The organism is Kosakonia sp. Marseille-Q7440 (assembly GCF_965119485.1).
Map to the genome: position 1 here is coordinate 1,316,032 of NZ_CBCPLT010000002.1, position 57,671 is coordinate 1,373,702.

The following is a 57,671-nucleotide window of genomic DNA, read 5'->3' on the forward strand; positions in this document are numbered from 1 at the left end:
TCTCTCGCCGAAGCTTGCCACCCGTAGCGAATGGCAGCCAATAATCCTTAGCGTCGGCCTGCCGCCGAACCTTATTCGCGTCGATGACGCATCCGCCGAAAGCCGTCCCTGATCCTGCCTGTTACCGCTTACAAAGTGTGGGCGGTTTGAGCATTTCCCCGCGTTGTGGTTGTAGTGTAGAATGCGGCGTTTCAGTACATTGACGTCAGGCGCGAACAGGCCTCTTAGTTACTCGTAAGGCATAAAATCTCACTCTATGAAGAATATTCGTAACTTTTCGATCATCGCTCACATCGACCACGGTAAATCGACGCTGTCTGACCGTATTATTCAGATTTGCGGTGGTCTCTCCGATCGCGAAATGGCAGCCCAGGTGCTGGACTCCATGGATCTCGAGCGCGAACGCGGCATTACTATCAAAGCCCAGAGCGTGACGCTGGATTACAAAGCCACCGATGGCGAAACCTATCAGCTGAACTTTATCGACACCCCGGGCCACGTTGACTTCTCCTACGAAGTTTCCCGCTCGCTGGCCGCCTGTGAAGGTGCGCTGCTGGTGGTTGATGCAGGCCAGGGCGTGGAAGCACAGACGCTGGCGAACTGCTACACCGCGATGGAGATGGATCTGGAAGTGGTGCCGGTCTTGAACAAAATCGACCTGCCGGCGGCCGATCCTGAGCGCGTAGCGGAAGAGATTGAAGATATCGTCGGCATCGACGCTACCGATGCGGTGCGCTGCTCGGCGAAAACCGGCGTTGGCGTACCGGATGTTCTTGAGCGCCTGGTGCGCGACATTCCGCCGCCGGAAGGCGATCCTGATGCCCCGCTGCAGGCGCTGATCATCGACTCCTGGTTCGATAACTACCTCGGCGTTGTCTCGCTGGTGCGTATCAAAAACGGCACCATGCGCAAAGGCGACAAAATCAAAGTGATGAGCACTGGCCAGGTTTATAACGCTGACCGTCTCGGGATCTTCACGCCGAAGCAGATCGACCGCACCGAACTGAAGTGCGGCGAAGTGGGCTGGTTAGTCTGCGCCATCAAAGACATTCTCGGCGCACCGGTAGGGGATACCCTGACCGCTGCCCGTAACCCGGCAGACAAAGCGCTGCCCGGCTTCAAAAAGGTGAAACCGCAGGTTTATGCCGGTCTCTTCCCGGTCAGCTCCGACGATTACGAGAACTTCCGTGACGCCCTCGGCAAGCTGAGCCTTAACGATGCCTCCCTGTTCTACGAACCGGAAAGCTCCACCGCGCTCGGCTTCGGTTTCCGCTGCGGCTTCCTCGGCCTGCTGCATATGGAGATCATCCAGGAGCGTCTGGAGCGTGAATACGATCTCGACCTCATCACCACGGCACCAACCGTAGTGTATGAAGTGCAGACCACCAACAAAGAGGTGATCTACGTCGACAGCCCTTCCAAGCTGCCGCCGCTGAATAACATCGAAGAGCTGCGCGAGCCGATCGCCGAGTGTCATATGCTGCTGCCGCAGGAGTTCCTCGGTAACGTCATCACCCTCTGCATCGAAAAACGTGGCGTGCAGACCAACATGGTTTACCACGGTAAACAGGTGGCGCTGACCTACGAAATCCCGATGGCAGAAGTGGTGCTCGACTTCTTCGACCGCCTGAAGTCCACCTCGCGCGGCTACGCCTCGCTGGATTACAACTTCAAACGCTTCCAGGCCTCCAACATGGTGCGCGTTGACGTGCTGATCAACGGCGATCGCGTCGATGCGCTGGCGCTGATCACCCACAACGATAACGCGCCGTATCGCGGTCGTGAGCTGGTTGAGAAGATGAAAGAGCTGATTCCGCGCCAGCAGTTTGATATCGCGATTCAGGCGGCGATTGGCAACCACATCATTGCCCGCTCAACCGTGAAACAGCTGCGTAAAAACGTTCTGGCGAAGTGCTACGGCGGTGACGTCAGCCGTAAGAAGAAGCTGTTGCAGAAACAGAAAGACGGTAAGAAACGCATGAAGCAGGTTGGTAACGTTGAGCTGCCGCAGGAAGCGTTCCTCGCCATTCTCCATGTTGGCAAAGAGAGCAAATAACCTAAAGGAGTTGGCATGGCGAATATGTTTGCCCTGATCCTCGTGATCGCGACGCTGGTGACGGGTTTTTTATGGTGCCTGGATAAATTTATTTTTGCACCGAAACGCCGGGAGCGTCAGGCCGCTGCGCAGGCAGCGACGGGCGATGCGCTTGATGCGAAGACGCTGAAAAAAGTTGGCCCGAAACCGGGCTGGCTGGAGACGGGCGCCTCGGTTTTCCCGGTGCTGGCGATCGTGCTGGTGGTGCGTTCATTTATCTATGAACCCTTCCAGATCCCGTCAGGCTCGATGATGCCAACGCTTCTGATCGGCGATTTTATTCTGGTGGAGAAGTTTGCCTACGGCATTAAAGATCCTATCTACCAGAAAACGCTGATCGAAACCGGTCATCCGAAACGTGGCGACATCGCGGTGTTTAAGTATCCGGACGATCCGCGCCTCGATTACATCAAGCGCGTAGTCGGCCTGCCGGGCGATAAAGTGAGCTACGATCCGGTGACGAAACAGGTTACCGTGCAGCCAAATTGCAGTTCCGGCCAGGCGTGCGGTAACGCGCTGCCTGTCACCTACAGCAATGTGGAAGAGAGCGATTTTGTGCAGACCTTTGGCCGTCGTAACGGCGGCGAAGCGAGCAGCGGCTTCTTCCAGATGGCGAAAGGGCAGAGCATGGCAGACGGCGTGCGTCTCACCGAGCGTAAAGAGACGCTGGGCGACGTCACGCACCGTATTCTCAACGTGCCTATCGCGCAGGATCAGCTCGGTATTTACTACCGTCAGCAGAACCAGCCGCTGGCCACCTGGATTGTGCCGCCGGGTCACTACTTCATGATGGGTGACAACCGCGATAACAGCGCAGACAGCCGCTACTGGGGCTTTGTGCCGGAAGCGAATCTGGTTGGACGTGCGACGGCAATCTGGATGAGTTTCGAAAAACAGGAAGGTGAATGGCCGACAGGCGTGCGCCTGAATCGTATCGGCGGAATTCATTGATTCAGCGGGGCGTAATTATTCTTGTTGCGCCCCGAATTATTTCCAGGATTATTCCCTTCTTACTAACGACATCCCTCCTCGTTGCGTATAGAATATTCCCCCGAAGTTTAAGGCTGGCCCTTCGGGTGCCACAGCACACGAAACCGCGTTGGTTCTTCAGGTCGGTTTCGTGTGCTGCATTGTTGACGCATTTATTTATTGGTAACGCATGAACCCCATCGTAATTAATCGGCTTCAGCGGAAGCTGGGCTACACTTTTCAACATCACGATCTGTTGCAGCAGGCTTTAACTCACCGCAGCGCCAGTAGCAAACATAACGAGCGTCTCGAATTTCTCGGCGACTCGATTTTAAGTTTTGTGATCGCCAATGCCCTCTATCACCGTTTTCCACGCGTGGATGAAGGGGATATGAGCCGCATGCGCGCCACGCTGGTACGCGGCAATACGCTGGCAGAAATCGCCCGCGAATTTGAGTTGGGCGAGTGCCTGCGCCTTGGGCCGGGTGAGTTGAAAAGCGGCGGCTTTCGCCGTGAATCGATTTTAGCGGATACCGTTGAGGCATTGATCGGCGGGGTATTCCTGGATAGCGACATCCAGACCGTTGAGCGATTGATCCTCAGCTGGTATCAGACGCGCCTCGACGAAATCAGTCCTGGCGATAAACAAAAAGATCCGAAAACGCGCCTGCAGGAGTTCTTGCAGGGTCGCCATCTGCCGCTGCCCTCCTATCTGGTGGTGCAGGTGCGGGGCGAAGCGCACGATCAGGAATTTACTATCCACTGCCAGGTCAGCGGCCTGAGCGAACCGGTGGTCGGCACGGGTTCCAGCCGTCGTAAGGCGGAGCAGGCTGCCGCCGAACAGGCGCTGAAAAAACTGGAGTTGGAATGAGCACTGAAACTGAAAACACCTATTGCGGATTTATCGCCATCGTTGGGCGTCCCAACGTCGGCAAATCCACACTGCTGAACAAGCTGCTCGGGCAGAAGATCTCGATCACCTCCCGTAAAGCGCAAACCACGCGCCACCGTATCGTCGGCATCCATACCGAAGGGGCTTATCAGGCGGTCTACGTCGATACCCCGGGTCTGCATATGGAAGAGAAGCGCGCGATCAACCGCCTGATGAACAAAGCGGCCAGTAGCTCTATCGGCGACGTTGAGCTGGTGATCTTCGTGGTTGAAGGCACTCGCTGGACGGCGGATGACGAAATGGTGCTGAACAAGCTGCGTGACGCCCGTGCACCGGTGATCCTTGCGGTGAACAAAGTGGACAACGTGCAGGAGAAAGCCGATCTGCTGCCGCACCTGCAATTCCTCGCAAGCCAGATGAACTTCCTCGACATCGTGCCGCTCTCTGCAGAAACCGGCATGAACGTTGATACCATCGCCAGCGTCGTGCGCAAACATCTGCCGGAAGCGATTCACCACTTCCCGGAAGATTACGTCACCGACCGCTCACAGCGTTTTATGGCTTCTGAAATCATCCGTGAAAAGCTGATGCGTTTCCTTGGCGCAGAGCTGCCGTACTCCGTCACCGTGGAAATCGAGCGCTTTGTTACCAACGAGCGCGGCGGGTATGACATCAACGGCCTGATCCTCGTTGAGCGCGAAGGGCAGAAGAAGATGGTGATTGGCAACAAAGGCGCCAAAATCAAAACCATCGGCATCGAAGCCCGTAAAGATATGGAAGAGATGTTCGAAGCCAAAGTTCACCTTGAACTGTGGGTCAAAGTGAAATCAGGCTGGGCCGATGACGAGCGCGCGCTGCGCAGTCTCGGTTATGTCGACGATCTCTGAGTAACACCGGATGGAGGGATGGCAGCGTGCCTTCGTTCTTCATAGCCGTCCCTGGAGCGAAACCAGCTTAATGCTGGACGTCTTCACGGAAGAGTCCGGTCGTGTGCGCCTGGTTGCCAAAGGCGCACGCTCCAAACGTTCCAACCTTAAAGGCGCTTTGCAGCCCTTTACCCCTCTGCTGGTGCGCTTTGGCGGGCGCGGTGAAGTCAAAACCCTGCGCAGTGCTGAAGCGGTCTCGCTGGCGCTGCCCTTAAGCGGCATTACCCTCTACAGCGGTCTCTACGTCAACGAACTCATCTCCCGCGTGCTGGAGCATGAGACGCGCTTCTCCGAACTCTTTTTTGATTATCTGCACTGTATTCAGGCGCTGGCTGGCGTCAGTGGCTCGCCGGAGCCGGTGCTGCGCCGTTTTGAACTGGCGCTGCTCGGCCATCTCGGTTACGGCGTCGATTTTCTGCACTGTGCAGGGAGCGGCGAGGCGGTGGAAGATGGCATGACCTATCGCTACCGCGAAGAGAAGGGCTTTATCGCCAGCGTCGTGGTCGACAACACCACCTTCACCGGGCGACACTTACGCGCGCTCTCCGAGCGGGAGTTTCCGGACAGCGACACGCTGCGCGCCGCAAAGCGCTTTACCCGCATCGCCCTGAAGCCGTATCTTGGAGGCAAGCCGCTCAAAAGCCGGGAGTTATTCCGGCAGTTTGTGCCTAAGCGCTAGCGGCAGGATCACAGACCAGGCGGGGCGAAGACCGCGCCGGAAATTTTGCGAAACTGAGGATTGTCATGGCTGAATTACTGTTGGGCGTAAACATCGATCACATTGCCACTCTGCGCAACGCGCGCGGCACCGCTTACCCGGATCCGGTGCAGGCGGCGTTTATCGCCGAGCAGGCGGGTGCCGATGGGATTACCGTCCATCTGCGTGAAGATCGTCGCCATATTACCGACAGAGATGTGCGTATCCTGCGCCAGACGCTGCACACGCGCATGAACCTTGAAATGGCTGTTACCGACGAGATGCTGGCGATTGCCTGCGAAACGAAGCCGCACTTCTGCTGCCTGGTGCCGGAAAAGCGCCAGGAAGTGACTACCGAAGGCGGGCTGGACGTGGCCGGTCAGCGCGACAAAATGCGCGATGCCTGCCAGCGCCTGGCACAAGCGGGTATTCTGGTGTCGCTGTTTATTGATGCCGATAACGCGCAGATCAAAGCCGCGGCGGAAGTGGGCGCGCCCTATATCGAAATCCACACCGGCTGTTACGCCGATGCTGAAAACGAGGCCGCGCAGGCGAAAGAGCTGGAGCGCATCGCCAACGCCGCGACCTATGCCGCCAGCCTGGGGCTGAAAGTGAATGCCGGTCACGGTCTGACTTACCACAACGTTAAAGCGATCGCCGCGCTGCCAGAGATGCATGAGCTGAATATTGGACACGCAATTATTGGCCGTGCGGTAATGAGTGGCCTGAAAGAGGCGGTGGCAGAGATGAAACGTTTGATGCTGGAAGCGCGCGCATAATGGCTATCTTAGGACTGGGCACCGATATCGTTGAGATCGCACGCATTGAAGCGGTGGTCGCCCGCAGCGGCGATCGGCTGGCGAAGCGCGTACTCAGCCCTAAGGAATGGGCGCTCTACGAGGCGCACCAGCAGCCGGTGCGCTTTCTCGCCAAACGCTTTGCAGTGAAAGAGGCGGCGGCAAAAGCGCTCGGCACCGGCATTCGCAACGGGCTGGCGTTCAATCAGTTCGAAGTGTTTAACGATGAGCTTGGGAAACCGAGCCTGCGCCTGTGGGGCGAAGCCGAAAGGCTGGCTGAGCGGATGGGCGTGCGGTCAATGCACGTCACGCTGGCAGATGAGCGCCACTACGCTTGTGCAACGGTGATTATCGAGAGTTAGATTTTGTCCGAGTGGTGCAGCAGCACAAATTTATCCCACAGCTGCTCTTCACTCTCTTGATGTGCCGGATCTTTCAGGATGGTATTGGGGATCGGGCACACTTTCTGGCAGGTTGGCGTTTCGTAATGACCCACGCACTCGGTGCAGCGGTCGCTGTTAATCTCATAAATGCTCTCGCCGAGCGAAATCGCCTCATTCGGGCACTCCGGCTCGCACATATCGCAGTTGATGCATTTTTTGGTAATTAACAGCGCCATCAGGAAAATCTCAGAAACAACACAAACAGGGCGGGCATTATACGATGATTGCCTGCTCAAACCAGTTTTTTTACCAGCTCCTCGCTGTGGCGAATACGCTCCGGCGCATGCTCCAGATCCTGCTGAACCAGCGCCATAAAGAGCAGATCCGTCAGCATCATCTGGGCGCTGGTGGAGGAGATGGCCGCGCTGCGCGTCGCCTGCTCTTCCGCAATGGTATAGAGCGAGTGGGTAGCGCGCTGCTGCAACGCATTGGGGGTAAAACCGGTGATCGCGAGGATCTTTGCGCCGACACGTAACGCTTCGTCAGCCGCCAGATTGATCTCACGCCGTTCGCCAGAGTAGGAGACCGGCAGCAGCAGATCGCCCGGCTCCAGCGCCTGCACCGCCGCCAGCAGCGCGTGCATATCCTGTTCGACAATGGCGTTCAGGCCAATCTTCATCAGCTTCCAGCCAAAATTGCGCGCCACCAGGCCTGATGCGCCAATACCGGTCAGCACGATGCGCCGCGATTCACGCAGCAGGCGCACGCTCTCCAGCAGCTTCTCTTCGCTGTTCACATCCAGCGAGGCGTGCATCGCGCTCTGATACTCTTTAATCAGCTTCTCGCCGACCACGCGCAGGGCGTCATCGCCGCGAATTTTATTATGCACCGGTACGGAGTAGGGGTTGGGGTTGCTGGCCAGCGCTTCGCTGATCGCCAGCTTCATTGCCGGGAAGCCTTTGAACTCCATCTTCTGCGCGAATTTCACGACGCTCGACTGGCTGACACCCGCTTCCGCCGCCAGCTGTTGCGAGCTTAAATGGCGGGCGCGGTCAGGGTTTTCGAGCAGAAATTCCGCCAGCTTTTTATCACTCTGCGCAAGGCCGGGATAGCGCTGGCGAATGCGGATCAAACAGTTCATACGATCTCCGGGGTGTTCACGTAATTCACTGCCTGGTGCATTACGCGGATGAATTAACTATTCCATCCATGGGCGGTGATTATGAATTAAAAATTCTGGCAGCACAAAGTTTCTCCGCGTGGCGTTTGATAGCGATCAACTGGAGAGGCCAGAGCCACTCGCTTTCACCTGTGGCGCGCTCTCGAGACAGCGGATTGCGGGTACCAGACCCGCGCCGATACAGGCGAGGATCACCACCAGCGCTGAGGTGGTTAACACCGTTTCGCTGCCAAAACGCATCGCCAGCGGCCCGGCCGCCAGTTCGCCCACCGGAATAGCGATAAACGATCCCATCGCGTCCCAGGCGTAGACCCGCGCCAGCTTCTCCGCCGGAATGTGCGTTTGCAGCGACTGCGCCCACGCCACGCCGAAAAGGCCGAAGACAATGCCGGCGCAAAAGAATGCCGCCATCAGCCAGTGTGCCGGAGCCGCCTGGCCGAGCAGCCAGGTAGGTACGGCGCAGAACGCCATCAGCACCACGCCAATAAAGAGATCGCGCTTAGGCCGCCAGCGCAGCGCAAGGAACGAGCCGACAATCAGGCCCACGCTCTGTGCGGCGATAATCAGCCCCCACTGGGTTCGGCCGAAAGCGCTGTCGGCAATCACCGGGCCGAGCACCATCACGATCCCACTGAAGGCGGCGTTAATCAGGGTGAACTGCACCACCACCGACCAGACCCAGGGACGGCTGGCGAACTCTTTCCAGCCGTCGCGCAGATCCTGCAGGATATTGCTGGTCGCCTCTGCGGCTTTGATAGTACCGACACGAATGGCGTAATAGAGCGGTGCCGAGGCGGCAAAGCCGAGCGCATCAATGGCCAGCCCCCAGCCGGGGCCGACCGCGCTGGTCAGGATACCGCCGAGCGAGGCGCCGATGACCGTCCCGCTGTAAATCCCGAGTTGTAGCAGCGCGTTCGCTTCGCGGCGCAGGTGAACAGGCACGGTTTGCGGCACCAGCGCCGAGGAGGCGGGAAGGGCAATGCCCGCCGCCGCGCCATTAAGCGTGCCAAGCAGGGCAAGCAACATGACGCTGGCCGAGCCATCAAGCACCAGCCAGGCGACCGCACCCTGCGAAAGAGCAGCGACAAGAGAAGAGAGCACCATCACGCGGCTACGGGAGTAGCGATCCGCCAGCACGCCGCCAATCAATAAAAACGCGACGTTAAACAGCGAGCGTGCCGCCACCACCAGGCCAAGATCGGCCGCCGAACCACCAATATCGAGCACTGCGAAAGCCAGCGCGATCGGCGCGATGCCGTTGCCCAGCACGGTAAGAAGTCGGGCAGAAAAGAGGTAGCGAAAGGCAGAGATCTGCAAGGCGCGTCGCGGCGTTGTGCGGGGGGCTGGAGTCATTGTCACCTGTATTAAGTAGGGGAGAAAACGCGTGGCACGTATTATTGCAGGTATTGATAACAGGCTGTTACCGGAAAAGTGAGGATCTATCTGTTAGGCTAGTTGTAGTGTAATCGCCAAACGGAGCTTCCCGGCGATGGAGCGTTAACCCACAGAGGAATATCTTTTGGCTACCAGTGAACGCCGCGTTGTATTTTTTGACCTTGATGGAACATTACATCAGCAGGATATGTTCGGCACCTTTTTGCGTTATTTGCTGCGACATCATCCACTCAATGCGCTGCTTGTGCTGCCGCTGTTACCGGTGATTGGTGCCGGGCTGCTGATAAAGGGCCGCGCCGCGCGCTGGCCGATGAGCCTGCTGTTATGGGGCTGCACCTTTGGTCACAGCGAGCGCCATCTCAACGCCCTGCAGCAGAAATTCGCCGACTGGTTCCGCGGGCACGTCACGGCCTTCCCGATGGTGCAGACGCGCTTAACCAACTATCTGGCCGCCTCGGATGCGGATATCTGGCTGATCACCGGCTCGCCGCAGTCACTGGTGGAGCAGGTCTATTTCGACACGCCCTGGCTGCCGCGCGTCAATGTTATCGCCAGCCAGATGACCCGCGGCTACGGCGGTTGGGTGCTGACCCTGCGCTGCCTCGGGCATGAGAAAGTCGCGCAATTAGAGCGCAAAATCGGTACGCCGCTGCGTCTCTACAGCGGCTACAGCGACAGTAAACAGGACAACCCGTTGCTCTACTTCTGCCAGCACCGCTGGCGCGTTACGCGTCGTGGCGAACTGCAACAGCTTGAGTAGTGTCGAACGTATTAGGGGTGTGTATAATGCGCCCCGCCTGAATTACTGGAGTTTATACCTTTGTCCAATCCCGAACTGACTCACGAACACTGGATGCGTTATGCGCTGACGCTGGCGAAGCGCGCCTGGGAAGAGGGCGAAGTGCCGGTGGGCGCGGTGCTGGTGCATAACAACCAGGTGATTGGCGAAGGGTGGAATCGCCCGATTGGCCGTCACGATCCCACCGCACACGCGGAGATTATGGCGCTGCGCCAGGGCGGGCTGGTGCTGCAAAACTACCGGCTGATCGACACCACGCTTTACGTGACGCTGGAGCCCTGCGTGATGTGCGCGGGTGCCATGGTGCACAGCCGCATCGGGCAACTGGTGTTTGGCGCGCGGGATGCGAAAACCGGCGCGGCAGGGTCGTTGATGGATGTGCTTCATCACCCGGGGATGAATCACCGGGTCGAGTTTACCGAAGGCGTGCTGCGCGATGAGTGCGCCGCGATGTTAAGTGATTTCTTCCGCCAGCGTCGGCTGGAGAAAAAAGCGCTGAAAACCGGCAACGCCTGATGGCGGCTTCGCCTTATCAGGCCTACGGGAGCGGTTACAGTTGGTCGGGGTTTTGTAGGCCGGATAAGCGCAGCGCCATCCGGCGGGCAATGCCTGATGGCGGCTTCGCCTTATCAGGCCTACGGGAGCGGTTACAGTTGGTCGGGATTTTGTAGGCCGGATAAGCGCAGCGCCATCCGGCGGGCAACGCCTGATGGCGGCTACGCCTTATCAGGCCTACGGGAGCGGTTACAGTTGGTTGGGGTTTTGTAGGCCGGATAAGCGTAGCGCCATCCGGCGGGCAATGCCTGATGGCGGCTTTGCCTTATCAGGCCTACGGGAGCGGTTACAGTTGGTCGGGGTTTTGTAGGCCGGATAAGCGTAGCGCCATCCGGCAAACAATGCCTGATGGCGGCTCCGCCTTATCAGGCCTACGGGAGCGGTTACAGTTGGTCGGGATTTTGTAGGCCGGATAAGCGTAGCGCCATCCGGCAAACAATGCCTGATGGCGGCTCCGCCTTATCAGGCCTACGGGAGCGGTTACAGTTGGTCGGGATTTTGTAGGCCGGATAAGCGCAGCGCCATCCGGCGGGCAATGCCTGATGGCGGCTCCGCCTTATCAGGCCTACAGGAGCGGTTACAGTGGGTCGGGGTTTTGTAGGCCGGATAAGCGCAGCGCCATCCGGCGGGCAATGCCTGATGGCGGCTCCGCCTTATCAGGCCTACAGGAGCGGTTACAGTGGGTCGGGATTTTGTAGGCCGGATAAGCGCAGCGCCATCCGGCAACTTAATCAGCGGTTAACCTTCAGTTGCAGCGTATCCTGCGGTAAAACCGAATGGTGACCAAACGCCTCGTCGACGGTCAGCGCGCTGAAGGGCAACACGCCATAGGTCGGCTGATCAAGCTCGGCGCTCGACACCGCCGGGTAGCTCTGCGCCAGCTTGAGCGTTGTGGCGAGCGCCTTCTCTTTCTCCAGCAGATAACCCACCAGGCTAATCTCATATTTGCGGATATTCTCGACGTAGGCATACGCCTGATATCCGCGGGCATAGCCGTAGCGTAATTTGCTGTAGTAGGCCTTCTGGCTTAACAGCGGCAGGCGCTGTTTCACATCGGCCCAGCTATCCGGATTACCTTTGGTCTTCACCGTCAGCGCACGGGCATCAAGCATATGCGCATAACCCATGTTGTAGGCCGCCAGCGCATACCAGATCTTCTCATCCTGCGGCACGCTATCCGGCACTTTGCTCATCATATCCTGCAAGTAGCGCGCGCCGCCGCTGATGCTCTGCTCGGCATCGGTTCTGTCGCTCAGCCCGAGGCTCTGCGCCGTATTGCGGGTCAACATCATTAGCCCGCGTACGCCCGTCGGGGAGGTGGCCTGCGTGTCCCAGTGGGACTCCTGATAGGAAATTGCCGCTAACAGCTTCCAGTCGATCTGCTGCGCATACTTCTCAAACAGCGGCTGCAACTCTGGCAGCACGCTATCAACGGCGCGTAAAAAGGCGCGGGTATCAACATAATCAAAGCCATCGCCATGCCCGAGATACTTCTCTTCGAGCCTCGCGAGGATCCCCTCGCCATTAATGGTGTTGAAGAAATCGAGCATCGCCGCCGAGAGCGTATTGTCGTCGTCGCGCTTGCTAAACCAGGTGACGGGCTGTTCATCAGAGATATCGAGCGCCACCGCCAGCTCCGGGTGAACGCGCTGGAAGAGGCTGATCGCCACCGAATCGGCGACGGTATAACTCAGTTTGCCGTCGACCACTTGCTGAAGCAGGGAGGTAGTGCCGAGTTTTTCATCCACCTTCCAGCTGAGATTAGGGTACTTCTTCTCTTTTATCTCGCGCAGATCGTCCAGCGCGACATGCCCGGGGGCAATGGTCAACTGGCTCTCATTCACTTCCGCCAGCGTGCGCGGGCGATAGCTGCCGACGCGATAGACCAGCTGTTGAGAAACGGAGTAGTAGACCGGCCCGGTCTGGTAGCTTTTGACGCGCTCATTGTTATAGACCAGCCCGGCGGCGAGCATATCGGCGTTGTCGTGATCGAGGTCGTCAAAAAGCTGGCTGATGTTCTGGCGCACGGTGATTTTGAGTTTCACGCCGAGGTAGTCGGCAAACTGTTGCGCCAGCTCGTAATCGAGGCCGTAATTTTTGCCGTTAATAGAGGTGTAAGTAAGCGGCGTCGAAATGGTACTGACGCGCAGCTCCCCGCGCGCCTGGATAGCCGCGATGCGGTTATCGGCTTTGCCAAACCAGGGGACTGATGGCCACAGCGCCGCTGCCAGCAGCAGGGTGACAATGCCGATGAGCAGATAATTAATCTGAAATCTTTTCAAGGAGTTAATTCTCTGCGCCGTACTTTGCCTCAAAAGGTTTTCGCAATCACAGCAAGGGGGTTGCTGCTGATTAAGCGGCATTCTGCGTAACAAAACGGCAGTTGGCAACAAATTACAGCATTCGGCCACAGCTATTGCTAAAAATCGCCAGCGCTTTTTATTTCCACGCAAACGGTTTCGTCGGACGTCAGGATTCTCTATAATGACGCCCGTTTTCCCCTGGTGCACACTTTAAGCGTCCCCGACGCTTCGTAATCGAAGACGAGAGACTTATGATGGAAATTCTGCGTGGTTCGCCTGCCCTGTCCGCATTCCGTATTAACAAACTGCTGGCGCGGTTTCAGGCCACCAACCTGCCGGTGAGCAATATTTATGCCGAATATACTCACTTCGCCGACCTCAACGCGGCGCTCAGCGAAGAAGAGTACGCCCGGCTCCAGCGCCTGCTGAAATATGGTCCCAGCCTCAGCAGCCACACCCCAACCGGAAAATTACTGCTCGTCACTCCTCGTCCCGGCACCATCTCTCCCTGGTCATCCAAAGCTACCGACATCGCCCACAACTGCGGTCTGGAAAAGATCAACCGCCTTGAGCGCGGCGTGGCGTACTACGTTGAAGCCGCCAGCCTGACCGACGCCCAGTGGCAAGAGGTGGCGGCTCAGCTGCATGACCGCATGATGGAGAGCGTATTTAACGCTGAAGCGGACGCCGCGCGTCTGTTTGAGCACCACCAGCCCGCGCCGGTACAGAGCGTGGATCTGCTGGGCGAAGGCCGCCAGGCACTGATCGACGCCAACCTGCGTCTCGGCCTCGCGCTGGCGGAAGATGAGATCGATTACCTGCACGACGCCTTTACGCGCCTGGGGCGCAACCCGAACGATATCGAACTCTATATGTTTGCCCAGGCTAACTCGGAGCACTGCCGTCACAAGATCTTTAACGCCGACTGGGTGATTGACGGGCAGCCGCAGCCGAAGTCGCTGTTCAAAATGATTAAAAACACCTTCGAGAAGACGCCGGACTTTGTGCTCTCTGCCTACAAAGATAACGCGGCGGTGATGGAAGGTTCCGCGGTTGGTCGTTTCTACGCCGATCGCGCTGAAGGTCGCTACGATTTCCACCAGGAGCCGACCCATATTTTGATGAAGGTGGAGACGCACAACCACCCGACCGCCATTTCACCATGGCCGGGCGCAGCAACCGGCTCCGGCGGCGAGATCCGCGATGAAGGCGCGACCGGGCGCGGCGCGAAGCCGAAAGCGGGTCTGGTCGGCTTCTCCGTCTCTAACCTGCGTATTCCCGGCTTCGAGCAGCCGTGGGAAGAGGATTTCGGCAAGCCGGAGCGCATCGTTACCGCGCTCGATATCATGACCGACGGCCCGCTGGGCGGCGCAGCATTCAACAACGAATTTGGCCGTCCGGCGCTGAATGGCTACTTCCGTACCTATGAAGAGAAGGTCAACAGCCACAACGGCGAAGAGCTGCGCGGTTACCACAAGCCGATCATGCTGGCAGGCGGGATCGGCAACATCCGTGAAGATCATGTGCAGAAGGGCGAGATCGTGGTTGGCGCCAAGCTGATCGTGCTTGGCGGCCCGGCGATGAATATCGGTCTTGGCGGCGGTGCAGCCTCGTCAATGGCGTCTGGTCAGTCCGATGCCGATCTCGACTTCGCTTCGGTGCAGCGCGATAACCCGGAGATGGAGCGTCGTTGCCAGGAGGTGATTGACCGCTGCTGGCAGCTGGGCGAAGCCAACCCGATCCTCTTTATTCACGATGTCGGCGCGGGCGGTCTCTCTAACGCCATGCCGGAGCTGGTGAGCGACGGCGGTCGCGGCGGTCGTTTCGAGCTGCGCGATATTCTCAGCGACGAACCGGGCATGAGCCCGCTGGAGATCTGGTGTAACGAATCCCAGGAGCGTTACGTGCTGGCGGTGGCGGCGGATCAACTGCCGCTGTTCGACGAACTCTGCCGCCGCGAGCGCGCGCCTTATGCGGTGATTGGCGACGCGACCGAAGAGCAGCACTTAACGCTGAACGACAGCCACTTCGACAACCAGCCAATCGATATGCCGCTGGATGTGCTGCTCGGTAAAACGCCGAAGATGACGCGCGATGTGGCGACTCGCCAGGCGACCGGCGACAGCTTCAATACTCACGGTATTACCGTGGCTGACGCGGTAAACCGCGTGCTGCACCTGCCGACCGTGGCGGAGAAAACCTTCCTTGTCACCATCGGCGACCGTACGGTTACCGGTATGGTGGCGCGCGATCAGATGGTCGGCCCGTGGCAGATCCCGGTTGCCAACTGCGCGGTAACCACCGCCAGCCTGGACAGCTACTACGGTGAAGCGATGGCGCTCGGCGAACGCGCTCCGGTGGCGCTGCTAGACTTTGCCGCCTCGGCGCGGCTGGCAGTCGGCGAAGCGTTGACCAACATCGCGGCGACGCACATCGGCGATATCAAACGCATCAAACTCTCCGCCAACTGGATGGCCGCGGCTGGTCACCCGGGTGAAGACGCCGGTCTCTATGCGGCGGTGAAAGCGGTGGGCGAAGAGCTGTGTCCGGCGCTCGGCCTGACCATTCCGGTGGGTAAAGACTCGATGTCGATGAAGACCCGCTGGCAGGAGGGGAGCGAGCAGTGCGAAATGACGTCGCCGCTGTCGCTGGTGATCACCGCCTTTGCCCGCGTTGAAGATGTGCGCCATACCGTGACGCCGCAGCTCTCAACCGACGACAACGCCCTGCTGTTAATCGACCTCGGCAAGGGCAGCAACGCGCTCGGCGCAACGGCGCTGGCGCAGGTTTACCGCCAACTGGGCGACAAACCGGCGGATGTGCGTAACGTCGAACAGCTGAAAGGCTTCTATGACGCGATTCAGGCGCTGGTGGCAGAGAGAAAACTGCTGGCCTACCACGACCGCTCCGACGGCGGCCTGCTGGTGACGCTGGCAGAGATGGCCTTTACCGGCCACTGCGGCGTGAATGTCGATATCGCCGCGCTGGGCAACGATCGTCTGGCGGCGCTGTTTAATGAAGAGCTGGGCGCGGTGATTCAGGTGCGCGCAGCCGACCGCGAGGCGGTTGAGAGCGTGCTGGCGGCCTACGGTTTAAGCGATGTTGTGCACTATCTTGGCCGTGCGGTCGAAGGCGATCGCTTTGTGATTGAAGCGGACGGGCAGCCGGTGTTCAGCGAAAGCCGCACCACGCTGCGTATGTGGTGGGCGGAAACCACCTGGCAGATGCAGCGCCTGCGCGATAACCCGGAGTGCGCGGATCAGGAGCACGAGGCGAAAGCCAACGACAGCGATCCGGGCCTCAACGTCAAACTGACGTTTGATATCAATGAGGATATCGCGGCACCGTTTATTGCCACCGGCGCGCGGCCGAAAGTCGCTGTGCTGCGTGAGCAGGGCGTCAACTCCCACGTTGAGATGGCAGCGGCGTTCCACCGCGCCGGGTTTGACGCAGTTGATGTACATATGAGCGATCTGCTGGCCGGACGCAGCGGGCTGGAGAACTTCCATGCGCTGGTCGCCTGCGGCGGCTTCTCTTATGGCGACGTGCTGGGCGCGGGCGAAGGCTGGGCAAAATCAATTCTCTTTAATGAGCGTGTGCGCGACGAGTTCGAAACCTTCTTCCACCGTCCGCAAACTCTGGCGCTGGGTGTCTGTAACGGCTGCCAGATGATGTCGAACCTGCGTGAGTTGATTCCGGGCAGCGAACTGTGGCCGCGCTTTGTGCGTAACCACTCCGATCGCTTCGAGGCGCGTTTCAGCCTGGTGGAAGTAACGCAAAGCCCGTCACTGCTGCTCAATGGCATGGTCGGGTCGCATATGCCTATCGCCGTCTCGCACGGTGAAGGGCGTGTCGAAGTGCGTGATGCCGCCCATCTGGCACAGCTCGAAAGCAAAGGGCTGGTGGCGCTGCGCTATGTCGATAACAGCGGCAGCGTGACCGAGCGCTACCCGGCGAACCCGAACGGCTCACCGAACGGTATCACCTCGGTGACCAGCGAAAGCGGGCGCGTGACCATTATGATGCCGCACCCGGAGCGTGTTTTCCGCACCGTTGCCAACTCCTGGCACCCGGAAAACTGGGGCGAAGATAGCCCGTGGATGCGTATCTTCCGCAACGCGCGTAAGCAGCTCGGCTAATCCAGTACGGCAGTAAAACAGGCCCTCTTCCTTAACCGGGAAGAGGGCTTTTTTGATCAGGCGTTAAAAGTGTCGGCTTTTCCCGACATCAGAGGATTATTACTGTCTCTAAAAGGAGACATTTATCTGTTTGATTTTAATAGTGATAATTTATGAGCCGAGGGAGTGTTGCTAAATAGCGACAGGGTGATGAAATGTTGCACACTTCACAAAAGCCGAAAATAATAATAAATATGATGATAATCAACATTTTAAAATATTTCGTGGCAACCTGGCATAATACGTGCATAATTATAGCCAGTGGCTCATTCACCCTCTTATGTCAGCCCCTTCGGGACGCGCTACATAAACTTTCGAATGACGCACTTAAAGGTGCCTGCCGTCCACCTGCTGATCATTGCGTAGCTTTATCAGACATCGGGCGAAACGTCGAGTTAGGCACCGCCTAATTACATAACAAAGCCGGGCTTTTGCCCGGCTTTGTTGTTCTTTACCCCGTCACTCAGCTAGCATCTCTGTACCTTATCCTGCGAGAGTACCGCCTTGAAACGCTGGCCCGCTTTTCCCCGCTCCTTACGTCAACTGGTTATGATGGCGTTCCTGCTTATTTTACTGCCGCTGCTGGTGTTAGCCTGGCAAGCCTGGCAGAGCCTCAATGCGCTCAGCGCCCAGGCCCTGTTAACTAACCGCACGACGCTGATTGACGCCCGCCGCAGTGAAGCGATGACCAACGCCGCGCTGGAGATGGAGCGCAGCTACCGCCAGTACTGCGTGCTGGATGACGCCACCCTTGAGCGGGTCTATCAGAATCAGCGCAAGCGCTACAGCGAGATGCTGGAGGCCCATGCCGGTGTTTTACCCGATGACAGACTCTACCAAGCGCTGCGCCAGGATCTGAACGATCTCGCTCAGTTGCAGTGCGCCAACAGCGGCCCATCACCTGCCGCCTCTGCGCAGCTGGAGGCGTTTGCGGCGGCGAATACGGAGATGGTGCAGTCGACCCGCGCCGTGGTCTTCTCCCGCGGTCAGCAGCTCCAGCTGGAGATCGCCGAGCGCGGCCAGTTCTTCGGCTGGCAGGCGCTGGTGCTCTTTTTAGTCAGCCTGGCGCTGATGCTGCTCTTTACCCGCATGATTATCGGCCCGGTGAAGGGCATCGAGCGGATGATTAACCGGCTGGGGGAGGGGCGGCCACTGGCGCAAAGCGTGGTGTTTAGCGGCCCACGCGAGCTGCGCTACGTCGGCGAGCGTATTATCTGGCTGAGCGAACGGCTGGCGTGGCTTGAGTCGCAGCGCCACCAGTTTTTACGCCATATCTCCCATGAGCTGAAAACGCCGCTTGCCAGCATGCGTGAAGGCACCGAACTGCTTGCTGACCAGGTGGTCGGGCCGCTTTCGCCGGAGCAGAAAGAGGTGGTTGAGATCCTCGATGCCAGCAGCCGTAACCTGCAAAAATTGATTGAACAGCTGCTGGATTACAACCGCAAACTGGCCGGTGGATCGGTCGAGCTAGAGGTGGTGGAGCTGGCACCGCTGGTGGAGATGGTGCTCTCCGCGCACAGCCTGCCAGCGCGAGCTAAAATGATGCATACCGAAATCGCGCTCGATGCGACAACCTGCCAGGCCGAGCCGATGCTGCTGATGAGCGTGCTGGATAATCTTTACTCCAACGCGGTGCACTATGGGGCTGAATCCGGTACCATTCGTCTCCACAGTTATAGTACCGGCGCACGGTTGCGCATTGACGTAGCGAATACCGGCACCCCGATCCCCGAGGCGGAGCGCGAGATGATTTTTGAGCCCTTCTTTCAGGGAAGCCACCAACGCAAAGGCGCCGTTAAAGGCAGCGGGCTGGGGTTGAGCATCGCCAGAGACTGTATCCGCAGAATGCAGGGTGAACTGCATCTGGTAACGGACAGCAAGGACGATGTCTGTTTCCGTATTGAGCTACCGCTTGTCGCGCCGGAAAAATCAACGCAATGAATATAAATCTGGTGAGTATGTCGCATCTCTTTTCCCGCGTGGTCAACGCGATGACACAGCAATCGGGCTGGCTGCGCGCGCTTCCTTGCTTGCTACTGGCAGGCTGCGTGACGCAAACGCCGCAAAGCGCTATTCATGACAATAAAAAACCGCAGCTTCCCGATCGCCAACTGGCCGACTTTTTATTAACGGATTGCAATGATATCTGGACCCTGTCAGGGCAGAGTGTCGACAGCAACCCGCTGTTCTGGCTGCGCGGCATGGATTGTGCCCAGCGTTTATCGCCCGCGGCTGCGCGCGCGGAAGCGCGTGCATGGTCGGACAATACCTGGCAGGCAACATTCCGCCGCGGTATTTTGCTCTCCAATGCCAAAATTACCCCCCTTGAGCGCCGTGACTATACCGATCGTCTCGATGCCTTAAGCCCGTCGATCCCGGCGCAGGTGCGCCCGCTGTTTGAGCTCTGGCGCGATGGCGAAAAAGCACAGCTACAGTTAGCCGAAGAGCGCAGCCGCTACACGAAATTGCAGCAATCCGCCGACAGCGAGCTCGACAAACTGCGCGCCCAGCAGCAATTCCTGCATGAGCAGCTTGATACCACCACCCGCAAGCTGGAAAACCTCACCGACATTGAACGGCGTCTCTCCATTCGCAAACCGGCACCAGCCGATATGCCGGACAGCGCACATCCGGCGAAAAGCGACGCCGATCAGCAGGAGGCGAAACCATGACTAATCGCAAACCGGCGCATCTGCTGCTGGTGGATGACGATCCGGGCCTGCTGAAACTGCTCGGGCTGCGCCTGACCAGCGAAGGCTACAGCATTGTCACCGCCGAAAGCGGGCAGGAGGGGTTACGTATTCTCGCGCGTGAGAAAGTCGATCTGGTGATAAGCGACCTGCGCATGGATGAGATGGATGGCATGCAGCTTTTTGCCGAGATCCAGCGCCTGCAGCCGGGGATGCCGGTGATTATCCTCACCGCGCACGGCTCAATCCCCGATGCCGTTGCCGCCACGCAGCAGGGGGTTTTCAGCTTTCTTACCAAGCCGGTGGATAAAGACGCGCTCTATAAGGCCATCGACGATGCGCTGGAGCACAGCGGCTCCGCCAGCGACGATCAGTGGCGTGAAACCATTGTCACCCGCAGCCCACTGATGTTGCGCCTGCTTGAACAGGCGCGGATGGTGGCGCAGTCCGATGTCAGCGTGCTGATTAACGGCCAGAGCGGCACCGGTAAAGAGGTGCTGGCGCAGGCGATCCACAACGCCAGCCCGCGCAGTAAAAACGCCTTTATCGCCATCAACTGCGGCGCGCTGCCGGAGCAGCTGCTGGAGTCTGAACTCTTTGGTCACGCGCGCGGGGCTTTTACCGGCGCGGTAAGCAGCCGCGAAGGGCTGTTTCAGGCGGCAGAGGGCGGGACGCTGTTTCTTGATGAGATTGGCGATATGCCGATCCCGTTACAGGTCAAACTGCTGCGCGTATTACAGGAGCGCAAGGTGCGCCCGCTCGGCAGCAACCGCGATATCGATATCAATGTGCGCATTATTTCGGCCACGCACCGCGATCTGCCAAAGGCGATGGCGCGCGGCGAGTTTCGTGAAGATCTCTACTATCGCCTGAACGTGGTCAGCCTGAAGATCCCGGCGCTGGCGGAGCGCGCGGAGGATATTCCTCTGCTTGCCAACCACCTGCTGCGCCAGTCGGCGGACCGCCATAAGCCGTTTGTGCGCGCCTTTTCCACCGATGCGATGAAGCGGCTGATGACCGCCAGCTGGCCCGGTAACGTGCGCCAGCTGGTGAACGTGATTGAGCAGTGTGTGGCGCTCACCTCGTCGCCGGTGATCAGCGATGCGCTGGTCGAGCAGGCGCTGGAAGGGGAGAACACCGCGTTGCCGACCTTTGTCGAAGCGCGTAACCAGTTCGAACTCAACTACCTGCGCAAGCTGCTGCAAATCACCAAAGGCAACGTGACGCACGCCGCGCGGATGGCGGGGCGCAACCGCACCGAGTTTTACAAACTCCTCTCCCGCCATGAACTGGATGCCAATGACTTTAAAGAGTAAAGGCGAAATGATTATGGTACTGTGAGCAACCGATTACGATGCAGCAGACTGGCAAGAGCGTGTAAGGAACGACCATGAAAAAGATTGATGCGATTATTAAACCTTTCAAACTGGATGATGTGCGTGAAGCGCTGGCTGAAGTCGGCATCACCGGGATGACGGTAACGGAAGTGAAGGGTTTTGGTCGCCAGAAAGGCCACACCGAACTCTACCGTGGCGCAGAGTATATGGTGGATTTTCTGCCGAAGGTGAAGATTGAGATCGTGGTGGGCGACGACATTGTCGACACCTGCGTCGATACCATTATCCGTACCGCGCAGACCGGTAAAATCGGCGACGGCAAAATCTTCGTCTTTGACGTCGCGCGCGTGGTACGTATTCGTACCGGTGAAGAAGACGACGCCGCCATCTGATTTTTCGCCCTCACCGCGCACGGTGAGGGCATCTTGCTTACAGCACCTTGTGCGGGCCGAAGCACTCATAGTGAATGCGATCGCTTCCCACACCAAGCGTCACCAGCTGTTTTGCCGCAAACTGCATAAACGCCACCGGCCCGCAGAGATAAAACTGCATCTCCCCGTCGCTCAGCCGATCTTTCATCTCCGTAAGCGCCATCAGCCCGGTGCTGTTAAACAGCTCGGCCTGCTCATCCGCTGCGTTTGGCTGGCGATACCAGACATGCTGATAAAAGTGCGGCAGGTTGGCACCCAGCTCGCTTACCTCATCGGTAAAGGCATGCACATCGCCGTTTTCCGCTGCATGGAACCAGTTAACCTGCGCGCGGTGATGTCTGTACGCCAGATGATGCAGCATCGCCAGCATCGGCGTCTGACCCACGCCTGCGGAGATAAGCGATACCGGTGTCCGCGGCTTCACATCCAGGAAGAAATCACCGGCCGGCGCAGCAAGATAAACAATATCGCCAGGCTTCGCTTCATCATGCAGCCAGTTTGAGACCTGACCGCCCTCTTCGCGTTTCACCGCAATACGGTAGCTTTTGCCGTTTGGCTCGCGGGTGAGAGAGTACTGGCGGATCTCCTGATGGGGAAAGCCTTCCGGCTTCAGCCACACGGCAAGGTACTGACCCGGACGGTAATCGGCGACCGGCTGGCCGTCGACCGGCTCGAACTCAAAACTGGTGATCAGCGCGCTGCGCGGCACTCGCTCCACCAGGCGGAACGCGCGTGTCCCTTCCCAGCCGCCTTTTTTATCGGCGTGCTCGCGGTAAATCTCCGCTTCACGATTGATAAACACGCCCGCCAGCACACCATAAGCTTCGCCCCACGCATCCAGCACCTCTTGCCCCGGCTGGAACATCTCATCAATGGTCGCCAGCAGGTGTTCGCCGACGATGTCATATTGCTGCGGCTGGATCTGGAAGCTGGTGTGCTTCTGGGCAATTTTTTCAACGGCGGGGAGCAGGGCGGCGAGATTATCAATATTCGCGGCGTAAGCGGCAATGGCGTTAAACAGCGCTTCACGCTGATCGCCGTTGCGCTGATTGCTCATATTGAAAATCTCTTTCAACTCGGGGTTGTGTTGAAACATCCGATCGTAGAAGTGAGCGGTCAGTTTCGGCCCGGTTGCGGCGAGTAGCGGGAGGGTGGATTTAACGGTGGCGATGGTCTGAGCGTCGAGCATAATGGCATCCTTCTGAACATACATATTTAAAGTTGTATTTTAAATGCATCTTAAGGCCGCGAGCATTAGCTTGTAAAGGGCGTAATGAAAGAGGGGTTATCGAACGTGAAGAAGTTGCATCACAAAGCTGAAAAGAAATCCCTTTCCCGACCGAAGCCCGTTATTGCTCAAAGCCTTGTGCGACGGGCAGCCAATCGTTTGCGCAAAAACCTTTGTCAAGACCTGTTCTCAGAATATTAATCAGTTATACTGTCAGCCGTCCCCGAAATCGGGCCCTCATTGAGAGTTGTTTTTGTTAGCTGAGTCAGGAGATGCGGATGTTAAAGCGTGAAATGAACATTGCCGATTATGATGCCGAATTGTGGCAGGCTATGGAGCAGGAGAAAGTACGTCAGGAAGAGCACATTGAACTGATCGCCTCCGAAAACTACACCAGCCCGCGCGTTATGCAGGCGCAGGGATCTCAGCTGACGAACAAATATGCCGAGGGTTACCCGGGCAAGCGTTACTACGGCGGCTGTGAATATGTCGATATCGTTGAACAGCTGGCGATCGACCGCGCGAAAGAGCTGTTTGGCGCAGATTACGCCAACGTTCAGCCGCACTCTGGCTCACAGGCTAACTTCGCCGTCTACACCACGCTGCTGGAGCCGGGCGATACCGTGCTCGGTATGAACCTGGCGCACGGCGGCCACCTGACTCACGGCTCTCCGGTTAACTTCTCCGGCAAACTCTACAACATCGTCCCTTACGGCATCGATGAAACGGGCCACATTGATTACAACGAACTCAATGAGCAGGCGCAAAAACATAAGCCGAAAATGATCATCGGCGGCTTCTCTGCTTACTCCGGCGTGGTTGACTGGGCCAAAATGCGTGAAATCGCTGACAGCATCGGCGCGTACCTGTTTGTCGATATGGCCCACGTTGCCGGTCTGATTGCCGCAGGCGTCTACCCGAACCCGGTTCCGCATGCGCACGTTGTTACCACCACCACCCACAAAACCCTGGCGGGTCCGCGCGGCGGCCTGATCCTGGCGAAGGGCGGCAGCGAAGATCTGTACAAAAAACTGAACTCTGCCGTCTTCCCTGGCGGCCAGGGCGGCCCGCTGATGCACGTTATCGCTGGTAAAGCGGTGGCGCTGAAAGAGGCGATGGAGCCGGAGTTCAAAACCTACCAGCAGCAGGTTGCGAAAAACGCCAAAGCGATGGTGGAAGTGTTCCTTGCGCGCGGCTACAACGTGGTTTCTGGCGGTACCGATAACCACCTCTTCCTGCTGGATCTGGTTGATAAAAACCTGACCGGTAAAGAAGCGGACGCTGCGCTGGGCCGTGCCAACATCACCGTTAACAAAAACAGCGTGCCGAACGATCCGAAGAGCCCGTTTGTCACCTCCGGTATCCGCGTCGGTACGCCGGCTGTGACCCGTCGCGGCTTCAAAGAAGCGGAAGTTAAAGAGCTGGCAGGCTGGATGTGTGACGTGCTGGACAGCATCAACGACGAAGCTGTGATTGAGCGCACAAAACAAAAAGTGCTGGATATCTGCGCCCGTTTCCCGGTTTACGCATAAGTTTCCGACATCAAACAAGCCCGCTTCCTGTGAAGCGGGCTTTTTTTTGCCTGCTCGCCAGCGATGCATTCTGCCCGGCGCGTTTTAATGTTGCAAAACCTGCGCTTAGGCAAATTTGTTACCTGATTGTTGCTTGCCAGGCCAGGCGTTTGCCGCCAGACTAACGCTTCGATTCAGGAGGAAATCATGGTTCTGCAGTCAACGCGCTGGCTGGCGCTCGCTTATTTCACCTACTTTTTCAGTTACGGCATCTTCTTACCCTTCTGGGGCGTGTGGCTCAAAGGCGTCGGGTTAACCCCGGAAATCATCGGTATGCTGCTTGGCGCCGGTCTCGTTGCCCGTTTTCTCGGTAGCCTGTTGATTGCCCCGCGCGTAAGCGACCCCTCCCGATTAATTACCGCCCTGCGCGTGCTGGCGCTGGCTACGCTTATCTTTGCGATGGCCTTCTACGCCGGAAGCCATGTCGCCTGGCTGGCGGTGGTGATTGTCGGCTTTAACCTCTTCTTCTCGCCGCTGGTGCCGCTGACGGATGCGCTGGCGGGCACGTGGCAAAAACAGTTTCCGATGGATTATGGCCGCGTCAGGGTGTGGGGATCGATCGCCTTCGTGATTGGCTCGGCGCTGACCGGCAAACTGGTCAGCCTTTATGACTACCGGGCGATTCTGGTGATGTTGTCGCTCGGTACCGCCTCAATGCTGCTTGGTATGCTGCTGCGCCCGACGATCCTGCCACAGGGTGAAAACCGCCAGCAGGATGGCGCAGGCTGGCCCGCCTGGCGCACGTTGATTGTGCAGAACTGGCGCTTTCTCGCCTGCGTTTCGTTGTTACAGGGCGCGCACGCGGCCTATTACGGCTTCAGCGCCATCTACTGGCAGTCGGTAGGCTACTCCGCCTCAACGGTGGGCTATTTATGGTCACTGGGCGTGGTGGCGGAAGTGGTGATTTTTACGCTCAGCAACCGTCTGTTCCGCCGCTTCAGCGCGCGCGATCTGCTGCTGCTCTCCGCGGTTTGCGGGCTGGTTCGCTGGAGTTTGATGGGCTGGACCATTGCGCTGCCGTGGCTGGTTGTCGCGCAAATCCTGCACTGCGGCACCTTCACCGTTTGCCACCTGGCGGCAATGCGCTACATCTCCGCCCGGCAGGGGAGTGAGGTGATCCGGCTCCAGGCGGTTTACTCCGCCGTGGCGATGGGCGGAAGTATTGCCCTGATGACGATGATCGCTGGTTTCCTCTTCGAACATCTGCATCAGGGGCTGTTCTTTATTATGGCGTTGCTGGCATTGCCAGCGCTGATCCTGCGTCCAACGGTCGCCGCGCAGAAGGGGAGCCCTCAAGCATAATGCGAATATGCTCCTGCTGCTGGTCGCTCAGCAGCCCGTCGGTGTGGATCAGCGGCGCGGAGAAGAGCGGCAGCGGCGTGGTGTAAGGGGTGATGATTAGCGTCACATCTTTCGGCGCGCCCTCTTCGCGGAAGCTCTCCAGCGGCAAGTAACGAATGGTGAGCGGCAGCAGCGTTAACTCGCGCAGCTGCTGCTCAATCTCCTGCTCTCTGGCGCTATCGTCGCCAGTAATCAGCACCAATTGCTTCTCATGTAGATCGCTCTCCTGCATCAGCCAGGCCCCAAAAATCACCGCAACCAGTCCCGCTTCCTCATCGCTAAAGCGCAGCCCATACTCCGTTTCCAGTCCCTCTAACGCCGTGCGCGTGGTGCGCATCAGGCGCGGGTAGAGCTGATTAATCTCTGCTGGCAATGTGTTATCGATGCCGATACCGAACAAACTGCGATCCAGCGCCTGGGCGAGGTGAATATAGAGCTGATTGGTCAGCCCCTGCTCGTCGCTGAAATGCATACCGGAAAGCTGATGGAAGTGGGCAATCATCTGGCTGATGGCCAGGCGCAGGCGGTGATCCTGCTGATGATCGTCGTTGCCCGGATCGGGCGTGCGCACCAGCATAAACAGCAGGGTTAAAAAGAGGTGCTCATTCTCATGGGCGGTGGCGGCAACGCGGCGCTGCCAGTGGCGGACAATATCCTGCGCCACCAGATACTCGGCGCGCATCTGCGCCCATGCTTGCTGAACAGGGTTAAACTCCGGCGAATGGCCGCTATGATGCTGCAACAGGCAGTACTGCAAATAGAGGCCCAAAAACTGGCGATCGCGACACTCAAACGAGCGTTTCAGGCGGCGCGAGCAGAGGTTGATCAACGCGTGCAGATTAATATCGTCATAGAGTGTGCGCGCAATGCCCTGCTGTTTAAGTGCCGTTTTTAAAGCGGGCGTAAAGTGTTCAGTAATGAATTGCGGGCAGAGGCGCAGGGCGCGGCGCAGCCAGTGCAGCAGGCACAGGCGCTGATCGAGCGGCGTGCCTTCGATGCGGTAACCGCCATTACCGTAAGGCACGATGGAAAGCCGGTGGTAAAGTTGGATCTCGCTTTGCGTCTCCGCGATATCCTGCAGGGCTACGGTATCATCCACGCCATTAATGGCGCTGATGTTTTTCATGGTGATACCTTGTCCCGGCAGGGCAAGCAGCAGTAGCACCTGGCAGCGACGCTGCGGGCTGGAGAGCACAGATGGTGGGGTCAGCGTCATGGTCATCTGTCAGGGTCCAGTTAGGGTTGGGAAAAAGGGCTATTTGATAAGCGTAGTTAAAGGTATCTTGAGCGACAGCGCAGCCGCCGCATTTTCGACCAGGAATGCCGGGGAGCATCACAGAATTTTTTACGTGAGGAAGAGATGCAATCAGTTAAACAGTGGGTATTGGGGCTTTTTCTCGCGCTTTTATCGTTTTCTCTTATGGCGCACCCGCACAGCTTTATCGTGATCAAGACGCAACTGGTTGGCGAAAACGGCCAGTTTACCGGCCTGAAAATGCGCTGGACGATGGATGAGATCACCTCCGCCGACCTGCTCTATGACGCCGGTAACGCAAAGCCCGGCGAGGAGATCTGGAAAAAGCTGGCGGCGGAAGTGATGGCAAACGTGCTCGGCCAACACTACTTCACCGAAATGTGGCACAACGGGCAGAAGGTAAAGTTCCTCAACCGCCCGAGCGAGTATAGCCTCGCGCGTGAGGCGCACCAGGCGGTGCTGACCTTTGTGCTGCCGCTGGCGGAGCCGCAGCCGCTGAAGGGGCAGAAATACACTTTCTCGACCTTCGATCCGACCTATTACGTGGATATGCGCTACGACAAAGAGAGCGATGTCACGCTGCCCGCAGCGCTGCAATCGAGCTGTAAAACCACGCTACATACACCGAAACCCGGCGAAGAGGTGCTGAGCTATGCGCAGTCGCTGGATAAGACCGACGCCCCGGAGGAGGATATGGAACTGGGTAAACAGTTTGCTCAAACGGTGACGCTGCTATGTCAGTAATCAGCCAACAGATGGCGCGCAAACGGCGCGTATTGCAGTGGTGGCCGCTGCTGCTGTTTATGGTGATTGCCGTGCTCGGCGCACTCTGGCTCTGGCAGGCGTGGCCGCAGGTGGTGATGAGAAGCGCGCTCTGGCAGCGCGAAGTGAATATACAGATGAGCACGCTGCTGAAAGCGGTGGCCGAAAACCCGACCAAAGCGGGCGGCACGCTGTTGCTGTTCAGCTTCGTCTATGGCGTGCTGCATGCGCTGGGGCCAGGCCATGGCAAAGTGGTGATCACCACCTGGCTTGCGACCCATCCCTCAAAATTAAAACCCGCTATCGGCCTGACGCTGGCATCGTCTCTGCTACAGGGGCTGGTGGCGATTTTACTGGTGGTTGTGGTGCTGAGCCTGCTGGCGCTGCCCGCCCGGCAGTTGCACCTTAGCGGTTACTGGCTGGAGAAGGGGAGTTATCTGCTGGTCGGCGTGCTGGGGCTGCTGCTCTGCTGGCGCGCGCTTAAGCGCCTGCGTCAGCTGCTGCATGTGCCGAAGTTTCGCGCCTTTACGCCACATCATGTTCATCACGACAACTGCGGATGTGGTCATCAGCATCTGCCGACGCAGACGCAGCTGCAAAACGGCGGCGACTGGCGCGCACGGCTGGTGATTGTGCTGTCGATGGGTATGCGGCCCTGTTCCGGCGCCATTATGGTGCTGCTGTTCAGTAAAGTGATTGGCGTTTTCGCCTGGGGTGTGGCCTCTGCGCTGGCGATGGCTGCCGGAACCTCGCTGACCATCAGCGGGCTGGCGTTGCTGGTACACGGTTTTCGCCAGTTGGCGGTGAAAATAAGCGGTAAACGCGCGCCGGTGCTATGGCGGCAAATCGGCTGGACGACGCTGGCGTTAGCGGGTGGCGTGGTGCTGGTTAGTGCGGCAGTGGTGATGTGGATGAGCGCATTACCGCCGGGCGGCGGATTACGCCCCTTTTAATCCAGGCTAAGGTGCGGCTTTTGTTGCCGGATGGCGGCGCAAGGCCTTATCCGGCCTACATGTTGCGGGGTGCGGCTTTTGTTGCCGGATGGCGGCGCAAGGCCTTATCCGGCCTACGTGTTGCGGGGTGCTGCTTTTGTTGCCGGATGGCGGCGTAAACGCCTTATCCGGCCTACGAATGGCGGGGTGTTGCTGTAATGCTGCGGGTTCTGCTTTTGTAGGCCTGATAAGCGTAGCGCCATCAGGCAATTCACAAAACCCTGCCTGCGAGAGGATTAACGCTTCAGCGCGTCGCTCAGCTCTTCACGCATATTTGCCAGCATCGCTTTCACCACGCGCGGGTTACCGGCGACGAGGTTACCGGTCATCATATAGTTATGACCGCCGGTGAAATCGCACACCAGACCGCCCGCTTCGCGAACCAGCAGTTCACCCGCGGCGAAATCCCATGGCTTCAGGCCAATCTCAAAGAAACCATCAACGCGACCGGCGGCAACATAGGCCAGATCCAGCGCGGCAGAACCGGTGCGGCGGAAGTCCGCGCATTCGGTAAAGAGTTTGCCAATGATGTTGATATAGGTAGTTGCGTGCTGCTTCGCCTTGAACGGGAAGCCGGTCGCCAGAATGGTGCCGTCCAGATCGCGAGCGGTGCTGCCGCGCAGACGGTAACCGTTGAGCTGTGCGCCCTGGCCACGAGTTGCAGTGAAGAGTTCGTTACGCATCGGATCGTAAACGACCGCAACTTCTGTGCGACCTTTAATACGAACGGCGATAGATACCGCGAAGTGCGGCAGGCGTTTGATGAAGTTAGTAGTGCCATCCAGAGGATCGATAACCCATTGTACATCCGGGTCGGTGCCTTCGTGCTCGCCACTCTCTTCGGTGATGATGGTGTGTTGCGGGTAAGATTTGCGGATGGTGTCGATAATTACCGCTTCAGCAGCTTTATCAACGTTGGTCACGAAATCATTGCTGCCTTTCTGGCTGGTCTCTACGGTGTCAGGTGTTTCGTAGTTTTTGGCAATTAAATTACCCGCCTTGCGCGCAGCACGCACGGCGATATTCAGCATCGGATGCATCGATATCTCTCACTGGATGTTAAAGAACGGAAAACGGCGCGTATCATACCAGCGAATTCGAATTATGTCTCAGCTTTATGATAGTATCCGGCAATATTCTTTAGCCGTAGAAAACCTATGCTGCAAAATATTCGTATTGTCTTAGTTGAAACCTCCCATACCGGCAACATGGGCTCCGTTGCCCGTGCCATGAAAACCATGGGCTTAACCAATCTCTGGCTGGTTAACCCGCTGGTCAAACCCGATTCACAGGCTATCGCGCTGGCCGCAGGTGCCAGCGATGTGATCGGCAATGCGCAGATCGTCGACACCTTAGATGAAGCCTTAGCCGGTTGTAGCCTGGTGGTTGGCACCAGCGCGCGTTCACGCACGCTGCCGTGGCCGATGCTCGATCCGCGCGAATGCGGTCTGAAGAGCATCGGTGAAGCGGAACACGCACCGGTAGCGTTAGTGTTTGGCCGCGAGCGCGTTGGGCTGACCAATGAAGAGTTGCAGAAGTGCCACTATCACGTGGCGATTGCTGCCAACCCGGAGTACAGCTCGCTGAACCTGGCGATGGCGGTACAGGTCATCGCCTATGAAGTGCGCATGGCGTGGCTGGCAAAGCAGGAGAGCGATGCGCCGACCGCAGAGCAGGAAGAGACGCCTTACCCGCTGGTCGACGATCTCGAGCGCTTCTACGGTCACCTGGAGCAGACGCTGCTCTCCACCGGTTTTATCCGTGAAAGCCACCCCGGCCAGGTGATGAATAAACTGCGCCGCCTCTTCACTCGCGCTCGTCCGGAGAGCCAGGAATTGAACATCCTGCGCGGCATTCTGGCGTCGATTGAGCAGAAGCAAAAAGGGTAATTCAGGCGACAAACCCTGTCCTGGCGGGCGATTAAGCGAAGCGGCGAATACTTGACTAAAACAGTCAACTAAATAGTTGACCATTTTAGTCAGGAATGTCAGACTTGCGTCTGCTATGCAACGTTAACATTTTAATAATAAACCCCGGGCAGGGGCGAGTTTGAGGCTTGTAAGACATGAGACTGACATCTAAAGGGCGTTATGCCGTGACCGCAATGCTGGACGTTGCGCTCAACTCCGAATCGGGCCCGGTGCCGTTGGCTGATATTTCCGAGCGTCAGGGAATTTCCCTCTCCTACCTGGAGCAGCTTTTTTCCCGCCTGCGTAAAAACGGCCTGGTTTCCAGCGTACGTGGTCCCGGCGGTGGTTATCTGCTGGGCAAAGATGCGAACAGCATCGCCGTCGGCGAAGTGATTAGCGCCGTTGACGAATCTGTCGATGCGACCCGTTGCCAGGGTAAAGGTGGCTGCCAGGGCGGCGATAAGTGCCTGACCCACGCGCTGTGGCGCGATCTGAGCGATCGCCTGACCGGTTTCCTGAACAACATCACCCTCGGTGAGCTGGTGAATAATCAGGAAATCCTCGACGTCTCTGACCGTCAGCACAGCAACGAATCCCATCGTAACACCCGTGGCCAGGACGCGATCGACGTTAAGCTGCGCGCATAATAATTAAACTGAATTCAGAATCGGGCCAGGGCATCGACTGATGCCCTGTTAACACGGTCGTACATCCAGCCGGTTGCCTGATTCCTTGCATTAGAGCGATGTACGGAGTTTAAAGAGCAATGAAATTACCGATCTATCTCGACTACTCCGCAACCACGCCGGTGGATCCGCGTGTTGCCGAGAAAATGATGCAGTTTCTCACCCTGGACGGGACCTTTGGTAACCCTGCTTCCCGTTCGCACCGTTTCGGCTGGCAGGCTGAAGAGGCGGTAGATATCGCCCGCAACCAGATTGCTGAACTGGTTGGCGCTGACCCGCGCGAAATCGTCTTCACCTCCGGTGCAACCGAATCCGACAACCTGGCGATTAAAGGCGCTGCCAATTTCTACCAGAAAAAAGGCAAGCACATCATCACCAGCAAAACCGAACACAAAGCCGTGCTGGACACCTGTCGCCAGCTTGAGCGCGAAGGGTTTGAAGTGACTTACCTCGCCCCGCAGCGTAACGGCATTATCGATCTGAAAGAACTCGAAGCGGCGATGCGTGACGACACCATCATCGTCTCTATCATGCACGTGAATAACGAAATCGGCGTGGTGCAGGATATCGCGGCTATCGGCGAAATGTGCCGTGCGCGCGGCATTATCTACCACGTTGACGCCACCCAGAGCGTCGGCAAACTGCCGATCGATCTGAGCCAGCTGAAAGTCGATCTGATGTCCTTCTCCGGCCACAAAATCTACGGCCCGAAAGGTATCGGCGCACTCTACGTACAGCGTAAACCGCGTATCCGTATCGAAGCGCAGATGCACGGCGGCGGTCACGAGCGCGGCATGCGTTCCGGCACTCTGCCTGTTCACCAGATCGTTGGCATGGGCGAAGCTTACCGTATCGCGAAAGAAGAGATGGAGAGCGAAATGGCGCGTCTGCGCGTGCTGCGCAACCGTCTGTGGAACGGCATCAACGATATCGAAGAAGTCTATCTGAACGGCGATCTTGAGCACGGCGCACCGAACATCCTCAACGTCAGCTTTAACTACGTTGAAGGCGAGTCGCTGATCATGGCGCTGAAAGATCTGGCTGTCTCTTCTGGTTCAGCCTGTACCTCTGCAAGCCTGGAACCGTCCTACGTGCTGCGCGCGTTGGGCATGAATGATGAACTGGCACACAGCTCCATCCGTTTCTCTTTAGGGCGTTTCACCACTGAAGAAGAGATTGACTACACCATCGAGCTGGTCCGCAAATCCATCGGCCGTCTGCGCGATCTCTCTCCACTGTGGGAGATGTTCAAGCAGGGCGTGGATCTCGAATCCATCGAATGGGCTCATCATTAATTTTAGGTTGCGCAAACAGGAGAATAAAAAATGGCTTATAGCGAAAAAGTAATCGATCACTACGAAAACCCGCGCAACGTTGGCTCGTTCGACAACGGTGACAACAGCATCGGTAGCGGCATGGTTGGCGCACCGGCGTGTGGCGACGTAATGAAACTGCAGATCAAAGTTAACGATAAAGGCATTATCGAAGACGCGCGTTTCAAAACTTACGGCTGTGGCTCTGCCATCGCGTCCAGCTCGCTGGTCACCGAATGGGTGAAGGGCAAGTCTCTGGACGAAGCGCAGGCGATCAAGAACACCGATATCGCCGAAGAGCTGGAACTGCCGCCGGTTAAAATCCACTGCTCTATCCTGGCAGAAGATGCGATTAAAGCCGCGATTGCGGATTACAAAAGTAAACAAGACGCGAAATAAGGCAGGAGGTTGTTGTCATGTCCATTAGCCTCAGCGACAGTGCCGCCGCGCGAGTAAATGCCTTCCTGGCCAACCGTGGTAAAGGGTTTGGCCTGCGCCTGGGGGTGAGAACCTCCGGTTGTTCTGGTATGGCTTACGTGCTGGAATTTGTCGACGCACCGAACGATGAAGATACGGTGTTCGAAGACAAAGGCGTGAAGGTAGTGGTTGACGGCAAAAGCCTGCAGTTCCTCGACGGCACTCAGCTGGACTTCGTAAAAGAAGGCCTCAACGAAGGGTTTAAGTTCACCAACCCGAACGTGAAAGATGAGTGCGGTTGCGGCGAAAGCTTCCACGTCTAATCGCCTCTGACGATGACCCCACCGCAGTCGCCTGCGCGTGGGGTTTGTTACGATTGCATACCCGGAATTGTTATGGATTACTTCACCCTCTTTGGGTTGCCGGCCCAGTACCCACTCGACACCCAGGCGCTGGCCACGCGTTTCCAGGATCTGCAACGGCAGTTCCACCCCGATCGCTTCGCCAGCCAGCCGCAGTCTGAGCAACTGGCCGCCGTACAGCAATCCGCGACCATCAACCAGGCATGGCAAACCCTGCGCCATCCGCTGATGCGCGCAGAGTATCTGCTCTCGCTGCACGGCTTCGATCTGGCCTCGGAACAGCACACCGTGCGCGACACCGCTTTCCTGATGGAGCAGCTGGAGCTGCGCGAAGAGCTGGATGAGATTGGCCAGGCTGAAGACGCCGCCCGTCTGGAAGCTTTTCAGGCGCGTATCAAAGGCATGTATGACGCCCGTCACCAGCAGATGGTTGAACAACTTGATGCACAAGCGTGGGAGACGGCGGCGGATACCGTGCGTAAACTACGTTTTCTCGATAAACTGCGCAGCTCAACAGAACAACTCGAAGAAAAACTGCTCGGTTTTTAATTTTCTGGAAGCACATCATGGCCTTATTACAAATCAGTGAACCGGGTCTGAGCGCCGCACCGCACCAGCGTCGGCTGGCGGCAGGCATCGACCTCGGGACCACCAACTCGCTGGTGGCGACGGTACGTAGCGGCCAGGCGGAAACGCTGGCCGACAGCGCCGGGCGCCATCTGCTCCCCTCTGTCGTCCACTATCAGGCCGAAAGCCACGTGGTTGGCTTTGATGCGCGCAACAATGCCGCGCTCGATTCGGTCAACACCATCAGCTCGGTAAAACGCCTGATGGGCCGCAGCCTTGCGGATATCCAGGCGCGTTATCCGCACCTGCCGTGGCAGTTCCAGGCGAGCGAAAACGGCCTGCCGATGATTGTCACCCGCGCCGGTCTGGTTAACCCGATCCGCGTCTCCGCCGATATCCTGAAAGCCCTTGCCGCCCGCGCGCAAGAATCGCTGGCAGGCGAGCTGGATGGCGTAGTGATCACCGTGCCTGCCTATTTCGATGACGCTCAGCGCCAGGGCACCAAAGACGCCGCGCGTCTGGCGGGCCTGCACGTGCTGCGCCTGCTGAACGAACCGACGGCGGCGGCGATCGCCTACGGTCTCGACTCCGGTAAAGAGGGCGTTATTGCCGTCTACGATCTCGGCGGCGGCACTTTTGATATCTCGATCCTGCGCCTGAGCCGCGGTGTGTTTGAAGTGCTGGCTACCGGCGGTGATTCGGCTCTCGGCGGCGACGATTTCGACCACCTGCTGGCGGACTTTATCTGCGAGCAGGCGGGCATCTCCGAACGCAGCGACGCCCGTCAGCAGCGCGAACTGCTGGACGCGGCGATTGCTGCCAAAATCGCCCTGAGCGATGCCGACCGCGTGGCGGTCAACGTCGCGGGCTGGCAGGGTGAAATCACCCGCGAACAGTTCGACGCGTTAATCGCGCCGCTGGTAAAACGCACGCTGCTCTCCTGCCGCCGCGCCCTGAAAGATGCGGGCGTTGAAGCTGATGAGGTGCTGGAAGTGGTGATGGTCGGCGGTTCGACCCGCGTGCCGCTGGTGCGCGAACGTGTCGGCGAGTTTTTTGGCCGCACGCCGCTGACCTCCATCGACCCGGATAAAGTGGTCGCCATTGGCGCGGCTATTCAGGCTGATATTCTGGTCGGCAACAAGCCGGACAGCGAAATGCTGCTGCTGGATGTCATTCCGCTGTCGTTAGGGCTGGAGACCATGGGTGGCCTGGTTGAGAAGGTGATCCCGCGTAACACCACCATTCCGGTGGCGCGTGCGCAGGAGTTCACCACCTTCAAAGATGGGCAAACCGCGATGTCGATCCACGTGATGCAGGGCGAGCGTGAACTGGTGAGCGACTGCCGCTCGCTGGCGCGTTTCTCACTGCGCGGCATCCCGGCAATGCCAGCGGGCGGGGCGCATATTCGCGTTACCTTCCAGGTGGATGCCGATGGCCTGCTGAGCGTCACGGCGATGGAAAAATCGACCGGCGTAGAAGCTTCCATCCAGGTGAAACCCTCTTACGGGCTGACCGACGGCGAAATCGCCGACATGATCAAAGACTCCATGAGTTTCGCCGAGCAGGACGTGAAAGCGCGCATGCTGGCGGAGCAGAAAGTGGAAGCCGCGCGCGTGCTGGAGAGTGTCACCAGCGCGATCGCCGCGGATGCCGCGCTGCTAAGCGCCGCAGAGCGGGCGGAGATCGACGAGGCAGTCGCGCAGCTGCGCGCGGTTGCTGAAACCGATGATACCGACGCCATCGAACACGCCATTAAAAATGTAGATAAACAAACCCAGGAATTCGCCGCGCGTCGTATGGACCAGTCCGTACGCAGCGCATTAAAAGGCCATTCCGTCGACGAGGTTTAATATGCCTAAAATTGTTTTTCTGCCTCATCAGGACCTCTGTCCGGATGGCGCAGTTCTGGAAGCTAAGAGCGGTGAAACGATTCTGGATGTCGCCCTGCGCGGCGGCATTGAGATTGAACACGCCTGTGAAAAATCCTGCGCCTGCACCACCTGCCACTGCGTGGTGCGTGAAGGGTTTGACTCGCTGCCGGAAAGCAGCGAAGACGAAGATGACATGCTGGATAAAGCCTGGGGTCTGGAGCCGGAGAGCCGTTTAGGCTGCCAGGCACGCATCACCGATGAAGATCTGGTGGTCGAGATCCCGCGTTACACCATCAACCACGCGCGGGAGCACTAAGATGGGGCTGAAGTGGACCGACAGCCGTGAAATCGGCGAAGCGCTGTATGACAGCCGCCCGGACGTTGACCCGACCACCGTACGTTTCACCGATATGCATCAGTGGATCTGCGAGCTGGAAGAGTTTGATGACGATCCGGCTGCATCGAATGAAAAAATTCTTGAAGCGATTCTGCTAGTCTGGTTAGACGAAGCAGCATAATCATCAAACGGGCTGCCTTCGGGTGGCCCGTTTTTATGGACACAACCGTTGGCCGGAACGGGCATTTGCCCTCCGGCGATTGTGAAAAGGATAAAAAGAATGACAGAAGCTATGAAAGTCACCCTCACCACGCAGCCCGCCGACGCGCGCTGGGGTGAAAAAGCAGCCTACAGCATCAACAACGACGGCATTGCACTGCACTTAACCGGCAAAGACGATCTTGGCCTTATTCAGCGCGCGGCGCGCAAAATCGACGGCCTCGGTATCAAACACGTCGCCCTGAGCGGCGAAGGGTGGGACGCGGATCGCAGCTGGGCGTTCTGGTCTGGCTATAAAGGGCCGAAAGGGACGCGTAAAGTCGAATGGGCGCAGCTTGATGAAGCAGAGCAGAAAGAGCTGGATAGCCGCCTGAAAGTGATCGACTGGGTGCGCGACACCATCAATGCCTCGGCGGAAGAGCTAGGGCCGGAGCAGCTGGCGCAGCGCGCGGTCGATCTGCTCTTCAGCGTTGGCGGCGACAAGGTTTCTTACCGCATTACCAAAGGCGAAGATCTGCGCGAGCAGAATTACATGGGGCTGCATACCGTAGGGCGCGGCTCCGAGCGTCCGCCAGTGCTGCTGGCGCTTGATTACAACCCGACCGGTAACCCGGATGCGCCGGTCTACGCCGCGCTGGTGGGCAAAGGCATCACCTTTGATACCGGCGGCTACAGCCTGAAGCAGAGCGCATTTATGGATTCGATGAAATCCGATATGGGTGGTGCGGCGCTGGTTACCGGTGCGCTGGCGTTTGCCATCAATCGTGGTCTGAACAAGCGCGTTAAGCTGTGGCTCTGCTGCGCTGACAATATGGTCAGCGGCAATGCGTTTAAGCTGGGCGATATTATTCACTACCGCAACGGTAAAAAAGTTGAGGTGATGAACACCGACGCGGAAGGGCGTCTGGTGCTGGCAGATGGGCTGATTGACGCTTCTGCGCAAAAACCGCAGCTGATTATCGATGCCGCGACGCTGACCGGTGCGGCGAAAACCGCGCTGGGCAATGATTACCATGCGCTGTTCAGCTTCGATGACGCGCTGGCGGGCCGCCTGCTTAACAGCGCAGCGGCGGAAAACGAGCCGTTCTGGCGTCTGCCGCTGGCAGAGTTCCACCGTCACCAGTTGCCGTCCAACTTTGCCGAGCTGAACAACACCGCTAGCGCGGCCTTCCCGGCAGGGGCGAGCACCGCCGCCGGTTTCCTTTCGCACTTTGTGGAAAATTATCAGCAGGGCTGGCTGCATATCGACTGCTCGGCGACCTATCGTAAATCCGCCGTTGAGCAGTGGGCCGCCGGTGCGACAGGGTTGGGTGTGCGCACCGTTGCCAATCTGTTGACCGCCGAGTAAGCGGTGTGCCTGATGGCGTTACGCTTATCAGGCCTACAAAAGCAACCGTAGGCCGGATAAGGCGTTTCGCCGCCATCCGGCAATAAAGCGGCCCATAGCCACGGGTTGCGCCCGTAAACGTAGGCCGGATAAGGCAACGCCGCCATCCGGCAATGCGCAAAACCCCGGGCGCGATGACGCACGAAAACGAACCAGAGATCCTATGTCTGAAACGAAAAACGAATTAGAAACCCTGCTTGAGCAGGCGGCGACCGAACCCGCTTACCGTCCGGCCTTTTTCCGCACACTGCTCGACTCTACCGTCTGGGTGCCAGGCAATGCCGCAGAAGGCGAAGCGGTGGTGGAAGAGAGCGCGCTCGATATCCAGCACTGGGAAAAAGATGACGGCACCTCGGTGATCCCCTTTTTCACCTCCCTTGCAGCGCTGCAACAGGCGGTCGACGACGAGCAGGCCTTTGTGGTGATGCCCGCGCGCACGCTGTTTGAAATGACGCTCGGCGAAACCCTGTTCCTTAACGCTAAACTTCCGACCGGGAAAGAGTTCACCCCGCGTGAAATCAGCCATCTGGTTGGCGGAGAGGGCAGCCCGCTCAGCCAGCAAGAGGTGCTTGAAGGCGGTACCGCGCTGCTGCTCTCGGAAGTTGCCGAGCCGCCCGCGCAGGTGGTCGACTCCCTGACCACGCTGTTCAAAAGCATCAAAACCGTTAAACGCGCCTTTATCTGCTCCATCAAAGAGCAGGCCGACGCGCAGGCGAACCTGTTAATCGGCATTGAAGCCGAAGGCGATATTGAAGAGATCATTCATGCCGCGGGCAGCGTGGCGACCGATACGCTACCGGGCGATGAGCCAGTTGATATCTGCCAGGTCACCGAAGGTGAGAAGGGCATCAGCCACTTTATGCTGGCGCACATCACCCCGTTCTACGAACGCCGCTGGGGCAGCTTCCTGCGCGATTTCAAAACCAACCGCATTATCTAAAGTCTCAGGCGGTACCCCCCGTACCGCTTACCCCCCTAAATTCGTGGGGAATGTATTCAGCCCACCCCTGTGGTAGGGTGCGCTTTTACGTTTCTTTACGGTTAAGGTTATGGACAGAAAAACTCTGCTCTACTGCTTCGGCGTGCCCCTCTTATTGCTTGTTTATTCCTGCTGGCAAAACATTCGCATCGATGATGGCTATGTCTACCAGGTCACGCGATATGGCACCGTCGGGCACAGCGCAGCGGCCGATCTGCTGCGCCACTTTCTGTCGAAAGCCGGTATCTTTCTCTCTCTGATGGCACTGCTTGCCAGCACCAGCGCGGTAGCGCTCTGTTTCTACAGCGTGCGCAGGGCGCGCATCTCCGCCGATCATCTGATTGTCGCCTTTAACCTCTGTCGCAAACTGCTGCCTTTTATCATGGTCACCGTGATGTCCTGCATCGGTTTTGCGCTGATCGCGGTCTTCTTGTATGAAATCTGTTGGCTCTACACCCTGGGGCCAGCGAGCGCGTTAAACATCAAGCTGGTGCTCTTCATCCTGCTGGTGATTGGCTCCCTGTTGATTATGGTGTTGAAGAGCCTCTTCCTGCTGAAAAAATGTTTCACCCTGTTTGAGCCGCAGGATATGGAGGTGCACGGCACCGCCGTGCGCGAAAACGATGCGCCGGAACTCTGGCGCTGGGTGAGGGAGCTTGCACAGCGCGGGCAGGCAATAGTCCCGGATAACATTGTGGTGGGCCTGTTCGAAGGCTTCTATGTCACCGCAAGCCCGGTGCAAATCGAGAAGGGCGAACGTCTTACCGGCAACACCCTCTATTTCCCGCTCAGCTATGCGGCGTTTATGAACAAAGAGGAGGTGGCAGCGGTCATCGGTCACGAGCTGGGGCACTTCTCCGGCAATGACACCCTCTATACGCTGCACTTTGCCGGGCTTTACGCCGGGATGGAGAACAGTCTCAACTACTTCTACCGTGATGTTGGCGGCAGCGGCTGGCTGGAGCGTCTGGCGCTGAATCCGACCATCCATCTTGGCATGTGGTTTTTCCGTCAGTTCCACGAAACGGTAAGTGGCTGGAGCCGCGTGCGTGAACTCGCAGCGGATGCCGCCGGGGCGCGCACCAGTTCATCGATGGCGCTTGCCGCGTCGCTGCTACGTTTCTCTGCCCTCAATGAGCGTTTTCAGGGGCCGATGGAGCAGTTTTTCCAGCGCAAACTGGCGACTGACGATCTGGTGCATAGCCTCTTTACTGAACTGCGCAATGGCGACCGGTTCGATCTCTCCGCATCACTGGAAGAGGCGCTGGCGCACCCGACCGACAGCCATCCGCCGACCCGTGCGCGTATTGAACAGTTGAAAGTTCCGCTGGATGAGGCGCTGATGGCGCAAGCGTCGCGCCCGGTCGGGGAAGCGGATTATCTCTGGATGCGCAGCCTGTTTCGCGATGCCTCTGCGCTCTCGAAGGCGCTAACCAGCGGCATGGCCAGCGAAGTTGACGCCCATTACGAGGCTTATCAGTCTGAGCTAAAAGATCTCGCTTCCCGCGCCACCGATACGCTGGTGGTCTCACTACGCAAGAAGAATCTGTGGATCTTTGTTGGGCTGACGGTGCTCTGCGCGGCGGCTGCGGTGATGGTGTTTACGCTGAGCATTCAGTGGAACTCTTCGGCCAACAGTCCGATGGATATGATCACCTTCGGCCTTGTGGCTGGTTCACTGCTTTTTGCGCTGGCAAGCTGGACAATGTACACCCGCGTGCGCCAGCCGCTCTTTACGTTGACGGCGCAGGGGATTGAGAGCTATCAGCTTAGCGCGCCGTTTATGCTCGACGCGATTGAGAATATCGGCATTCGCAGCATTAACGATTGGGTATTTATCGATCTTTTCTGGCGCGAGGGGTATCAGCCGCCGAAGCTGGTTGTCAGCCGACTGGTGCGCAACTTCATCTTTGAGCCGAAAAACCGCAAAGTGGTATTGAGCCTGCCCGGCGGCCTGTTGAAAGGCGAGCAGCGCGAGAAGTTATCCATCGAAGAGTTTTACGTCGCGCTTAATGAATACGCGGAAAGCGCGTGGGCGCGCCGGGAGTTGACGAAACATTCAGCGTGAGATTGCCGATGGCGATTCACGGTTTCGGCGCCGTGTTAATGCCGGATGGCGGCGTAAACGCCTTATCCGGCCTACGGTTTTGGTGCCGTTTGCATGCCGGATGGCGGCATAAATGCCTTATCCGGCCTACGTTTTTGGTGCCGTGTTAATGCCGGATGGCGGCATAAACGCCTTATCCGGCCTACGGTTTTGCGAGTTTGCAATGTACCGCTTTTGTAGGCCTGATAAGCGCAGCGCCATCAGGCATTTTTCCGCACAGCTACCCGGCCTGCGTTGCTTCCAGCAACAGCAGATCCATCAGCAGCACCAGGTTGGACTCAAACGAAGTGATCCCCGCCGCTTCGGCGGCGAAATGCACCGCCTCGTCGTAAAGGGCGAAATGGACATCCGCCAGCGCCGCCAGCGAATTGGCCGACGCGCGGGTAAAGGCCACCACCGTCATCCCCACCGTTCGCGCAATCCGCGCCTTATCCAGCACCTGCTCGGTCTCGCCGCTGCGCGAAACGGCAATAAACACCTGATAACGCGCGGCGTTGCTGAGAAAGATATTGCGGCTGTCGCCAGGGCCGGAGATAAACGCCGTCTTGCCCAGCACCTGTAACTTTTTGGTCAGGTACTCGGCAAACAGATAGGAGAACCCCGCGCCGTAGAGAAAAAAGCTCTCCCGCTCGCGCAGCAGGCTGGCAAACTGCCGCCGCTTCTCCTCGGTCACCCACTGAAAGGTGTGCTGATAATTGACCATAAACTGCTGGAACAGCGCGGGCAGCTCGCCAACACCGTCATGGTGCTGCTCCGCCAGGTGCGGCGTATCGGCCAGCAGCTGCTTGCAGTGCCAGATAAACTCGCTAAAACCGCTAAACCCCAGCTTCTGACAGAGGCGAATAATCGTCGCTGTCGAAACATAGGTCGCCTGCGCCAGCGCGCGCACGGTAATATTGCCCACCAGCAGCGGGTGCTCCGTAAGATGAGCCAGCACGCGGTATTCAGCGCGGGAGAGTGACTCCCCGCGCGTCAGCAAAGGCGCAAGTCGGTTATCCATCTACGCGCTTTCGACAGGCAGATCGTCGCGCGCGCCCCATTCACTCCACGAGCCGTCATAGAGCGTTGCCGTATTGACGCCGAGCGTCTCCAGCGCCAGCAGCACCACTGCGGCGGTCACGCCGGAGCCACAGCTGGCGATAATCGGCTTATGCAGATCAACACCCTGGCGCTGGAAAATACGCAGCAGTTCATCGGTGGTTTTCAGTTCACCGTCCGCCACTAGATCGACCCATGGCACATTGAGCGCGCCGGGAATATGACCGCGCTTAAGGCCTGGGCGCGGCTCGTCCACTTCGCCGCTAAAACGCGGTGCCGGACGGGCATCGACCAGCTGCGCGGTGCCTTCGTGGCTCGCCAGCAGCACATCGGTCACTTTTTTCACCACGGAAGGATCGAAATTGGCGGTGAAATCAGACTCCGGCAGCGCGACATCGCCCTGCTGTAACGGCAGGGCGTCACGCTGCCAGCCCGCCAGACCACCAGCGAGAATGGAGACCTTCTCAACGCCAACCTTGCGCAGCATCCACCAGGCACGCGGCGCGGAGAAGAGGTTACCTTCGTCATACACCACCAGGTGTTTATCCTGGCAGACGCCTAACTCGCGCATGGCGACGGCAAACGTCTCCGGGCGAGAGAGCATATGGGGTAGGGGAGAGGTGTGATCGGAGAGGGCTTCAATATCAAAAAAGACCGCACCGGGCAGGTGTCCGGCGCGGTACTCCGCTTTCATATCGCGATGCTCCTGGCCAACCGGCGCCATTCTGGCATCAATCAGCTGGATTTCAGGATCATCGCTGTGCTCTATCAGCCAGTCGGCCGCGACAAAAAAAGAGGTGGACATGGTGCCTCCGGGTCATCAACAGTTATCTGAATTGTTAACGTTTTTTCACTACCCGACAAGCTACCATCTCTCGCGCCGCGAGCCACCTCGGAAAATTACACCGCTTTGCCGTTTTCCCAGGCTTTTTGCAGCGCTGGCCAGTAATCCTGGTTGGCGGTAATCATTTCATCAAGGATCGCTTTCGCATGCTGCATGGTCGGCACGGTGCGGTTAAGGGTAAAGGCCTGCAACGCCTTCTCGTAGCTCCCCTCCATCGTCGCTTCCACCAGCAGCTGCTCCGAGGCCAGCTGCTGCATCAGCAGCGTCTGGTGGAACAGCGGCACTGCGCCCATGCGTACCGGCTCCGGCCCGTTACTGGTGATGTAAGCCGGCACTTCCACCATTGCGTCGTATGGCAGATTGGCAATCGCGCCCTTGTTTTCAACAATCACCAGGTGACGCTGGCGCAGGTTGAAGGCCAGCGAACAGGCGACATCGACAATAAACGCCCCGTGAACGCCGACGTGGAAAGCATCGGGCAGAATGCCGGTCTGCTTATACTCAGCCGCCGCGGCGAACAGTTTTTTCTCGCGCCCGTCCATCACCTCATTGGCGCGGGTGTAGTTCGGATCCTGATGATCGACAATCTCGTTCGGCATCAGGTAGTACTGCAAATAGGGGTTCGGCAGATACTCCGGGAAGTGATCCATAATCGGCTTGATGTTGCGCCAGGTTTTTACCCACGAGGGATCGGCATGCTGCGGATCGGTCTGTGCGGCGTCTTCCGTCAGCAGGCCAAAGCGCGCGACGTGCTCGCGCAGGGCAGGGAGGCGATCTTCGCCATCGACGCGCACCTGGGTAAACCAGCCGAAGTGGTTCAGGCCAAAGTAGTCGACCTCAAGCTGGTGACGATCGACGCCGAGGATCGCGCCCATATTGCGCATCGCCGCCACCGGCATATCGCAAATATTGAGCACCCGCGCGTGCGGGCGCAGACGGCGTACACCTTCAGCGACAATCGCTGCCGGGTTGGAGTAGTTAACGATCCAGGCTTTTTTATCCGCGTAGCGCTCGACCAGGTCGATCAGCTCGACCATCGGCAAAATGGTGCGCAGGCCGTAGGCCAGCCCGCCTGGCCCGCAGGTCTCCTGGCCAACCACGCCGTGGCGCAGCGGGATTTTTTCATCCTGCTCGCGCATCTTGTACTGGCCGACGCGCATCTGGGCGAAGACAAAGTGCGCGCCGCGAAAGGCGGTTTCGGCATCATTCGTGACGGTAAATTTGATGCTCTCGCTGTGGTCGCGAATCACCTTCTCGACCACCGGCGCTATGGTGTTCTGACGCTCGGCATCAATGTCGTAGAGGCGAATTTCCGCCAGCGGGAAATCCTCCAGCCGCACCATCAGGCTTTTGACGATGCCCGGCGTGTAAGTGCTGCCACCACCGGCAATGGATAAGATAAACGGGGGTTTAACCATTTCTGGACTCCTTCAGAGAAACATCTCAACAGCTTCTCGCATTTTTTTGACATGCAGCCCGTAGACCACCTGAACGTTATTACCTTGTTTAATCACGCCTTTCGCGCCGGTAGCTTTCAGCTGCGGCTCATTGATAGCCGCTACATCTTTTACCGTTACGCGCAGGCGGGTGTAGCAGTTGTCCACCACCTCGATATTTTCGCGCCCGCCGAGGCCACTGATAATCGCTTCGCCCACTGCGTCGTTATTCCCCTTCGCCTGGTACTCCTGCTTGCTGTAGAGGCGCGTCTCTTCGCTCTCCTCCTCGCGTCCCGGCGTTTTCATGTTGAAGCGCAAAATAAGGAAGCGGAAGGTGACGAAGTAGAGGGCGAACATAATCAGCCCGACCAGCAGATACATCGGCCAGTTGGACTTTTCGGTGCCGAGCGGCAGGTTGTAGAGAATGAAGTCGATAATGCCGTTCGCGCCGATGGCATGAACGCCGAAGAGTGAGAAGAGCATCATGCCGATGCCGGTCAGCACCGCATGCACCACGAACAGCAGCGGAGCGATAAAGAGGAAAGAGAACTCAATCGGCTCGGTGACGCCAACCAGCAGCGAAGTGAGCGCGGCGGGGATCAAAATCGCTTTTGCCGCGGCTTTGCGCTCCGGTTTCGCCGTCACATACATCGCCAGCGCCGCTGCGGGCAGGCCAAACATCTTGCTGATGCCGCGCGCATCCCACACCACGGTGCTGCTCAGTTTGGTCACACCCGGGCAGGCCATTTCGGCAAAGTAGATGTTGCGCGCGCCCTGATAGCTGCTGCCGCACACCTCAGCCGTGCCGCCCAGTTCGGTATACAAAAACGGCGTATAGACCAGATGATGCAGGCCGGTTGGCACCAGAATGCGCTCCAGGAAACCGTACACCGCCACGCCAAACGGACCTGCGCCTTTAATCGCCAGCGCCAGCGCGCTGATGCCGTGCTGAGCGAAGGGCCACAGCTCGCTCATCACCACGCCGAGCACCATTGAGACCGGCAACATAATAATCGCGACAAAGCAGTGCCCGGAGTAGATCGCCATCGCACCGGAAAACTGCACGCGGGAGTAGCGGTCGTAGAGATAGCCCGATAGCGCGCCGGTGAGGATGCCTGCGAAAACGCCCATCTCCAGCACCTGCACGCCCAGCACCATCCCCTGGCCTGCGGCTTTCATCTGATCGGCCGGTGCCAGCGCGCCCTGCAATTGCAGCGTGACGTTCATGGCATTAATGAAAACGATAAAGGTCACCAGACCAATCAGCGCGGCATAGCCTTTATCACGCGAGGCCAGACCGACCGGGATCCCGACGGCAAACACCAGCGCAAGGTTGGCGAGCACCGAAACGGCGGATTTGGCGATCAACTGACCCGTATGCTGAATAAGAGGGTGACCAAGAAAGGGAAGGTATTCGGCCAGATTGCCATTGCCGAAGATATTACCGAAGGCAATAAACAGGCCAACGATCGGCAAAATGAGCACCGGGCCAAAAAGGGACTTACCAAAATTTTGTAGGGCATTCACGGCTCTGGACATAGTGTTCTCGCTTATTAGCACCGCGTAGTAAGGGACACAGACCGCATAACGTTAGCAGCCGGTCGGGTGTTACTGCTATCTATCTTATTGTTTTAAAAACAAATGACGCGCAACGTAACATGTTACGTCACGGGGTGTGATCGGCCTAACACCACGGGCGTCGCGCAAAAAATGCGCTTTGCGAGATGCTTTCCAGAATCCATCAGATATTTTGTATTTCTTACCGTTGCGAATGATAATGACGACGCCTCTCACAACGGGTCAATCACTCAGGGATAAAGAATGAAACCGCTACGTTACGCGGCGCTGACTTTCGCGCTCCTCACCGCCTTCACGCTTGCAGGCTGTGACAATAACGATAAACCTAAGAGCGCCAGCGCGCCTGAACCCGCGTCCGCCTCATCCGCCGCGCAAACGCCTGCGGCAGCAGCCATGCCGGATAAAGCCAAACGCGATGAACTTGCCGCGCGTAGCGAAGGCAAGCCCTTAAACTTGCTGGATGCGTCCGAAGTGCAGCTCGACGGCAGCGCCACGCTGGTGCTGACCTTCTCGGTGCCGCTCGATCCGGATCAGAATTTTGCCCAGGTGGTGCATCTGGTTGATAAGAAGAGCGGCAAAGTCGACGGTGCCTGGGAACTGGCACCGAACCTGAAAGAGCTGCGCCTGCGCCACCTTGAGCCGAACCGCGAACTGCTGGTATCGGTTGATAGCGGGCTGGTTGCGCTCAATAAAGCCACCTTCGGCAAGAGCTTCGAGAAGTCGATCACCACCCAGGATATTCAGCCCAGTGTTGGCTTTGCCAGCCGCGGCTCGCTGCTGCCGGGTAAAGTGGTTGAAGGGCTGCCGGTGATGGCGCTCAACGTCGAAAATGTCGACATCAACTTCTACCGCGTGAAGCCGGAATCGCTGGCCTCATTCATTAGCCAGTGGGAGTACCGCAGTTCGCTCTCCAACTGGGAGTCCGATACGCTGCTGAAGATGGCGGATCTGGTCTATACCGGGCGCTTCGACCTCAACCCGGCGCGCAACACTCGCGAAAAACTGATGCTGCCGCTGAGCAGCATCAAACCGCTGCAACAGGCGGGCGTCTATATCGCCGTGATGAACCAGGCGGGGCACTACAACTACAGCAATGCCGCAACGCTCTTCACGCTCAGCAACATTGGCCTCTCTGCGCACCGTTACCATAACCGCCTGGATATCTTCACCCAGGGGCTGGAAAGCGGCGCGGCGCTCGGCGGTATCGACGTGATGCTGCTCAATGAGAAGGGGCAGAGCCTGGCGCAGGCGAAGACCGACAGCGATGGTCACGCCACCTTAAGCACCGATAAAGAGGGCGCGCTGCTGCTGGCGCGTAAAGAGGGCGAAACCACGCTGCTCGACCTTAACCTCCCGGCGCTGGATCTCGCCGAGTTCGCCATTACCGGCGAGCCAGGCTACAGCAAACAGTTCTTTATGTTTGGCCCGCGCGATCTCTATCGCCCTGGCGAAACGGTGATCCTCAACGGCCTGCTGCGCGACAGCGACGGCAAGCCGATTGCCGCACAGCCGGTGAAGCTGGAAGTGGTAAAACCGGACGGCCAGGTGGTTCGCTCGGTGGTGAGCCAGCCGCAGAACGGCCTTTATCACTTCACTTATGCGCTGGATGCCAGCGCGCAGACCGGCATGTGGCATGTTCGCGCCAATACCGGCGACAACCTGTCGCGCGAGTGGAGCTTCCACGTCGAAGACTTTATGCCGGAGCGCATGGCGCTGAATGTTACGCCGCAGCCGACACCGCTGGCACCCGCCGCAGACGTGGTGTTTAGCATTGAAGGCCACTATCTCTACGGCGCGCCAGCCAGCGGCAACGCCCTGCAGGGGCAGCTGTTCCTGCGCCCGCTGCGTGAAGCGGTTGCCGCGCTGCCAGGTTTCCAGTTTGGCGATATCGCCGAAGAGAACCTGAGCCGCAGCCTCGATGAAACCCATCTGACCCTTGATGATGAGGGGAAAGGCGAAGTGACCACGCCGAGCCAGTGGCAGGATTCCCATTCGCCGCTGGAAGTGATTCTGCAGGCCAGCCTGCTGGAGTCGGGCGGCCGTCCGGTGACCCGTCGCGCGGAGCAGGCGATCTGGCCTGCGCCCGCTCTGCCGGGTATTCGCCCGCAGTTCGCTTCAAAAGCGGTCTATGACTACCGCACCGACACCACCGTCAATCAGCCGATTGTCGATGAGGGCGGTAACGCCGCGTTCGATATTGTCTATGCCGACGCGCAGGGCAACAAAAAAGCGGTCAGCGACCTGCAGGTGCGCCTGATCCGCGAGCGCCGCGACTACTTCTGGAACTGGTCGGAAAACGACGGCTGGCAGTCGCAGTTCAACCAGAAAGATCTGGTGGAAGGCGAGCAGATCCTGACGCTGAAAGCCGATGAGACCGGCAAAGTCACCTTCCCGGTGGACTGGGGCTCCTATCGTCTGGAGGTCAAAGGCCCGGATGAGACCGTCAGCAGCGTGCGTTTCTGGGCCGGCTACAGCTGGCAGGATAACAGCGACGGCGCCGGTGCGGCACGCCCGGATCGCGTCACCATGAAGCTTGATAAACCCTCTTACAAAGCTGGTGATACCGTTAAGCTGCACATCACCGCACCGGCCGCGGGCAAAGGCTATGCGATGATCGAATCCAGCGAAGGTCCGCTCTGGTGGCAGGAGATTGACGTTCCGGCTGACGGGCTGGATCTTTCGATCCCGGTCGATCAGAAGTGGCAGCGCCACGATCTCTATATCAGCACGCTGGTGGTGCGCCCTGGCGATAAGTCGAAATCCGCCACGCCAAAACGCGCGGTCGGCCTGCTGCATCTGCCGATGGGCGATGAGAACCGCCGCCTGGAGATTGCCCTCGACGCACCGCAAAAAATGCGCCCTAACCAGCCGCTGAAGGTCAAAGTTAAAGCCTCGATGAAAGATGGCGCGACGCCGAAGCAGGTAAATGTGCTGCTCTCCGCTGTCGACAGCGGGGTGCTGAACATCACTGATTACGTGACGCCGGATCCGTGGCAGGCCTTCTTCGGCCAGAAACGCTATGGTGCCGATATCTATGATATCTACGGCCAGGTGATTGAAGGCCAGGGTCGTCTTGCGGCGCTGCGCTTCGGCGGCGACGGCGATGAGCTGAACCGCGGCGGCAAACCGCCGGTTAACCATGTCACCATTATTGCCCAGCAGGCGCAGCCGGTGACGCTGGATGAAAACGGCGAAGGCACCGTAACGATGCCGATTGGCGACTTCAACGGGGAGCTGCGCGTCATGGCGCAGGCCTGGACGGCAGACGATTTTGGCAGCAGCGAAAGCAAAGTGGTAGTCGCAGCCCCGGTGATTGCCGAGCTGAACACACCGCGCTTCCTCGGCAGCGGTGACACCTCTCGCCTGACGCTGGATCTCAGCAACCTGACGGACAAGCCGCAAACCCTGAATGTCGATCTGACGGCAAGCGGGCTGCTGTCGCTTGAGGGTGCCGCCACCCAGAGCGTCACGCTTGGGGCCGGTAAACGCACCACGCTCTTTATTCCGGTGCGCGCGCTGGACGGCTTCGGCGACGGCGAGATTGCCGCGCAAATCAGCGGCCTTGCGCTGCCGGGCGAAACCTTCGCGCCGCAGCAGAAGCAGTGGAAGATTGGCGTACGCCCGCCTTTCGCCGCGCAGACCATCAACACCGGTGCGATGCTCAATCCGGGTGAAAGCTGGCAGGTACCGGGCCAGCATCTGGCGGGCATCTCGCCTGCCACGCTGCAGGGTCGCTTGCTGCTGAGCGGCAAACCGCCGCTCAATGTCGCCCGTTACATTCAGGAGCTGCGCGCTTACCCGTACGGCTGTCTGGAGCAGACCGCCAGCGGGCTCTTCCCGTCGCTCTACACCAATGCCGCACAGCTTAAAGCGCTGGGCATCAAAGGCGAGAGCGATGAGCAGCGCCGCGCGGCGGTGGATATCGGTATCTCCCGCCTGTTGCAGATGCAGCGTGATGACGGCGGCTTCTCTCTATGGGATAAGAGCGGATCGGAAGAGTACTGGCTGACCGCCTACGTGACCGATTTCCTCGTCAGCGCCTCGGCGCAGGGCTACAGCGTTCCGGCTGAAGCGCTGAACAACGCTAACAACCGCCTGCTGCGCTATTTGCAGGATCCGGCGGCGATGTCGGTACGTTACAGCGACGACTTGCCAGCGACGAAATTTGCCGTGCAGAGCTACGCCGGTCTGGTGCTGGCTCGTCAGCAGAAAGCGCCGCTGGGCGCGCTGCGTGAAATCTGGCAGCGCCACGAGCAGGCGAAAGCGGGGCTGCCGTTAATGCAGCTTGGCGTTGCGCTGAAGCTGATGGGTGATGCCCAGCGCGGCGATCAGGCTATCGCGCTGGCGCTGAAAACCGATCGCATTGCGGAAAACCGCTGGCTGGCGGATTACGGCAGCAGCCTGCGTGATAACGCGCTGATGCTGGCGCTACTGGAGGACAACAAGCTGCTGCCGGACGCGCAGGCGCACCTGCTGGCTACGCTCTCCGAGCAGGCCTACAGCCAGCGCTGGCTTTCAACCCAGGAGAGCAACGCGCTGTTTATGGCAGGCCGCAATCTGCAAAACAGCACCGGTAACTGGCAGGCGCAAACCTCGCTTGATACCGCGATGCTGGCCGGTAACACCGCGCAGAGCCGTAACCTTGAGGCGGACCAGTTGAGTGCGTTGCAGGTGACCAACAGCGGCACCACACCGCTGTGGCTGCGCCTGGATACCACTGGCTATCCTGAGCAGGCTCCGGCACCTTCCGGCAAAGTCCTGCATATCGAGCGCAACGTGCTCGGCACCGACGGGCGCAGCAAGCCGCTCTCTTCCCTGAAGAGCGGTGAGCTGGTGCTGGTGTGGCTGGAAGTGACGGCCAGCCAGAACGTCCCGGACGCGCTGGTGGTCGATCTGCTGCCTGCGGGTCTGGAGCTGGAGAACCAGAACCTGGCCAGCAGCAGCGCCAGCCTGCAGGAGAGCGGCAGCGAAGTGCAGGAGCTGCTCAACCGCATGCAGCAGGCCGATATTCAGCATATGGAGTTCCGTGACGATCGCTTTGTCGCCGCCGTACCGGTGAGCGAAGGGCAGCCAGTCACGCTGGTCTATCTGGCGCGTGCGGTGACGCCTGGCACCTACCAGGTTCCGGCTCCGCAGGTGGAATCAATGTATGTTCCGCAGTGGCGGGCAACCGGCGCGGCCAGCGGCCCGTTGATCATCACGCCATAACGTGAAGATCGTCTCTCTGATACGCACCCGCTGGCGCTGGCTGGCGGGTGTGCCTCTTCTCTTTGTGCTGCTGGTTATCGCCGCCGATAAAATCTGGCCACTGCCCCTGAACGAGGTTTCGCCCGCGCGGGTGGTGGTGGCTGAAGATGGCACGCCGCTGTGGCGTTTTGCTGATGCCGACGGTATCTGGCGCTATCCGGTCACTATTGAAGAGGTCTCGCCGCACTATTTACAGGCGCTTATCCAGTATGAAGATCGCTGGTTCTGGGACCATCCCGGCGTTAATCCCTTCTCTATTGCGCGCGCGGCCTGGCAGGATCTGCGCTATGGGCGCGTGGTTTCCGGCGGCAGTACGCTCACCATGCAGGTGGCACGTCTGCTTGATCCGCATCCGCGCACCTTTGGTGGCAAAGTTCGCCAGCTGTGGCGGGCGATGCAGCTGGAGTGGCATCTCTCCAAGCGCGACATTTTGACCATTTACCTCAACCGCGCGCCGTTTGGCGGCACGTTGCAGGGAGTCGGTGCGGCAAGCTGGGCCTATCTCGGCAAACCGCCCTCAAAGCTGAGCTATGCGGAAGCGGCGCTGCTCGCCGTGCTGCCGCAGGCGCCGAGCCGTTTACGCCCGGACCGCTGGCCGCAGCGGGCGCAGGCGGCGCGCGATAAAGTGCTGGATCGCATGGTGACGCAGCAGGTGTGGCCGGTGGCGCAGGTGAAAGAGTCGCGCGAAGAGCCGGTGTGGTTAGCGCCGCGGCAGATGCCGCAGCTGGCCCCGCTCTTTGCCCGCCGCATGCTGGGAGCCAACAAAAAGCTGAAGGTGACCACCACGCTGGACGCCAGCCTGCAACGACAGCTGGAGGAGCTGGCGCTGAGCGTCAAATCCCGGCTGCCGATGCGCAGTTCGCTGGCGATCATCGTGGTCGACCATACGGATATGAAAGTGCGCGGCTGGGTGGGGTCGGTGGATATTAACGACGACAGCCGTTTCAGCCATGTTGATATGGTCAGCGCCGTGCGCTCACCGGGATCGGTGCTGAAACCCTTTATCTACGGACTGGCGCTGGACGAAGGGCTGATCCACCCCGCATCCCTGTTACAGGATGTGCCGCGGCGCGTCGGGGATTATCGCCCCGGTAACTTCGACAGCGGTTTTCATGGCCCGGTGAGCATGAACGAGGCGCTGGTACGCTCGCTGAACCTGCCTGCGGTACAGGTGCTGGAGGCCTACGGGCCGAAGAAGTTTGCCGCTAATCTGCGCAATATCGGGCTGCCTCTGATGCTGCCCGCCGGCGCGGAGCCAAACCTGTCGCTGATCCTCGGCGGCGCGGGTGCGCGGCTGGAGGATATCGCTGCCGCCTACAGCGCTTTTGCCCGCGAGGGTAAAGCTGGCAAATTAAGGCTGACTCCAGATGAACCGCTGGCTGAACGTCGCCTGATGTCGCCGGGTGCGGCGTGGATTATCCGCCGGATTCTGGCGAATGAAGCGCAGCCGGTGCCGGACAGCGCACTGCCGCAGGTGGTGCCGCTGGCGTGGAAAACCGGCACCAGCTATGGCTACCGGGATGCCTGGGCCATCGGCCTCAACTCCCGGTATGTGATCGGTATCTGGACCGGTCGCCCGGACGGCACGCCGGTTGCCGGGCAGTTTGGTTTTGCCAGCGCCGTGCCGCTGCTCAACCAGGTGAACAATCTGCTGCAACCGCGCTCCGCGCTGGATCAGGCGCGTTTGCCGCGCGACCCGCGTCCGGCGTCGGTAAGCAGCGGGGTGATCTGCTGGCCGGGCGGGCAGAGCCTGCCTGCCGGAGACAGTAACTGCCGCCGCCGCCTTGCGACCTGGTTGCTTGATGGCAGCCAGCCGCCGACGCTGTTAATGCCGGAGCAGGAAGGGCTGCACGGCATCAGTTTTCCGCTGTGGCTGAACCATCAGGGGCGGCGCGTGGCGGCGGATTGCCCGGATGCGCAGCAGAAAAACTGGATCGTCTGGCCGCTGCCGCTTGAGCCGTGGCTGCCGCCCGGCGAGCGCCGCGCCGCGCGCTTACCGCCTGCGGACCGCGTTTGCCCGCCGCGGGATGAGAACGCACCGCCGCCGTTGTTGTTAAACGGCGTGCGCGAAGGGGCGGTGATCAAACGCGTACCCGGTCAGGATTTTGCGATTCTGCCTCTGCAAAGCAGCGGTGGAGAAGGGGGACGCTGGTGGTTTTTGAACGGTGAACCGTTAACGGCGCGCGGCAGCATATTGAGCCTGAAGATCGATAAAGCCGGCGACTATCAACTGGTGGTAATGGATGAGGCGGGGCAGGTCGCCGCGGTGCAGTTTACGGTGCAATAGGGCGAGAAAGGGCACCTTCAGGTGTTGGTGTTGCTCAAACTCGTCTTATTTTAAAAAAATGTTACCTTAATCCATAGGCAAGACCGGTGTTGCTCTTTATAATCCGCGCCACACCTATTCAGGGCAACAGAACAACTTACTGAGGTAATCATGGCTATTGAACGTACTTTTTCCATCATCAAACCGAACGCGGTGGCAAAAAACGTTATTGGTAACATCTTCTCTCGCTTTGAAGCGGCAGGTTTTAAAATCGTTGGCACCAAAATGCTGCACCTGACCGTTGAGCAGGCGCGCGGCTTCTACGCTGAGCACGAAGGTCGCCCGTTCTTTGATGGCCTGGTTGAGTTCATGACCTCCGGCCCGATCGTGGTTTCCGTACTGGAAGGCGAAAACGCCGTTCAGCGTCACCGCGATCTGCTGGGCGCAACCAACCCGGACAACGCACTGGCCGGTACCCTGCGCGCAGATTACGCAGACAGCTTCACCGAGAACGGCACCCACGGTTCCGACTCCGTTGAATCTGCCGCTCGCGAAATCGCTTACTTCTTCGCTGAAGGCGAAGTTTGCCCGCGCACCCGTTAATTTCCGGTTAACTGTGTAACGAGATTTACACTTTAATTGGTAAATGCCGCGTCCAGGCGTGGTATCTGTGCGACAGAATTTGTACAATGTTGCGCCCCAGGATGAGCTGAAGCTTGCCTGGGGCGCTTCTTTTTAACCCTCCACGGGCCACAACGTGTAATAACGAGGCCGGAATAAAATATGTCTGAACAAATTGCCATGTCTGAGAGCGACGCTCTTACGGTTCCAAACAAAGATGCAAAAATTAACCTGCTGGATCTTAACCGTCAGCAGATGCGTGAGTTTTTCAAAAACTTAGGCGAAAAACCGTTTCGCGCCGACCAGGTGATGAAGTGGATGTATCACTACTGCTGCGACGACTTTGATGAGATGACCGACATCAACAAAGTGCTGCGTGGCAAGTTAAAAGAGGTCGCGGAGATCCGCGCCCCTGAAGTCGTCGAGGAGCAACGCTCTTCTGATGGCACCATCAAATGGGCTATCGCCGTCGGCGATCAGCGCGTTGAAACCGTCTATATCCCGGAAGAAGATCGCGCGACGCTCTGCGTCTCCTCCCAGGTCGGTTGTGCGCTGGAGTGCAAATTCTGCTCCACGGCGCAGCAGGGCTTCAACCGCAACCTGCGCGTATCGGAAATCATCGGCCAGGTGTGGCGCGCGGCGAAAATCATTGGCGCTGCCCGTGTGACCGGCAACCGCCCGATCACCAACGTGGTGATGATGGGCATGGGCGAACCGCTGCTGAACCTCACCAACGTGGTGCCAGCGATGGAGATCATGCTGGATGATTTCGGCTTTGGTCTCTCCAAACGCCGCGTGACGCTCTCGACCTCCGGCGTTGTTCCGGCCCTCGACAAGCTCGGCGATATGATTGACGTTGCGCTGGCGATCTCGCTGCACGCGCCGAATGACGCCATTCGCGACGAAATTGTGCCGATCAACAAAAAGTACAATATCGAAACCTTCCTCGGGTCGGTGCGCCGCTACCTGGAGAAGTCCAACGCCAACCAGGGACGCGTGACCATTGAGTATGTGATGCTGGATCACGTCAATGACGGCACTGAACACGCCCATGAGCTGGCCGAGCTGCTGAAAGATACGCCGTGCAAGATTAACCTGATCCCGTGGAACCCCTTCCCGGGCGCGCCGTATGGCCGCAGCTCCAACAGCCGTATCGACCGTTTCTGCAAAGTGCTGATGAGCTACGGTTTTACCACCATTGTGCGTAAAACCCGTGGCGACGATATCGATGCCGCCTGCGGTCAGCTGGCGGGCGAGGTCATCGACCGTACCAAGCGCACGATGCGTAAACGCCTGCAGGGCGAGCCGATCGCGGTTAAAGCGGTGTAAGCGTGACTGCGGCGCGAAGTTGGCGCCGCAGGTTTGGAATATGTTGAATATTTGGCCTGCTTATATAGAGGCCGTTAATAATTACGGTGCGTTTCCTCTTACTTTGAGGCAGTATGTAATGCTGGAACAACGGCTTAGCAAATAGTGCTGAAAGCCGTCCTGTTATCACGAACCTGACAGTCTTATACTGTGGGTCTACGTTTAACTGACCCGGATTTTTCGCGGCGTGTGTAGGTTATGCGGTTACGCGCGCCTGTGTGTTTACTTTTCACGTACCAGTAGTTGTAGCGAATGAATACTGAAGCCACTCAAGACCAAAACGAAGCACAATCCACGGGCGTTCGTCTGCGCAATGCTCGTGAGCAACTTGGACTCAGCCAGCAAGCGGTTGCCGAACGCTTGTGCCTGAAGGTCTCCACGGTACGCGATATCGAAGAGGACAGGTCGCCTGCCGATCTGGCATCCACCTTTGTGCGCGGTTATATCCGCTCCTATGCTCGCCTGGTACACATTCCAGAAGAAGAGCTGCTGCCGATTCTTGAGAAACAAGCGCCGATCCGCGCGGCAAAAGTCGCACCGATGCAGGGCTTTGCGCTGGGTAAACCGCGCAAAAAACGCGACGGCTGGCTGATGAGCGTCACCTGGCTGGTGCTGTTTGTGGTAGTGGGCCTGACGGGTGCCTGGTGGTGGCAAAACCACAAAGCGCAGCAGGAAGAGATCAGCACCATGGCCGATCAATCCTCCGCCGAGCTTAATGCCAGCAACGGCCAGAGCGTGCCGCTGGATAACCAGGCTGCCTCTACCCCGGTGGATAACGGTTCCACCCCGGTTGAAACCCCGGCCCCGACCAACAGTACGCAGGCACCTGCAACCACTTCACCTGCCGCCACAGCCAATCAGAACAGCGTGGTTCCGCCTTCACAGGCGAACGTCGAACCTTCTGCCCAGCAGCCTGCTGCTACCGCCAATAACGCCTCTCAGCTGCCAACCGATCAGGCTGGCGTAGCGGGCGCATCTGCCGACGCGAACGCGCTGGTGATGAACTTTAATGCCGACTGCTGGCTGGAAGTGAGCGATGCGACCGGTAAGAAACTCTTTAGCGGTATGCAGCGTAAAGATGCCACGCTGAATCTCACCGGCCAGGCACCCTATAAACTGAAAATTGGCGCGCCGTCGGCTGTCCAGATCCAGTTCCAGGGGAAACCTGTCGATCTGAGTCGTTTTATCAGAACTAACCAGGTTGCGCGTCTGACCCTCAATGCCGAACAATCAGCAGCACAGTAACAGACGGGCAACGCGGGAGATCATTCATGCATAACCAGTCGCCGATCCAACGGCGGAAATCAAAACGGATTTATGTTGGTAATGTGCCGATCGGCGATGGGGCTCCCATCGCCGTGCAGTCTATGACAAACACCCGCACCACGGATGTTGAAGCAACGGTCAACCAAATCAAAGCATTAGAGCGCGTCGGCGCAGACATCGTGCGTGTCTCGGTACCGACAATGGACGCGGCAGAAGCGTTCAGGCTTATCAAACAGCAGGTGAGTGTCCCGCTGGTGGCGGACATCCACTTTGACTATCGCATCGCGCTGAAAGTCGCCGAGTACGGCGTCGATTGCCTGCGTATCAACCCTGGCAATATCGGTAACGAAGAGCGCATCCGCAGCGTTGTCGACTGCGCGCGCGATAAAAACATCCCGATCCGCATCGGTGTTAACGCCGGTTCGCTGGAAAAAGATCTGCAGGAAAAGTATGGCGAGCCGACGCCGCAGGCGCTGCTCGAATCGGCCATGCGCCATGTGGATCATCTCGATCGTCTCAACTTCGACCAGTTCAAAGTGAGCGTGAAAGCCTCTGACGTCTTCCTTGCCGTTGAGTCCTATCGTCTGCTGGCGAAGCAGATCGATCAGCCGCTGCATCTGGGGATCACCGAAGCGGGCGGCGCGCGCGCAGGCTCGGTGAAATCGGCGATTGGCTTAGGCCTGCTGCTCTCGGAAGGGATCGGCGATACGCTGCGCATCTCGCTGGCGGCGGATCCGGTTGAAGAGATCAAAGTCGGTTTCGATATCCTCAAATCCCTGCGCATCCGCGCGCGCGGCATTAACTTTATCGCCTGCCCGACCTGCTCCCGTCAGGAGTTTGACGTGATTGGTACGGTCAACGCGCTGGAGCAGCGGCTGGAAGATATCATCACGCCGATGGATGTTTCTATTATCGGCTGCGTGGTAAACGGGCCGGGCGAAGCGCTGGTCTCGACCCTTGGCGTGACCGGCGGGAATAAGAAAAGCGGCCTGTATGAAGATGGCGTACGTAAAGATCGCCTCGATAACGGCGATATGATCAGCCAGCTTGAGGCGCGTATTCGTGCGAAAGCCGCG

At 58.5% G+C, this 57,671-nt stretch carries 47 protein-coding genes and 2 pseudogenes (2 of these 49 only partly in view); 37 read left to right on the top strand and 12 right to left on the bottom strand.

Annotated features, from left to right (window positions below):
- The 8 genes from rseC to acpS all read left to right on the top strand — a co-directional run.
- Positions 1–112, top strand: the final stretch of a protein-coding gene (rseC, locus tag ACWPW2_RS20085; protein WP_023481219.1) for a SoxR-reducing system protein RseC. The gene continues 368 nt to the left of window position 1, outside the view; the window shows 112 of its 480 coding nt (coding positions 369–480); its start codon lies beyond the left edge, outside the window; it ends in the stop codon at positions 110–112.
- A 144-nt stretch (positions 113–256) separates the two neighbouring features.
- Positions 257–2,056 (top strand): translation elongation factor 4, encoded by a 1,800-nt coding sequence (gene lepA / locus ACWPW2_RS20090; RefSeq protein WP_023481268.1) that lies wholly within the window; start codon positions 257–259, stop codon positions 2,054–2,056.
- A 15-nt stretch (positions 2,057–2,071) separates the two neighbouring features.
- Positions 2,072–3,046: a signal peptidase I gene (gene lepB / locus ACWPW2_RS20095; protein WP_023481224.1), complete on the top strand. Its 975-nt coding sequence runs from the start codon at positions 2,072–2,074 to the stop codon at positions 3,044–3,046.
- A 208-nt stretch (positions 3,047–3,254) separates the two neighbouring features.
- Positions 3,255–3,935 (top strand): ribonuclease III, encoded by a 681-nt coding sequence (rnc, locus tag ACWPW2_RS20100; protein WP_023481207.1) that lies wholly within the window; start codon positions 3,255–3,257, stop codon positions 3,933–3,935.
- Complete coding sequence (era, locus tag ACWPW2_RS20105) at positions 3,932–4,843, top strand: GTPase Era (RefSeq protein WP_023481270.1); 912 nt, start codon at positions 3,932–3,934, stop codon at positions 4,841–4,843. The genes rnc and era overlap by 4 nt, the downstream gene beginning before the upstream one ends.
- A 10-nt stretch (positions 4,844–4,853) precedes the next feature.
- Positions 4,854–5,561, top strand: coding sequence for a DNA repair protein RecO (gene recO / locus ACWPW2_RS20110; protein ID WP_023481189.1), 708 nt, complete (start codon positions 4,854–4,856; stop codon positions 5,559–5,561).
- 65 nt (positions 5,562–5,626) lie between these two features.
- Positions 5,627–6,358, top strand: a complete 732-nt coding sequence (gene pdxJ / locus ACWPW2_RS20115) for a pyridoxine 5'-phosphate synthase (protein WP_054804447.1) — start codon at positions 5,627–5,629, stop codon at positions 6,356–6,358.
- Positions 6,358–6,738, top strand: coding sequence for a holo-ACP synthase (acpS, locus tag ACWPW2_RS20120; RefSeq protein WP_454124957.1), 381 nt, complete (start codon positions 6,358–6,360; stop codon positions 6,736–6,738). Before pdxJ ends, acpS begins: the two co-directional genes overlap by 1 nt.
- Here acpS and ACWPW2_RS20125 read toward each other — a convergent pair.
- From ACWPW2_RS20125 to ACWPW2_RS20135, 3 genes are all read right to left on the bottom strand, one after another.
- On the bottom strand, positions 6,735–6,995 hold the full coding sequence (locus tag ACWPW2_RS20125; protein WP_023481171.1) for a YfhL family 4Fe-4S dicluster ferredoxin: 261 nt from the start codon (positions 6,993–6,995) through the stop codon (positions 6,735–6,737). The two genes, acpS and ACWPW2_RS20125, sit on opposite strands and share 4 nt — an antisense overlap.
- Positions 6,996–7,051: 56 nt before the next feature.
- Positions 7,052–7,900 (bottom strand): MurR/RpiR family transcriptional regulator, encoded by an 849-nt coding sequence (locus tag ACWPW2_RS20130; RefSeq protein ID WP_023481181.1) that lies wholly within the window; start codon positions 7,898–7,900, stop codon positions 7,052–7,054.
- 135 nt (positions 7,901–8,035) lie between these two features.
- Positions 8,036–9,292: an MFS transporter gene (locus ACWPW2_RS20135; RefSeq protein WP_454124960.1), complete on the bottom strand. Its 1,257-nt coding sequence runs from the start codon at positions 9,290–9,292 to the stop codon at positions 8,036–8,038.
- A gap of 166 nt (positions 9,293–9,458) precedes the next feature.
- On the opposite strand from ACWPW2_RS20135, the gene yfhb reads away from it, so the two are divergent.
- Together yfhb and tadA are read left to right on the top strand one after the other, a co-directional pair.
- A complete protein-coding gene (gene yfhb, locus ACWPW2_RS20140) occupies positions 9,459–10,094 on the top strand; it encodes a phosphatidylglycerophosphatase C (protein WP_454124962.1) in 636 nt (211 codons plus the stop codon).
- A gap of 60 nt (positions 10,095–10,154) precedes the next feature.
- Positions 10,155–10,649 (top strand): tRNA adenosine(34) deaminase TadA, encoded by a 495-nt coding sequence (tadA, locus tag ACWPW2_RS20145; RefSeq protein WP_023481272.1) that lies wholly within the window; start codon positions 10,155–10,157, stop codon positions 10,647–10,649.
- Positions 10,650–11,419: 770 nt separating this feature from the next.
- Here the strand turns inward: tadA and mltF are convergent.
- Positions 11,420–13,051: a membrane-bound lytic murein transglycosylase MltF gene (gene mltF / locus ACWPW2_RS20150; protein ID WP_161629348.1), complete on the bottom strand. Its 1,632-nt coding sequence runs from the start codon at positions 13,049–13,051 to the stop codon at positions 11,420–11,422.
- Positions 13,052–13,299: 248 nt separating this feature from the next.
- Between mltF and purL the strand changes: the two genes are divergently transcribed.
- The 5 genes from purL (at position 13,300) to glnB (ending at position 21,588) form a co-directional block, all read left to right on the top strand.
- Positions 13,300–17,130: a phosphoribosylformylglycinamidine synthase gene (gene purL, locus ACWPW2_RS20155; protein WP_454125293.1), complete on the top strand. Its 3,831-nt coding sequence runs from the start codon at positions 13,300–13,302 to the stop codon at positions 17,128–17,130.
- 543 nt (positions 17,131–17,673) lie between these two features.
- Positions 17,674–19,110 (top strand): two component system sensor histidine kinase QseE/GlrK, encoded by a 1,437-nt coding sequence (gene qseE / locus ACWPW2_RS20160; RefSeq protein WP_454124964.1) that lies wholly within the window; start codon positions 17,674–17,676, stop codon positions 19,108–19,110.
- Positions 19,107–19,841 carry a two-component system QseEF-associated lipoprotein QseG gene (gene qseG / locus ACWPW2_RS20165; protein ID WP_454124966.1) on the top strand — a complete coding sequence of 245 codons (735 nt, stop codon included), beginning with the start codon at positions 19,107–19,109 and terminating at the stop codon, positions 19,839–19,841. The genes qseE and qseG overlap by 4 nt, the downstream gene beginning before the upstream one ends.
- Positions 19,838–21,175 carry a two-component system response regulator GlrR gene (glrR, locus tag ACWPW2_RS20170; RefSeq protein ID WP_023481176.1) on the top strand — a complete coding sequence of 446 codons (1,338 nt, stop codon included), beginning with the start codon at positions 19,838–19,840 and terminating at the stop codon, positions 21,173–21,175. The genes qseG and glrR overlap by 4 nt, the downstream gene beginning before the upstream one ends.
- 74 nt (positions 21,176–21,249) lie before the next feature.
- A complete protein-coding gene (glnB, locus tag ACWPW2_RS20175; RefSeq protein ID WP_023481188.1) occupies positions 21,250–21,588 on the top strand; it encodes a nitrogen regulatory protein P-II in 339 nt (112 codons plus the stop codon).
- A 37-nt stretch (positions 21,589–21,625) separates the two neighbouring features.
- Here glnB and hmpA read toward each other — a convergent pair whose 3' ends face one another.
- Positions 21,626–22,816 (bottom strand): NO-inducible flavohemoprotein, encoded by a 1,191-nt coding sequence (gene hmpA / locus ACWPW2_RS20180; protein WP_454124969.1) that lies wholly within the window; start codon positions 22,814–22,816, stop codon positions 21,626–21,628.
- A 317-nt stretch (positions 22,817–23,133) separates the two neighbouring features.
- On the opposite strand from hmpA, the gene glyA reads away from it, so the two are divergent.
- On the top strand, positions 23,134–24,387 hold the full coding sequence (gene glyA / locus ACWPW2_RS20185; protein ID WP_270222293.1) for a serine hydroxymethyltransferase: 1,254 nt from the start codon (positions 23,134–23,136) through the stop codon (positions 24,385–24,387).
- 186 nt (positions 24,388–24,573) lie between these two features.
- Positions 24,574–25,728, top strand: coding sequence for a 3-phenylpropionate MFS transporter (locus tag ACWPW2_RS20190; RefSeq protein ID WP_454124971.1), 1,155 nt, complete (start codon positions 24,574–24,576; stop codon positions 25,726–25,728).
- On the opposite strand, the pseudogene csiE reads toward ACWPW2_RS20190, so the two are convergent.
- Positions 25,718–26,989: pseudogene (gene csiE, locus ACWPW2_RS20195) on the bottom strand (stationary phase inducible protein CsiE); the annotation flags it as partial. The gene ACWPW2_RS20190 and the pseudogene csiE overlap by 11 nt on opposite strands.
- Before the next feature lie 138 nt (positions 26,990–27,127).
- On the opposite strand from csiE, the gene ACWPW2_RS20200 reads away from it, so the two are divergent.
- A complete protein-coding gene (locus tag ACWPW2_RS20200) occupies positions 27,128–27,766 on the top strand; it encodes a DUF1007 family protein (RefSeq protein ID WP_454124973.1) in 639 nt (212 codons plus the stop codon).
- Positions 27,757–28,737, top strand: a complete 981-nt coding sequence (locus ACWPW2_RS20205) for a nickel/cobalt transporter (RefSeq protein WP_454124975.1) — start codon at positions 27,757–27,759, stop codon at positions 28,735–28,737. The genes ACWPW2_RS20200 and ACWPW2_RS20205 overlap by 10 nt, the downstream gene beginning before the upstream one ends.
- A gap of 6 nt (positions 28,738–28,743) precedes the next feature.
- Here the strand turns inward: ACWPW2_RS20205 and ACWPW2_RS20210 are convergent.
- A pseudogene (locus tag ACWPW2_RS20210) lies at positions 28,744–28,986 on the bottom strand (hypothetical protein); the annotation flags it as partial.
- 26 nt (positions 28,987–29,012) lie between these two features.
- Positions 29,013–29,816: an inositol-1-monophosphatase gene (gene suhB, locus ACWPW2_RS20215; RefSeq protein WP_023481152.1), complete on the bottom strand. Its 804-nt coding sequence runs from the start codon at positions 29,814–29,816 to the stop codon at positions 29,013–29,015.
- A 117-nt stretch (positions 29,817–29,933) separates the two neighbouring features.
- Between suhB and trmJ the strand changes: the two genes are divergently transcribed.
- The 12 genes from trmJ (at position 29,934) to ACWPW2_RS20275 (ending at position 40,892) form a co-directional block, all read left to right on the top strand.
- Complete coding sequence (trmJ, locus tag ACWPW2_RS20220) at positions 29,934–30,665, top strand: tRNA (cytosine(32)/uridine(32)-2'-O)-methyltransferase TrmJ (protein WP_042711559.1); 732 nt, start codon at positions 29,934–29,936, stop codon at positions 30,663–30,665.
- A gap of 176 nt (positions 30,666–30,841) precedes the next feature.
- Complete coding sequence (iscR, locus tag ACWPW2_RS20225) at positions 30,842–31,333, top strand: Fe-S cluster assembly transcriptional regulator IscR (protein WP_023481145.1); 492 nt, start codon at positions 30,842–30,844, stop codon at positions 31,331–31,333.
- Positions 31,334–31,452: 119 nt separating this feature from the next.
- Positions 31,453–32,667: a cysteine desulfurase gene (iscS, locus tag ACWPW2_RS20230; protein WP_023481252.1), complete on the top strand. Its 1,215-nt coding sequence runs from the start codon at positions 31,453–31,455 to the stop codon at positions 32,665–32,667.
- A 30-nt stretch (positions 32,668–32,697) separates the two neighbouring features.
- Positions 32,698–33,084: a Fe-S cluster assembly scaffold IscU gene (gene iscU / locus ACWPW2_RS20235; protein WP_023481244.1), complete on the top strand. Its 387-nt coding sequence runs from the start codon at positions 32,698–32,700 to the stop codon at positions 33,082–33,084.
- Between the two features lie 17 nt (positions 33,085–33,101).
- The gene (gene iscA, locus ACWPW2_RS20240) at positions 33,102–33,425 is read left to right on the top strand and encodes an iron-sulfur cluster assembly protein IscA (protein ID WP_023481184.1); all 324 of its coding nucleotides are present in this window, start codon (positions 33,102–33,104) and stop codon (positions 33,423–33,425) included.
- A 72-nt stretch (positions 33,426–33,497) separates the two neighbouring features.
- Positions 33,498–34,013, top strand: a complete 516-nt coding sequence (hscB, locus tag ACWPW2_RS20245; RefSeq protein ID WP_454124979.1) for a co-chaperone HscB — start codon at positions 33,498–33,500, stop codon at positions 34,011–34,013.
- A 17-nt stretch (positions 34,014–34,030) separates the two neighbouring features.
- Positions 34,031–35,881: a Fe-S protein assembly chaperone HscA gene (gene hscA, locus ACWPW2_RS20250; protein WP_054803487.1), complete on the top strand. Its 1,851-nt coding sequence runs from the start codon at positions 34,031–34,033 to the stop codon at positions 35,879–35,881.
- Position 35,882: 1 nt separating this feature from the next.
- Positions 35,883–36,218: an ISC system 2Fe-2S type ferredoxin gene (gene fdx, locus ACWPW2_RS20255; protein ID WP_023481163.1), complete on the top strand. Its 336-nt coding sequence runs from the start codon at positions 35,883–35,885 to the stop codon at positions 36,216–36,218.
- Between the two features lies 1 nt (position 36,219).
- Positions 36,220–36,420, top strand: coding sequence for a Fe-S cluster assembly protein IscX (iscX, locus tag ACWPW2_RS20260; RefSeq protein WP_023481246.1), 201 nt, complete (start codon positions 36,220–36,222; stop codon positions 36,418–36,420).
- A gap of 99 nt (positions 36,421–36,519) precedes the next feature.
- Positions 36,520–37,806 carry an aminopeptidase PepB gene (gene pepB / locus ACWPW2_RS20265; protein WP_454124982.1) on the top strand — a complete coding sequence of 429 codons (1,287 nt, stop codon included), beginning with the start codon at positions 36,520–36,522 and terminating at the stop codon, positions 37,804–37,806.
- A gap of 202 nt (positions 37,807–38,008) precedes the next feature.
- A complete protein-coding gene (gene sseB / locus ACWPW2_RS20270; RefSeq protein ID WP_454124984.1) occupies positions 38,009–38,785 on the top strand; it encodes an enhanced serine sensitivity protein SseB in 777 nt (258 codons plus the stop codon).
- A 109-nt stretch (positions 38,786–38,894) separates the two neighbouring features.
- Positions 38,895–40,892, top strand: a complete 1,998-nt coding sequence (locus ACWPW2_RS20275) for a M48 family metalloprotease (protein ID WP_454124986.1) — start codon at positions 38,895–38,897, stop codon at positions 40,890–40,892.
- 259 nt (positions 40,893–41,151) lie between these two features.
- On the opposite strand, the gene ACWPW2_RS20280 is transcribed toward ACWPW2_RS20275, so the two are convergent.
- The 4 genes from ACWPW2_RS20280 to ACWPW2_RS20295 all read right to left on the bottom strand — a co-directional run bounded on the left by ACWPW2_RS20280 (position 41,152) and on the right by ACWPW2_RS20295 (position 45,788).
- On the bottom strand, positions 41,152–41,931 hold the full coding sequence (locus tag ACWPW2_RS20280) for a MurR/RpiR family transcriptional regulator (protein WP_023481216.1): 780 nt from the start codon (positions 41,929–41,931) through the stop codon (positions 41,152–41,154).
- Positions 41,932–42,774 carry a 3-mercaptopyruvate sulfurtransferase gene (gene sseA / locus ACWPW2_RS20285; protein ID WP_312120830.1) on the bottom strand — a complete coding sequence of 281 codons (843 nt, stop codon included), beginning with the start codon at positions 42,772–42,774 and terminating at the stop codon, positions 41,932–41,934. It lies immediately after the preceding gene.
- Between the two features lie 95 nt (positions 42,775–42,869).
- On the bottom strand, positions 42,870–44,231 hold the full coding sequence (locus ACWPW2_RS20290; protein ID WP_023481248.1) for a 6-phospho-alpha-glucosidase: 1,362 nt from the start codon (positions 44,229–44,231) through the stop codon (positions 42,870–42,872).
- Positions 44,232–44,243: 12 nt separating this feature from the next.
- A complete protein-coding gene (locus ACWPW2_RS20295) occupies positions 44,244–45,788 on the bottom strand; it encodes a PTS transporter subunit EIIC (protein WP_289745009.1) in 1,545 nt (514 codons plus the stop codon).
- A 282-nt stretch (positions 45,789–46,070) separates the two neighbouring features.
- On the opposite strand from ACWPW2_RS20295, the gene ACWPW2_RS20300 reads away from it, so the two are divergent.
- From ACWPW2_RS20300 to ispG, 6 genes are all read left to right on the top strand, one after another.
- Complete coding sequence (locus ACWPW2_RS20300; protein WP_454124990.1) at positions 46,071–51,035, top strand: alpha-2-macroglobulin family protein; 4,965 nt, start codon at positions 46,071–46,073, stop codon at positions 51,033–51,035.
- 1 nt (position 51,036) lies between these two features.
- The gene (gene pbpC, locus ACWPW2_RS20305) at positions 51,037–53,361 is read left to right on the top strand and encodes a peptidoglycan glycosyltransferase PbpC (protein ID WP_454124992.1); all 2,325 of its coding nucleotides are present in this window, start codon (positions 51,037–51,039) and stop codon (positions 53,359–53,361) included.
- 150 nt (positions 53,362–53,511) lie between these two features.
- The gene (ndk, locus tag ACWPW2_RS20310; protein WP_023481239.1) at positions 53,512–53,943 is read left to right on the top strand and encodes a nucleoside-diphosphate kinase; all 432 of its coding nucleotides are present in this window, start codon (positions 53,512–53,514) and stop codon (positions 53,941–53,943) included.
- 180 nt (positions 53,944–54,123) lie between these two features.
- Positions 54,124–55,290, top strand: a complete 1,167-nt coding sequence (locus ACWPW2_RS20315) for a bifunctional tRNA (adenosine(37)-C2)-methyltransferase TrmG/ribosomal RNA large subunit methyltransferase RlmN (RefSeq protein ID WP_023481226.1) — start codon at positions 54,124–54,126, stop codon at positions 55,288–55,290.
- Positions 55,291–55,581: 291 nt separating this feature from the next.
- On the top strand, positions 55,582–56,574 hold the full coding sequence (rodZ, locus tag ACWPW2_RS20320; protein WP_023481275.1) for a cytoskeleton protein RodZ: 993 nt from the start codon (positions 55,582–55,584) through the stop codon (positions 56,572–56,574).
- Positions 56,575–56,600: 26 nt separating this feature from the next.
- Positions 56,601–57,671, top strand: partial view of a flavodoxin-dependent (E)-4-hydroxy-3-methylbut-2-enyl-diphosphate synthase gene (gene ispG / locus ACWPW2_RS20325; protein ID WP_023481201.1) — the 5' portion only. 48 nt of this gene lie beyond the right edge of the window; the window shows 1,071 of its 1,119 coding nt (coding positions 1–1,071); it begins with the start codon at positions 56,601–56,603; its stop codon lies off the right edge, out of view.

Coding starts and splice junctions, on each gene's coding strand:
- fdx (WP_023481163.1), top strand. CDS start 35,883: ATGCCTAAAATTGTTTTTCTGCCTCATCAGGACCTCTGTCCGGATGGC.
- ACWPW2_RS20280 (WP_023481216.1), bottom strand. CDS start 41,931: ATGGATAACCGACTTGCGCCTTTGCTGACGCGCGGGGAGTCACTCTCC.
- hscA (WP_054803487.1), top strand. CDS start 34,031: ATGGCCTTATTACAAATCAGTGAACCGGGTCTGAGCGCCGCACCGCAC.
- iscR (WP_023481145.1), top strand. CDS start 30,842: ATGAGACTGACATCTAAAGGGCGTTATGCCGTGACCGCAATGCTGGAC.
- mltF (WP_161629348.1), bottom strand. CDS start 13,051: ATGCCGCTTAATCAGCAGCAACCCCCTTGCTGTGATTGCGAAAACCTT.
- pepB (WP_454124982.1), top strand. CDS start 36,520: ATGACAGAAGCTATGAAAGTCACCCTCACCACGCAGCCCGCCGACGCG.
- lepB (WP_023481224.1), top strand. CDS start 2,072: ATGGCGAATATGTTTGCCCTGATCCTCGTGATCGCGACGCTGGTGACG.
- ACWPW2_RS20190 (WP_454124971.1), top strand. CDS start 24,574: ATGGTTCTGCAGTCAACGCGCTGGCTGGCGCTCGCTTATTTCACCTAC.
- ACWPW2_RS20125 (WP_023481171.1), bottom strand. CDS start 6,995: ATGGCGCTGTTAATTACCAAAAAATGCATCAACTGCGATATGTGCGAG.
- ACWPW2_RS20295 (WP_289745009.1), bottom strand. CDS start 45,788: ATGTCCAGAGCCGTGAATGCCCTACAAAATTTTGGTAAGTCCCTTTTT.
- ACWPW2_RS20300 (WP_454124990.1), top strand. CDS start 46,071: ATGAAACCGCTACGTTACGCGGCGCTGACTTTCGCGCTCCTCACCGCC.
- iscA (WP_023481184.1), top strand. CDS start 33,102: ATGTCCATTAGCCTCAGCGACAGTGCCGCCGCGCGAGTAAATGCCTTC.
- ACWPW2_RS20205 (WP_454124975.1), top strand. CDS start 27,757: ATGTCAGTAATCAGCCAACAGATGGCGCGCAAACGGCGCGTATTGCAG.
- qseG (WP_454124966.1), top strand. CDS start 19,107: ATGAATATAAATCTGGTGAGTATGTCGCATCTCTTTTCCCGCGTGGTC.
- lepA (WP_023481268.1), top strand. CDS start 257: ATGAAGAATATTCGTAACTTTTCGATCATCGCTCACATCGACCACGGT.
- ACWPW2_RS20135 (WP_454124960.1), bottom strand. CDS start 9,292: ATGACTCCAGCCCCCCGCACAACGCCGCGACGCGCCTTGCAGATCTCT.
- ACWPW2_RS20200 (WP_454124973.1), top strand. CDS start 27,128: ATGCAATCAGTTAAACAGTGGGTATTGGGGCTTTTTCTCGCGCTTTTA.
- ACWPW2_RS20315 (WP_023481226.1), top strand. CDS start 54,124: ATGTCTGAACAAATTGCCATGTCTGAGAGCGACGCTCTTACGGTTCCA.
- iscU (WP_023481244.1), top strand. CDS start 32,698: ATGGCTTATAGCGAAAAAGTAATCGATCACTACGAAAACCCGCGCAAC.
- iscX (WP_023481246.1), top strand. CDS start 36,220: ATGGGGCTGAAGTGGACCGACAGCCGTGAAATCGGCGAAGCGCTGTAT.
- suhB (WP_023481152.1), bottom strand. CDS start 29,816: ATGCATCCGATGCTGAATATCGCCGTGCGTGCTGCGCGCAAGGCGGGT.
- glnB (WP_023481188.1), top strand. CDS start 21,250: ATGAAAAAGATTGATGCGATTATTAAACCTTTCAAACTGGATGATGTG.
- glyA (WP_270222293.1), top strand. CDS start 23,134: ATGTTAAAGCGTGAAATGAACATTGCCGATTATGATGCCGAATTGTGG.
- glrR (WP_023481176.1), top strand. CDS start 19,838: ATGACTAATCGCAAACCGGCGCATCTGCTGCTGGTGGATGACGATCCG.
- sseB (WP_454124984.1), top strand. CDS start 38,009: ATGTCTGAAACGAAAAACGAATTAGAAACCCTGCTTGAGCAGGCGGCG.
- ACWPW2_RS20275 (WP_454124986.1), top strand. CDS start 38,895: ATGGACAGAAAAACTCTGCTCTACTGCTTCGGCGTGCCCCTCTTATTG.
- acpS (WP_454124957.1), top strand. CDS start 6,358: ATGGCTATCTTAGGACTGGGCACCGATATCGTTGAGATCGCACGCATT.
- ndk (WP_023481239.1), top strand. CDS start 53,512: ATGGCTATTGAACGTACTTTTTCCATCATCAAACCGAACGCGGTGGCA.
- ACWPW2_RS20130 (WP_023481181.1), bottom strand. CDS start 7,900: ATGAACTGTTTGATCCGCATTCGCCAGCGCTATCCCGGCCTTGCGCAG.
- ACWPW2_RS20290 (WP_023481248.1), bottom strand. CDS start 44,231: ATGGTTAAACCCCCGTTTATCTTATCCATTGCCGGTGGTGGCAGCACT.
- rodZ (WP_023481275.1), top strand. CDS start 55,582: ATGAATACTGAAGCCACTCAAGACCAAAACGAAGCACAATCCACGGGC.
- pdxJ (WP_054804447.1), top strand. CDS start 5,627: ATGGCTGAATTACTGTTGGGCGTAAACATCGATCACATTGCCACTCTG.
- rnc (WP_023481207.1), top strand. CDS start 3,255: ATGAACCCCATCGTAATTAATCGGCTTCAGCGGAAGCTGGGCTACACT.
- trmJ (WP_042711559.1), top strand. CDS start 29,934: ATGCTGCAAAATATTCGTATTGTCTTAGTTGAAACCTCCCATACCGGC.
- recO (WP_023481189.1), top strand. CDS start 4,854: ATGGAGGGATGGCAGCGTGCCTTCGTTCTTCATAGCCGTCCCTGGAGC.
- hmpA (WP_454124969.1), bottom strand. CDS start 22,816: ATGCTCGACGCTCAGACCATCGCCACCGTTAAATCCACCCTCCCGCTA.
- era (WP_023481270.1), top strand. CDS start 3,932: ATGAGCACTGAAACTGAAAACACCTATTGCGGATTTATCGCCATCGTT.
- sseA (WP_312120830.1), bottom strand. CDS start 42,774: ATGTCCACCTCTTTTTTTGTCGCGGCCGACTGGCTGATAGAGCACAGC.
- iscS (WP_023481252.1), top strand. CDS start 31,453: ATGAAATTACCGATCTATCTCGACTACTCCGCAACCACGCCGGTGGAT.
- hscB (WP_454124979.1), top strand. CDS start 33,498: ATGGATTACTTCACCCTCTTTGGGTTGCCGGCCCAGTACCCACTCGAC.